This is a genomic window from Hugenholtzia roseola DSM 9546 (assembly GCF_000422585.1).
Lineage (GTDB): Bacteria > Bacteroidota > Bacteroidia > Cytophagales > Bernardetiaceae > Hugenholtzia > Hugenholtzia roseola.
The window spans coordinates 1-54,088 of the sequence record NZ_AUGI01000053.1 but is presented as its reverse complement, the minus strand read 5'-3'; the positions used below and the strand labels follow the sequence as shown (position 1 = coordinate 54,088).

Here is a 54,088-nt window from a genome sequence, read left to right as displayed (position 1 = left end):
CGCACTGTTATTTCCGAAATTGCCTCACAAGTAGCTCCCAAGACCTCGTCAAAGACGCGCACTTGATAGCTCTGTGGTTCATAAGTTGGTTCGGCTAATTTATCAAAAGAGAAGGTATAAACAACGCTATCTGACAACAAATTTCCTGCTGCATCACGCCACTCGTATTGATAACGGGGCTGATGGGTAGGCAAAAAGGCAGATAAAGTAATACTATCCGACTCGCAAAGTACAATTTCAGTAGGCAAATTCAAGGTAGGATTGTTTAAAATTCTGACCGAAACGGTATCGCTGCTTTCAGGGCAACCTGTTGGGAATCCGCCTTTGACAATAATTTGAAATATTCCTGCACTATCAGAAGAGAAAGTTGCATTTGCGCCTGTCCCCGAAATTGTGCCGTAAGAAGCCGTCCAAGTGTAATTGTCCGCGCCCTGTGCCGTTAGGTTGATGGTTTCGCCTGCACAAGCAGCTTGGGCGTAAGTTTCCAAAATTTCCACTTGCGACTGCCGCTCGAAACGGACGGTAATCGTATCGCGCACCTGACAACCTGCGGCATCAGTAACCTGAATTTCGAAGCGCGTAGGCGTGTAGCTATCTTCAAAAACAATTTCAACATGGGCATCATCAGAAATGACTTCGCCAGTGGCTAAATTGCGCCAAACGTACTCATAATCAGGCTCATGGGTGAAATTGAAGGCATCAAAACGAAGCGTATCAGTTTGGCAGGCGACAATTTCGTCGTCGGGCAGGGTTGCGCCAGCGACATCGAGGCGAGGGCGAATATTAACATCTATACTTTTTGATAAAGTACAAATTACGCCAAAAGTTGTATCGCTTACCGTAACGGTATAAGTGCCAGCTTGATTGACAATCGCGCTTAAATTATCGTTTGATACAGAAACAATACCTGTTCCGATTCCTGAAAAAGTCCAAGAAACGAGCATATTTTCGATGTTGGTCGCCTCGATATAAAGCCTTTTTTCATCGGCACAATCTTGATTTTGCTCCTCCAAAAGTTCAAAATCAGGGTCGGGTTTGAGTTGGATTCTGACCGTATCGCGCACTTCACAGCCGCGCAAAAGGTCTTTGACAATGACGGAATAGAAACCTTCTTGCGGCACATCATAGGTAGAATCTGTACCCAAAATGGTATTATCGCCTGTCTCATACCATTCATAGACTACACTATTGGGGTGTGAAAGGTCGGCAGCCACTAAGCGGAAGGGCAAATCCGAAGGGTCGCAAACGCGACGGTCTTGTCCTAAATCTACCTTCAAGGTGTCGTAATCGTAAATAAAGACGGCATTAGAAAAGCCTTCGCAACCTGTTGTAACATTCTGCAAACGAACTTTATACCAGCCTGTGTCTAAGGCAAAAAGGGTATCATTGCCATTTCCTACCTGCGCCCAAATGTCATTATCAAAATCATATTTGCGCCAATCATAGATAAAATTGGTAGGTTCGGGCATCGTCGCAACGATAATTGCCGTATCGCCTACACATTTAAACCTATCAACGCCAATATCAACCGTAGGATTCGGATTGACAGTGAGGACGATTTCGTTGCTTTGTCCGCTACAACCTTCGGTCGTACCGATTGCCCAAACTTTGTCGCCATTGTTTAGGATAGAGGCAGGAGCTACCCAAGTAGTGGGCGAGGTGCTGCTCATGGGTAAGCCATTGATATAAAATTGGAAGCTATCTGCACCCGCAGCGGTGAAGGTAATGCTTTCACCCTGGCAGATTTCTGTTGCAGTGGCGGTTAGGGTAGGGGTAGGCACAGGCACTACCTCGATTTGCACCGAACTGGGAGCAGGGCTAAGGTTCTGACAAACGGCATCTTGTAAGCTAACCAACGTATATGTTCCGCCGTCGGAGGCAAAGGTATAGTTGAAAGGGCTTGGCGTTGTGGCTGTGCCGATACTTTCGGTTACAAGCGTTGTATTTCCTTGTGGGTCGGTATATTCATAGGCGATTTCTACGGGGAAATTCCCTGTAATATTGAAGCTCACTTGGGCGGTTTCATTTTCGCAAATTCGCGTGCGATTGCTTGAAAATGAGGCGGTTAGTTCTGGCGCAAGCGTTACCTCTGTAATGGTTTGTGCCTGACAGCCTGTGTTGTTGTCTGTTAGGGTTAGGCGATACCTTCGATTTTGGGTAGCAGCCGTAAAGCCTGTAATGGCAATAGTTGGATTTGTACCCAAACTACTCAAAGTGTTGTTGTTGGCATCTACAATCGCCCATTGGTAGCTATAATTTCCTGCCGTAGTTGCGTCTAAGTCTAAATCGCTTGCGCCTGCACAGACCGAAACTTGGGTAGCAGGGCTGCCTGCATAGCGGATTTCGGGGGTAGGATTGGTATTAAAAGTAACGGTTACTTCGTCAAATTTAGGGCAGGGATTGGCTAAGTTAGGGTCTATGATTTCTACCTGATAGACCGTTGTGGCAGAGAAATTCGCCACTGTTAGTAGCCTATTGTTTCCTACCACAATCGGATTGAGCGGGTCGGTGATGTCGCGCCAAACGTAGGTAATGCTATTGCCATTATCGACGTTGCTACCTGCAATCACTTGCGCTCCTTCGGAATCGCAGAAAGTCAGTTGGCTATTGCCTACGTTGGCTGTGGGATAGAAAACGATTGTAACTTCTTTTTCGGTAAAACAGAGGTTTGAAATAGGGTCGCGCACGCGCAAACGGTAAGTGGTGCTACTCGAAAAGAGGTTGGCTGCAAGGGTAGGCGTATTAGCGATAGCAGTTGTATTTGTACCAATAAACCATTCATAAATAATACCATTTGGCAAAGCAGGGTTTGTGCCATCTAATATTTTTTCGCCTTCGGTGTCGCAAAAGTTCAGGGTTTGCCCCGAAACGACGCTGCCTGCCAAAGAGATTTCTGTTTCGGGAATGGGTTTGAAGGTTACGGCAAAGGCTTGCGTTACCTCACAGGGTTGGTCGGTGTCTAAGTTGCTAATTTTGAGCGTATAATTTCGAGTAGTGGAAAAATTATCTACTATCAAACTTGTCCCTGTGGCAATGGGGGCAACGTTGGTATTTGTACCCAAAAACCATTCGTAGAGCAAATTCCCCGTATTGGCAGGGTTTGCGGCAGAGAGCGTTTGTGCGCCATCGGCATCACAGAAGGTAAAATTGGTGCTGGCAGCTCCGCCATTGTGGGTAATGCTCGCAATCGGGGGCGGATTGAAGGTTACGCTAATGACATCTACGCCATTTGCACCTGCCACGCCTTGACAGTGTAGGGCGGTAGTAAAGACGGTAAGCTCGAAATTTTTTGTACCCGTAAAGCCGCCTACGCTTAGGGTCGCATTTGTGCCTACAATGGTATTGTTGCTCAAATCGCGCCACTGATAGGTAACGCCTGCGGGGTTAGTGGCATCGAAGCCGTCTAAAATCTGATTGGGCGTGCCTTGGCAGAAGACAAGGGCATCTTCGGATTGTCCATTGTATTTGATGTCGGCAATGGGAGGCGTATTGAAAACTACCTCTATGGTATCGATGCGCAAGCAGCCGAAATTATCCGTTCCTCGCACTTCATACTGCCCTGATTGGGTAGGCGTGTAGAGTTGGGTTGTGGCTAAAACTGTATTGCTGGGCAGCCTACGCCATTGAATATTTGTAAAATCGTCCCCTGCATCTAAGGGAACGGAATTTCCGACGGTGCAGAAAGTGGTATCCTGCCCTACATCTAAGACCGTTTGCAGGCTCAAACCGGGCATATAACCGTAAGAGTCGGCGGCATCAAAGCCATAGACATAGGCAATTAGCCCATCTGTGCCTGCGCCATCGGTGATATTGCGCGTACCCGGTACAAGTGGTGTGCGTGCAAAGGAATATTGCGTGCCTGCAATGGGGGTAAAAGTAAGTCCTGCGCCATCGAGCTGCACGTTGGCGGCGTTGCTGGTGCGCGTCAGTACGTTCAGATAGATTTCGGCTAAGTTGAAGGCTTCGAAATTGATATTTTGTACCGTTTGCTTGTTCGGACTCAAATAAATCATAAAAGGGTCGGCGTTTGTCAAGCCGTCTGTATCGCGCGAGGTGCTAAAATGGGCTACCAAGACAGGCTTATTGCTGCTGATAACCTGTGGCGTATTGCTTGCTTGTGTGTCAAATTCAAAAAAATCGCCTTCGTTTAAAACAGGCTGTGCCACGCCATTGCGCGTTACAATCGTGCCATTTTCACGCGCCAAAACGCGAAAGACATCATAAGAACGCTGCAAAAGTGGTATGCTGATAAAATCTCTACCCCAAGTATTGGTAGGTGGCGATTGCTCAAAAAGGTGGTCGTAACAGCAAATTCCCGCAGGAATCCGCGCCCTTTGATTGCCCGAAAAGACGGCAACGGGCTTATTGGAAACGATTTTACTACCTGTTAGGTCGCCTGTGTTGTTATTGCCTACATTCGAGCGCACCTGATAGGTTTGTCCTTCTTGTAAAGTAACGTTAATCGTGCCATTGGCAGCTACGCCGCCCAAAGTCGCCGCTTTTGGCGTAATCGTTACTTGTGTATTGTTTTCTGTGGCTACAATCAAAAATTGACTTCTGTATTGCGCTCCGCCTTGTGGAGGGCGATACATCAGTGCGTAATGCAGCGTACCCAAAGTAGGCTTTGGAAAAATAAGGGTCGCATCTGTGGAAAAGGTCTTTTTATTGATGGCATAAACATTGACAGGACTCAGGCTTGTAATTCTAATCGCTTTATTTTCAGCTACTTCCGAGCCTTGAATTTCGGCGGCGGCAGGAATGACAATGGTAGTAGAGCTATTTGCCGCTACGGTAAAATTTTGTAAAAGTGTGGTGCCGCCATCTATAAAGACACTACCCGAAGTAGCCGTAGAGGAGGCTATCACGACGCGCATATCGATTACGTCGCCTTCGTTGTGGCGCATAAAACCAAGCCAAAAGTCTGTGCCTTCCGTTGTTTGGGCGCATTGCGCCTGCAAAGATGCGGTAGGAAGCCCGACTGCCGTACAAAGTGCCAATAGCACGACAAGCAGCGTTTGTCTTTTGAGGATAAATTTTGTCAAGTTATACTTTTTCAACATAAAATTTTGAGGTGGCAAGTAGTAAGAAGCTCGTTTTTTGTTTGGAAAAAGGGAAAACCAAACTTTTTGGATATTTGAGAGAGCAAGTTAGAAAAAAAACAAGCAGGCGCAAAACCTTGTCCTAATTTTAAGTAGTCTAAAAAAAGATTTTTTTCCGAAAAATCGCTAAAAGAACGCCAAAAGCCAAATCTACGTATTTGATTGTCTTTGAAACTCTTATCACAAGTGTAAGGTTTTGACTTTTTTTTCTTTTTCAAAAAAGAACCGCTCGCCTTCAAATTAGCCTAATTTTTGATAGCAAAATTTGGTGCAAAAAAGAAGTCCTCAATTTCTAACGTGAGGCGATTTGCGTTACTTTCTAAACATTCCCTTATTTCTACAATACAGATTATGAAAAAAATTAGCTCTGTGCTATTTTTAAAAGCAATGCTGGCGTGTTTTATCGCCGCGACGTGGCTTTTGATGCCTACCCAAAAAGCAACCGCCCAAGATTCGCCTTTGCGTTTAGGGCTGAAAATAAACCCCATTATCTCGATGGTGCGCCTAACCGACGAGGATAAAAATGTGCTGGATAATGTAGACAAAAAAAGCCGAATCGGTTTTTCAGGAGGATTGATGCTCGATTATAACTTTTCGGAAAAGGCAGGACTTTATACAGGGCTTAATATCGTAAGCAGAGGGTATAAAGTGGGTATGGAAACAATGAGTTCAGATTCCGTTCCCGTTCGTGTCAATTTGGAGCAAACTGTGGCTTTCACAACCCTCGAAATCCCCTTACAGCTTAAAATGCGTTCAGGCGATATCGCCGAAGGCTTGCGTATCAGAGGACTTTTTGGGGCTGCCTTGGGCTTTAATATTGCTGCCAAAACCACTTCACTTTTCAATGGAAGCAACGAGCAAACTACCAAGAAAATGGAGGGTTACAACGTCTTTACGCCTGACTTTGTGGCAGGGCTTGGCATAGAATACGACTTACAAGACATCGGTACAATAGATGTAGGGGTTAGCTATCACTATGGCTTGACGCGCCTAACTACAAAGAACGCCAATCAGGGACGCGCCTTCCTTAATTATTTGGGCATAGACTTGGGCTTTTATTTCTAAAAGTTGAGGGCAGATGCTACACAAAACCTATAAAGTTCGCCTTTATAGGTTTTTTTTTGTAAAAATATAAAATCTCACCTATGAATTTAGAAAACCTACCCCTATATACGCGCCAGCAGCTCGCCTTGCGCAACGGACAAGACCGCCCCGAAATTTGGTGCGCCTATCAAGGGTTTATTTATGACCTTAGCCATTCGCGCCTTTGGCATAAAGGCAGGCACTACGTCCATTGGGCAGGACAAGACCTAACGGCAGAAATGGCAGATGCGCCACATACGCCTTATGTTTTTGATAAGTTTGAGCCTATTGGCAGGTTGCAAGCATAAACTTAAATTTATTTAAAAAGGCGACTTTTTTTTGGGAAAGAAAGAAAAAAAGATTATCTTGACCGCGTAGATAGTGCCTACTAATTCTAAACCCCTTCTAATATGCTCCCTTCTTCTCTTTTCTTGTCAGACCTCGCAGCCGTTTTTGTTTCAGACGGCTTTGTAGGCGCAGCCCTTCTTTTTTGGCAGGCAGGCAGTGAGATAGAAAATCTCTACTGGTGGATTGCCGTCCTTTCAACGGGCTTTATCGTACTAAGGCTGCTTCTTAGCTTAGTAGGCGTAGAATTAGACCATGAGTTTGACCTCGATTTTGGCGATTCTGATTTTGGCGACATTTCCCTTTCTGCCTTTGCTACCTTATTTGCCATTGCAGGCTGGGCGGGCGTATTGGGCTATCATTTTACCGATTTTGGCGATATGGCGATTGTAGGAATTGCGATAAGTGCAGGTTTAGTGGGCTTTGTCGTCGCGATTTTGACGCACCAAAAGCTCAAAAAATTGGAGCAATCAGGCAATTTAGACTTGCGCAATGCTATCGGAAAAGTAGGCGAAGTCTATCTGACCATTCCCCAAGAGGGCGAAGGGCAGGTGCAAATTGTGGTGCAGGGCAAGTTGCAGACCTTAGATGCCAAATCGGAAGGCTTACTTATTCCCACAGGCGAAAAAGTCATGGTTTATGAAGTAGAAAATGGCAAACTCTTAGTAGGGCGTTTTGAGCTTCACGACTAAAAACAGAACCTTTTTTCAAATTTTAATATATTTTATCTTTTAACTCAATTCTCTGCTTATGGAATTTTTATTAAGTTTAGGTGGTATCAGTGTCGTGATACTTTTTTTGGTGGCTGCATTTTTGCTTTCGCGCTACAAACGCTGCCCCTCTAATAAAATCTTGGTCATTTATGGAAATGTAGGTAAAGGCAAGAGTGCCAAGTGTGTGCATGGGGGTGGCTCTTTCGTTTTGCCCATTATTCAAGATTGGCAGTTTCTTAATCTCAATCCGATTCCCATCGAGATAGATTTGCGCAATGCCCTTTCCAAACAAAACATTCGCATCAATACGCCCAGCACTTTTACCGTTGCTATTTCTACGCGCGAAGAAATTATGCTCAACGCCGCAGAAAGGCTTTTAAGTCTTGATGAGGCTGAAATTCGAAACCAAGCCTTAGATATTATCATTGGGCAGCTGCGTCTGGTTATCGCTACCCTCACCATTGAGGAAATCAATCAAGACCGTGAGCAGTTTCTTTCCCTTATCAATAAGCACGTGGCGAGCGAACTCAATAAAATTGGCTTAGAACTTATCAACGTCAATATCAAAGACATCACAGATGAATCGGGCTACATCGAGGCGATTGGTAAAAAGGCTGCCGCCGAAGCCATCAATATCGCCCGTATTCAGGTTGCCGAGCAGGAGCGCAGTGGTGCAATCGGTGAAACAAAAGCCGTTAGAGAGCGAGAGGTGCAGGTTGCCTTAGAAGTAGCCGCTACCGACGAAGGGCGCAAAGAAGCCGAAGCCCAACGCCGTATCCGCGTGGCAGAATTAGAGGCAAAGGCAGCCATTGCCGAAACCAAAGCGGTGCAAGAAAAAGAGGTTTCTATTGCCGCCGAAGAAGCCAAAGGGCAGAAAGGTAAAAAAGAGGCTGATTCTACACGCAGGATTGAGGTTGCCAAATTAGAAGCCGATGCCGTAAATGGTGAAAACTTAGCCAAGGCGAATGTCGTGGATTCAAATGCCACTCTTGCCGAAAAATCCGCCGAAGCCAAGCGCAGGAGCGATATTGCCAACGCTGTGGCAAACAAAGAAATCTTAGAAGCGGAAAAAGCCACCGAGCTTGCGCGTTTGGAAAAAGACGAAATTGTCAAGAAAGAAATTCAGAAGCGCAAGCAGGAAATTGAAGCCGAAGCCGAAGCCGAGCGCGTCCGCCGCATTGCCAAAGGGGAAGCCGACGCTACCTTGCTCAAATATCAGGCAGAGGCAGAGGGTCTGAAAAAACTTTTAGAGGCAAAGGCAAAAGGTTATCAAGACATCTTAGCTTCGTGCGAAGGCGATACCAGCGCAGCCGCTACGCTCTTGCTTATTGAAAAATTAGAGATGTTGGTAGAAAAGCAAACCGAAGCGATTGCCAATCTCAAAATCGATAAAATTACGGTTTGGGAAAATGGGGCTTCGGGTGCAAATGGGGGCGCAACTTCTAATTTTGTCCGCAATCTTATCAATACCCTGCCGCCTATGCATGAGCTTGCCCAGCAGGTTGGCATAGAATTGCCGCGCTTTTTGGGCAATATTCAAGGCAGACAGAGCGAGGGCTTGGGGCAGGAAGAAGATACGGCAGAGTAGTTTTTGTATTGCCCTTTGATTTTTATTCTTTTGGTTCTTTTTCATTTCAATCTAACTTCGGACAAGGCATTGCCTTGTCCTTACTTTCTTTTCCCATCTACTTGTTTTGATTTCTCTTTCTATGCGCATTTGTACGCTTTTTGTTCTGATTCTAACCTTTCTTTTTGCCGCTTTTTTGGCTGCCTGCCAAGCCCAAACACAAAAGATGGAGGGCTTATCTGAAACGTTACAACCACTTGTGGGGGCAGACCAGCCCGAACGCTACCTGCCCTTATTAGCAGATAAAAAAGTAGGGCTTTTAGTCAATCATAGTTCGCAAGTAGAGATAGAACAAGGTAAAAAATTGCACTTATTAGACTTTTTATTAAAAAATAAAATAGAAGTAGTCAAAATTTTTGCACCCGAACATGGTTTTCGAGGCAAAGCCGAAGCAGGCGAAAAAGTAGAAAGTGGCAGGGATAGCCAAACGGGGTTGCCTATTATTTCTCTTTATGGTAAAAATAAAAAACCATCACGCCAAGATTTTGAAGGGATAGAGGTACTCCTTTTCGATATTCAAGATGTGGGTGTGCGTTTTTATACCTACATTAGCACTTTGCACTATGCGATGGAAACTGCCGCCGAGATGGGCGTTTCCCTTCTCATTTTAGACCGCCCTAACCCAAATGGTGGCTACATAGCAGGGGCAGTATTAGACACAACGCAGGTGAGCAGTTTTGTAAGCATGCACCCAATTCCCATTGTGCATGGGCTTACTGTGGGCGAACTGGCGCGTATGATAGTGGGTGAAAAGTGGCTAAAAGTGCCAGATTCTTTGCAAAAAAAATTAGATTTACACATCATAACCGTAGAAAACTACACACACCAGACTCCTTACGAGCTACCGATTGCGCCTTCGCCTAATTTGGCAAGTCAGCAGGCTATTTATCTTTATCCTTCTCTCTGCCTTTTTGAAGGAACAGCGTTTAGTGTGGGCAGGGGTACGGATTTTGCCTTTCAGGTCTTTGGCAAGCCCGATTTTCTAAATAATTCGGATACGCTTTTACAAAAGCAGTTTCCCCAAGCACGTTTTATCCGTTTTACGCCCAAAAAAAATGCCCAAATGGGACTTGCCCCTCTCTATGAAGGGCAGCCATGCAGTGGCGTGGATTTGCGACACCTGCCCTTCGAACAAACAAAATTCAGTTTGCGCTATCTTTACGGGGCTTATTTGCAAACGCCTGAAAATGAGCGTCCTAACTTTTTTAAAAGCGATTTTTTTAGCAAATTGGTAGGCAATAAAATCTTAGAAGCCCAAATTCGGGAAGGCAAGACGATAGCAGAAATAGAGCAAACTTGGGAAAAAGATTTGGCGCAGTATCGGGTGATGCGCCAGAAGTATCTTTTGTATCCTGACAAGTAAAAAATGAAAAGTTTTAAGTTTTATATTTTACAAAAAATCAAATACTTTCAAACGAAAATGAATATTCACAAAAAAGTTTGTAATAGTCGCTTTGTGTTTCTTCTCTTTGTGTTATTTTCTTTATGGGAAAATGACTTGCAGGCACAGGAACGCGACAGTGTGGCTACTCCTTCGCGAGCTTCGCGCCGTTTTTTCGTACTCAAAACGCAGCCTTTTCAACCGCTTATCAGAAAATACAGCATCAGTGGCGAATTAAGGCTCAAAAATCACAAAAGTTTGCAGTTGCAAGCGGCGTATTGGGATTGGGGCTTATCAATAGAATTAAGCAGCCTACGCCTTAATCTCATCAGTGGAACTATCGAGGCGAATGAATTTGAAGGCGATTTGTATTTTCGCAATGTAGGTTTTCAGGCAGAGTGGCGGTCTTATTTAATAGAAGAAACGCCGTTGGAGGGACTCTATTTTGCGCCTGCCCTTAACTTAGGCTTTACGCAAGCCCGCTTTGAAGTAACCGACCCCGACCCTTTTTCACTTGGTACAGAAGGCACTGGAAACCGCAACTTTACCGCCATAGGAGGCAATCTTTCCGTAGGTTATCAGCTCATTATCAACAGATTAGCCTTTGATGCTTTCTTAGGCATTGGGGCTTTCTATAATTCTCTCCACCAAGTAGAGATTACCTATTCCGACGGCAGGCGCGAGCAAGTGGATACAAGTATTCCGCGTATTCTCCCCTTTCCGCGTATAGGACTTTCGATGGGAATTGCATTTTAAATTTTAAAGCGAAAACCCTGCAAATATTTTAAATATTAGCAGGGTTGGTTTCTCTTACGTATTGGCGTTGCAATAGCACAGCAGTATTCTTATCTTTGCAAAAAGAATTTTTTAACCACAAAACTATGAGCAAAAGACTAATTCGCTTCGACTGGGCAGTTAAAAAACTCCTTCGCAATAAAGCTAACTTTGTTGTCTTAGAAGGTTTTTTATCTGAACTTCTTTTTGAGGACATCAAAATTGAAAAGATTTTGGAAAGCGAAGGCAATCAGGAAACCGAGCAAGACAAGTACAATCGCGTAGATATTTTGGTGCAAAACGCTAAAAATGAGCTTGTTATCGTAGAAATTCAAAATACGTATGAGATTGATTATTTCCATCGCATGGCGTATGGGGCATCTAAGGCTTTGACGGAAAATTTAAGTTTGGGGCAGTCTTACTCTGAAATTAAAAAAGTAATTTCTGTGAATATCGTTTATTTTGATTTAGGACAAGGTAAAGATTATGTCTATAAAGGGACAACTAATTTTCAAGGCTTGCATGAACACGACCTTTTGCAACTTTCAAACAAACAAAAAGAAACCTTTACCAAACAAAATATATCGGATATTTTTCCCGAATATTATATTATCAAAGTGAATCAATTTAATGATGTCGCCAAAGATACTTTGGACGAGTGGGTTTATTTTTTGAAAAATAGTGAAGTAAAAGATAGTTTTAAGGCAAAAGGTTTGGCAGAAGCAAAGGAGGTTTTAGATGTCATGCGTCTGAATCAAGAGCAAACTTATGGCTACAATCGCTATTTGGACTACTTGCACGTAAAAGCAAGTGAGGCACTTTCTTTGAAAATTCAACAGGAGGAACTAATGGAGAAGAAAGTAGCAGAGGCGAAGGAAAAAGTACGGAAAGATGAGAAAATTGAAATTGTTAAAAATGCTATTTCAGAAGGTTTTGAAAATCAAATAATAGCACGACTAACAGGTTTAACTATTGACCAAATAGAAGACTTGCGAAATGAAAGGAAGAAAAGTTGATGAGAATCTTAGTTTTAATCTTTGTAATAATTTTTTTAATTTTGTAATTAAATTTTAGTAAAATAAAATAACTTGTAATAAAAACAAAAGTTAATAGTGTTTGTAATTGATTCATGTACTATATTTAGTTTTGTTTTATTTAACAACTAAAACCCCATTTTTGAGTAAATACTAAGACCTGCTGGTGTCACTCCTATTTTAGTAGCCACTTTATTAGTTCGTCATTGTCCACAATACTCCAAGAATGTGGATGCCTTTTGTTGTCAGGTTTTCTATAACCTTTGTTTTGCGTCGTTATTAGTTCTGCATTTTTATTTCCAAGTCTATTTAATTCGTTAATCATCGAGGAACATTCTGTTGCATTTATGTTTGTAAAATCGGCACCACGTTCATTTAGCCACCAATTAATGTCAGGTTCAGTGTATATTCTCAAAGGAATATTGATTAGTTTTTTTACTGCTGTTTGAGTTGTATCTGAAAATGAGTAAGGAGAAAGATTGTAATATTCTGTAATGTTTGTTTGTGGACTTCCACCTGTTTCTTTTTCAAGTCTGTCTATCATATAAATATTTTCCTGATTGACTTCACTAACTTTTGAAAGTCTAATATTTCTTTTGGCAGAGTTATAAAATCTTTCAAAGTCAAGTGGTGGGTCAATAGCAAAAACAGCTGCTGGTTTTACAGTCGAGTTTTCGGCATATTTAATCGCACAACTTCCACCAATTGAAAATCCACCTACATAAAACTTTTGGTCAGCAAATTTATATTTAGTAATTACATCATTTAAAATTCTGTCCAAACTTTGCTGACTCAAACTGTCTACACTAAAGGAAAATATCCCGTCTTGAAAAGTCGGGATAACCGTCAATATTCCATTCTGAGCTAATCTTTTTGGCAAGTCAGTCTGTTGCAAAACATTTTCTGCCGTTTCTCCAAAACCCGGGATAAGGAACAAGTAGCCTCCCCAAGGTTGTTTCGGTGGGTATATGATTGTATAACAGTTTTTTGTTGTGTCAGATTTATCAAGAAAAATCTTTTCAATTTTAAGATTAGATTTTATCTGTCTATTACATTTGATAGTAAAAAGTGAAAAAAGTATAACTATTAAAAAAAATCTATTCATAGAGGTCTATTTTTGGGTTATGTTGGGTTGTCCTATGCCTGCTGCATATCTAAATATATTTAATAAAGTAAAATTAAATAGCACTTTCCTTGCCCTGTACAAAAGTTTATAGAAAGTACAAAAGCCTAAACACGCACATTAGCCCGCCTTTTGGCTTTGCCGACTTTCAGTTCGCAAACATAATGTTGTCATCAGTTTTATTTTTTCAATTCAGCACGCAACTTTTCGATATACCCAAATGGTAAATCAGTCATTTGGTTTATAAAGTCATTATCAGAGCCTGCTAAAATCATTCGTTTCGCAATTTCTACTTCCCTTTCCTCAACTGCTGTTTCCAAAGCACTTTTTAAATCTCGGTATTGAATAAGACTTTGTTCGTAATTATCACGTTGTTGTGCAGTAAAACTTGCTAATTCTGCTGTACCAAAGGCTTTTTGAAAAATTGGCTCGTTGAGAATATTAGGAATATGGTCAAAACTTTCTAAATTTTTTAAAAAATAACACCACTTGTCAAACTTAGTTTTTAATTCATTTTCTTTTTTGTTAAACAAAGGCATTTGCAAAAACTTGAAATGCAATTTATCAAAAAACAAATCTCCATCTTGGTCTTTCAACGCAACATCACGCCTAAATTTACGTCTTTCCTCTGCCTCGTCATACTCAAAATCAAGGATTGCTACGAAATAAATAGGTTCTAACCTGAAATTCCACTCGCCCGTTTGGGCTTGCTCTCGGATTGGAAAAGTTACATAAAATAAACTTCTATCTTTGAAATATTTTACCTTCGCCTTTTGCATTTCTACGATAAATCTTTCACCCGAAAGTGCCTTGCAATGAATATCAAAAATAGCTTTTCTTTCTGCTGACAAATCAGCCAAATTTTCAACATTGCGAAAATTTAAGTCTGCAATTTGGTGATGGGCAGGCAAAAGTTGGTTCAGAAAATCGATTAAAAGGTCTTTATTTGCTTCTTCTCCAAAAAGTTTTTTGAAGCCAAAATCAGTATAGGGATTGATGTACTTTGCCATTGTCGTATTTCTTTTTGTTCGATTGCGAAGTTACGAATTTTTGGGCTACTTTTGAGGATTTTTCTTTTAAAATTGCGCCCGAAACGCCACCGTTACACACAAGCCCTTGCGCACTTTCAAAGTTTTTATACGCTTCTATCCGTTGTAAGTTACACCTTTTTTCCAAAGGGCGCAATTTTTTTTACTTTTTTGTTGTCAAAACTTACAGGGCTATTGATAAGTAAGTTGTAATAATAAATAAGTTTTTTTCGTCGCTTTTTTGAAGCGCGAGAAAGGTGTTTTTATTTTGCGCGATTCCTTATATTTGCCCAGCTTTCCTACTTTGCCCCTGCCTACAAAAAGCTATCAAAAATGAGGTAGCATTGATTCACAACTTCTAAAATGGATTTTGTTTTACTTGTAAGTTTTTGAAAATCAAGATTTTATGTAGGCAAAACTCACTTATAGGGGGCATTTTCAAATTTTTACCTTTTCCTATCCAAACTATGAAAATCGTTTTATTTTGCTTTTGTGCCTTTTTATCAATAGTACAGCCGCTTGGTGCGCAATCCTTTCAACCGAAGCGAGAATGGAGAGCGGCTTGGATTGCGACAATCAATAACAATGAATTTCCCTCTGCCAAAAATCTAACAACGGCACAGCAGCAGGCAGAGTTTCTGCAAATTTTGGAGGCGCACAAACAAAATAATTTCAACGCCCTTATGGTGCAGGTGCGCCCTGCCGCAGATGCTTTTTACTACTCACTTCGCGAGCCTTGGTCGGAATACCTAACAGGGAGGCAGGGACAAATGCCCGACCCCTTTTACGACCCCCTACAATTTATGCTCGAAGCCACACACGAAAAGGGCTTAGAGTTTCATGCTTGGTTCAATCCTTTTCGCGCCGTCTTTAATAAAAATAAGAGCCAACTTGCGCCTACTCACCTTACCTTATTGCGCCCTGAATGGTTTTTAGACTATGGCGAACAGCTTATTTTCAATCCTGCTCTGCCCGAAGTGCGCGAATACGTTACCGACATTATCGTAGAAGTTGCGCTAAGATACGACATAGACGGCGTTCATTTAGACGATTATTTTTATCCCTACCCCAAAAAAGAGGCACTACTCAACGATAGCAGTAGCTATTTGCAGTATGGGGCAGGAAAAGAATTGGCACAGTGGCGCAGAGAAAACATCAATCTTTTTATAGAATTATTGCACAAAAAAATAAAAAAGCACAAGCCTTATTTGAAAATTGGAGTAAGCCCCTGTGCCGTTTGGCGCAATCAGGAAAAAGACCCAAAGGGCAGTCCCACAAAGGCAGGAATCACCGCTTACGACGATTTGTATGCCGACGTGCGACTTTGGCTCGAAAAGGGGTGGCTCGATTATGTCGCCCCCCAAATTTATTTTAGCACACGCCATAAAACAGTCCCATTTTTTCCAACGCTGCAATGGTGGTCGGAAAATGCCTTTGGTAGGCACATTTACGCAGGTCATGCCGTCTATAAAGTAGGCAACGATAAGGATAGCACTTGGTTTGAAGCTGCCGAAATGCCGCGCCAGATTGCCTTGGTGCGCTCGCTCTATGAAACAAAAGGCGAGGTCTGTGCAGGAAGTGCTTTCTACAATTCAAAAGTTCTGCGCCAAAATCCAGCCGCTCTATGCGATTCCTTGCGCCAAACGCTCTATCAATTTCCTGCCTTGCCGCCTGCCATGACGTGGCTTGATGCCTTCGCCCCCCCTATGCCTACCCAATTTAGTGTGCAGGGTTCTGAAAAGGGAGCCATTCTGACTTGGCAACAACCAGATTTGGCACAGGCTACCGAAAAAACGGCTTATTTCCTTTTATACCGCTTCAAGGCAGAAGAGGCAATAGATTTAAACCGCATGGATAGGGTCTTGGCGCGTATCGAGGGCAAAAGCCGCAGTTTTATAGACACAGAAATTCGCCCCAAAGAGAGTTTTGTGTATGTCCTGACTGCCTTAGACCGCCTACACAATGAAAGCGTCCCTACACAAGCCTTGCTTTTTAAGATGAAAAAACGATATCTACGCCCCCAAACGGTTATTCATTTTGGTTTTTGAGGCTTTTTTCTCTTATTTGGGTGCGTGTTAGGCTCTAAAAATCAGATGCAAAGTAGGGACAAGGCATCGCCTTGTCCGTATTGAGATTGAAATAAAAAAGGGTTTTCAGAGCCAAAATAGGATTTAACCCAAATTTTATTTCGTGTAAGATTTGACAAAGTGAGATTTTTTTAAAATCGTAAAAAAATAAAACAATAAAAAAATGGAAAATTCGAAAATTGCCATCTTTCCCGGTTCTTTCGACCCCTTTACACGTGGGCATGAAGATGTAGTCCGCCGCGCCATAGGGCTTTTCGACCGCGTCATCATTGCCATTGGGTACAATAGCCAAAAAAAGCGTTTCTTTGAAGTCGAGATGATGAAAAAAGCCATCGCCTCTACCTTTGCCGACGAGCCGCGTGTTTCCGTAGAAATTTACTACGAACTAACGGCGAGTTTTGCTGCCAAAGTGGGAGCGCGATTTATCTTGCGCGGGATTCGCAACACAACCGATTTCGAGTATGAAACGCCTATTTCACAAGCCAATAAGCACGTCAATGCCGAAATAGAAACGGTCTTTCTCATTACTTCGCCCCAATATACCTTTATTAGCTCCTCTATCGTGCGCGACTTGTATCGCTTCGGACAAGATGTGAGCAAGTTTGTACCTTATCCCCTACCTATTTTCGAACCGTAGGCGCGTTATTCTTCTTTTTCTAAGGTTGTGGCAATGTACTTTTCTACCTGTTTTTGTAGAATAGAAAGCGGCATTTCGCCATCTTTGAGTAGCAAGTGGTGAAAATCGCGCAGGTTGAATTTTGCGCCCAAACGCTGTTCGGCTAATTTTCGCAATTCTAAAAAGCGAAGTTCGCCCATTTTAGCCGTACATGCCTGCCCCGGCTTTACCGCAATTTTATCGACTTCATTTGCCATAGCATCAGCAGAAAAACCCGTATGCCTGACCAAAAAATCTATCGCCTCTTGTCGTGTCCAACCTTTTAGATGCACCCCTGTATCTGTGGCAAGCAGAGCGGCAATAAAAATCTCTTTTTGCAGCCAACCCAAACGGGCATAGGGATTTTGCCAATAGCCCTTTTCTTGTAGCAAATGCAGGCTATAATGCGTCCAGCCTTCGGTAAAGGCAGGAAAATGCAGGAGTTTGCGAAAAGTAGGGCGTAACTCTGCCTCTTGCGGATTTTGTTGCAACAAAAATAGGTGCTTGCCCAAAATTTCGGCATAGATGCGAGCAGGCATGGCAAAGGTAGGCGATTCATTCAGATTGCGCAGGTTTGCATACAAAACGGCTTTTCCCTTTTCGTCCGCAGGCTGATAGGCAAGCAGGGGCATCTGCCCTTCGAGGGCTTTTTGTAGGCGCAAAACGGATAGGGCTTTGGTGGGCGGCTTGTGGAAAAGCAGCGGCAGAACCTCTTGTAAGTGATTGCTATGTGTCTGATAGTCAGCCAAACAAGCCTTTTCACCCATCTCATTGTGAGCATAAGAAAAGGCAGGGAGTTCCGAAATTTGGCGCAGCAGCGTATCGATGCCTGTTTGAGCGTCAAATCCTAAGGAATCGAGTAGAAAACGCATCTCCCCTTGTAGGCGGCTCACTTCTTTGAGTCCGATAAGGTGGGCATCTTCGGCAAATTCGGGGGCATAGTACGTATGGGCAGAAAAGGCAAAGGTATAGTATAGCTTGCTTGTTTCGGCTTCTTCGCCCATGTGTGTGATGCTAATGTCGGTGGGCGCATCTTCTAAAAGCGATTCTAAGTAGGCGATATGATTTTGGTAGGCAGGAAAAACCTCGTCTTCGATGGCTTGCTTGATTTCTATTTTCAATTCCTGACGCGCTTTTTCCAAGATATGGGGGCTTTCCGCCACTTTCCGATTGAAGTCTTTATAGAGGGGGTGATATTGGTAATCGGTGCTGATAAAGATTTTGAGTTCGTTGATGACGCGTTCTAAAATGTGGCGTGGAGGCAGCAGGTTGTCGTTGCGCCTTTTGTCTAAAACTTGATGCAGTTGTTCAAATTTTTGCCCAAATTTGGAGAGGCGTTCCAAATAATCTTCTGCATCAGAGAGGGTATGAATTTGATGAACTTCCATCATAAAATTGGGCAGGTCTATCGAAACGCCATCGATATGATTGACTAAGTGTTCGTAGCGATAAAACTCGTGTCGGAGGATTTCTTTTTCTAAATAAGCATCTAAGATGTCGGTAGAAAGCAGTTGGGCGGCACTTTGTTGGGAGCGTTTGTAGCTTTTGAGCAGGTCGAAATTGCGGGCAATGCGGCTCTGATAGCGTTCCTCATAGCTCGAATCGGAGATATTGGTCAGCTCGTCGTTCTGATATTTTAAGCCGTAAGCGTCTAAAAGGTGCAAACGGCTTAGGAGTTCGGGGTCGTCCAAGCCTTTTTCTATGAAGACGCGCTCATAAAACCAGTTGATGTCGAAGGGTTTGAACCACATCAAATTAGCAATCCAAATCAGGATACTACAAAAGCCTACCCCTAAGAGCCAAAGGCGGGTCTTCGGCTTTTGTAGCCACTGCCACGTGGCTTGTGGCGTGTGCTGCGTCTGTTCTGTTGAGGGAGAGAGAATACCGCTGGGCTTTCGAGAGAAGGTTATCAAAGCAAAAAGTGTCTTAGATTTCTGTTTTAGGAAAATTGCACCGAAATTTACGACGAAAAGTCCAATTTATGAAAAAAATCACGCATCTATTTTTTGATTTAGACCACACCCTTTGGGATTTCGACACCAACTCGCGCCAAACCCTTCTCGCCCTTTATGCGACACACGCCTTGCAGGAGCGCGTAGGGGCTGATTTTGAGGCTTTTTTTCGCGCCTTTCAAAAGACGACACAAGGTCTTTGGCAAGCCTATAACGACAATCAAATCGATAAGGAGGGAATCCGTTATGCGCGTTTTCGGCGTGTTTTCGCCCTTTTGGAAGCCGACCCCGACACTGTGCCTGTCGATTTGGAGAGTCAATATCAGCACCTCTGTCCGCGACAGCCTGCCCTGATGCCCTATTGTGTAGAAACCTTAGAAAAGTTGGCAAATAGTGGTTTTCACCTTCATATCATTACCAATGGTTTTGAAAAAACGCAACGCACCAAACTAAAATATTCGGGTATCCTACCTTTTTTTCAGACGGTAGTAACCTCTGAATGTACGGGATTTAAGAAGCCTGCGCCCGAAATTTTTTGGCATGCCCTTCAAAAAAGCAACTGCCAAATTGAAGAAGCCCTGATGATAGGCGATAGTTTGGATTCGGATATCAAGGGGGCAAGCCTGATTGCGATGCAAAGTCTTTTCTACAATCCGCAAAGGCAGACTTTTATCCTACCCCAAGGGGCAAAAAGTATCCATTGTTTGCGTCAGATTCCCGATAATATTTGAAAACTTCTGACCAGCAGAAACATTCAACCAAACTGTTTTCAAAGTTTTAATTCGTATCACTTAAATTTCATTTTTCTTATGTCTATTACAAAAGAGTCGGAGTGGTTAGGTATGCAAAAAGTCAGCGAGGCGGTGGCTTATACCCTTAAAGAGATGTGCCAATATGCCCAAGTGGGTATGACCACAAAGGAGTTAGACGACTTTGGAAAGCGTCTTTTAGAGGGCTTTGGTGCAAGGTCTGCCCCCAAACTGACCTATAATTTTCCCGGTACTACCTGCATTAGCGTAGGCGGCGAATTTTGCCATGGCATACCTTCACAGCACAAAATTTTGAAAGAAGGCGACCTTATCAATATCGACGTATCGGCGGAATTAGGGGGCTTTTGGTCTGATAATGGGGCTTCTTTTGTTTTGGGTCAGGATATAAATGGACATCAAGCCTTAGTAGAAGCCTCGAAAGCGATTCTGAAAAAAGCCCTGCAAAACATAAAGGCAGGAGTCAGGATTTCGCAAGTGGGCGAACTAATTGAAAAAGAAGCCAAAAAGAGGGGCTATCGCGTCATCAAAAACCTGACAGGGCATGGCATCGGGCGCAGTTTGCATGAAGCACCCTCGGAAATAGCCAACTTCAAAGACCGCTTCAATTTCGAACGCTTCAAAAAAAATTCCGTCGTGGCGATTGAAACCTTTATCGCCACAACTTCCAACTACGCCATTCCCCTTGCCGACGGCTGGACGATGGTAGGCGATAAAGGCGGCTACATGGCACAGCACGAGCATACGATTGTGGTTACAGAAAATAGCCCCATTATCCTGACCAATACCAATGCAATTTTTGCATAGTAGATTTTTTTTTGTAAAAATAAGATAGTTTTTTCTGCCCTTTAAAGGGTCTTCAAAAGCCCATTCCCTTGCTGCAAATCATCTTTGTATCAAAGGGTGGGGCTTTTATTTTTTTCGAAGCCTTAGAAAGCCCTGCTGGTCGAAATTTTGAAAATAAAGGTGCAACTAAGTCTTTTTTTTGTAACTTTGGCGTGCATCTCTTTGTGGGGTTGTCATTTTTACAATAAAAATGCGCTGCCCCTTTCATACCAAACCAAAAACTGTTTGCCCAAAATACGCCAAAAGCATTGAAGCGCAGTTTGTGGGTGCATTGCCTTCTGAAAATACTCACCCTTCTATCGTACTCAATTCCATCATACTCAAAAAACATTTAATACGTCTATGGCACTCTTTGATTTAGATATGATTCAGGGCGTTTATGCCTCTTTCAAGCAGCGTGTAGATAAGGCACGTCAGATAGTAGGTCGTCCGCTGACCCTTACCGAAAAAATCTTGTATGCGCACCTTTATCAGGGCGAGGCTACCGAAGCCTACGAGCGCGGCAAATCGTATGTAGATTTTGCTCCCGACCGTATCGCCTGCCAAGACGCAACGGCACAGATGGCACTCCTACAATTTATGCAGGCAGGAAAGAGCAAAGTCGCCGTTCCTACTACTGTCCATTGCGACCACCTCATTCAGGCAAAAACAGGCGCAAGCGAAGACTTACAAGCCGCTTTGAATAGCAGCAACGAAGTTTTTAATTTTTTAGAGTCCGTTTCTAATAAATACGGCATTGGCTTTTGGAAACCGGGAGCAGGGATTATCCACCAAGTTGTCTTAGAAAATTACGCCTTCCCGGGGGGTATGATGATTGGTACAGACTCGCATACGGTTAATGCAGGCGGCTTGGGCATGCTTGCTATCGGCGTAGGCGGTGCAGATGCCGTCGATGTAATGGCAGGCATGGCGTGGGAATTGAAATTCCCCAAACTTATTGGCGTAAAGCTAACGGGCAAACTAAGTGGCTGGTCTGCACCCAAAGATGTCATCTTGAAAGTAGCGGAAATCCTAACCGTAAAAGGCGGCACAGGCGCAGTGGTAGAATATTTTGGCGAAGGTGCAGTTGCGATGTCTTGCACAGGAAAAGGCACGATTTGTAATATGGGGGCGGAAATTGGCGCAACTACTTCTACTTTTGGGTATGATGAATCGATGGAACGCTACCTCAAAGCCACAGGCAGAGAAGCCGTAGCGGAGGCGGCAAATCAAATCAAGACCTACCTCACTGCCGACCCCGAAGTGTATGCCAATCCTGAAAAGTATTTCGACCAAGTTATCGAAATCAATCTTACCGAATTGAAGCCTTTATTAAACGGTCCTTTTACGCCTGATTTGGCTACGCCTGTGGGTGAGATGACCGAAAAGGCAAAGAAAAACGACTGGCCTCTCGAAGTAGAATGGGGACTTATTGGCTCTTGTACCAACTCCTCTTATGAAGACCTTTCTCGCGCTGCCTCTATTGCCAAACAAGCCTTAGACAAGGGCTTGAAAACAAAGGCAGAGTTTGGCATCAACCCCGGTTCTGAACAGGTACGTTATACTGCCGAAAGAGATGGCTTATTGGAGATTTTTGAAAAGCTCAATGCTAAAATTTTTACAAATGCTTGCGGTCCTTGTATCGGACAATGGGCAAGGTATAATGACCCCAAAAATGCACCCAAAAATAGCATCATCCACTCTTTCAATAGAAATTTTGCCAAACGCGCAGACGGCAATCCTAATACACATGCCTTTGTAGCCTCGCCCGAATTAGTGGCTGCCATTGCGATTGCAGGGCGTTTAGATTTCAACCCACTCACTGACACGCTTATCAATGAAAAAGGCGAAGCGGTGATGTTAGATGAGCCTACGGGTTTTGAGCTGCCCCCACGCGGTTTTGATGTAGAAGATGCGGGCTACATTGCACCTGCCGAAGATGGTTCTGGTGTCAATGTCGTAGTCGACCCTAAATCGGAGCGTTTGCAACTTTTAGACCCCTTCCTTCCTTGGGACGGTAAAAACATCACAGGTGCGAAATTGCTTATCAAAGCCTTTGGAAAATGTACCACCGACCACATTTCTATGGCAGGGCCTTGGTTGCGTTATCGCGGTCATTTAGACAACATCTCTAATAATTTGCTTATTGGCGCGGTCAATGCCTTCAATCAGATGACTAATTCGGTCAAAAATCAGCTCACAGGTGAGTACGGCGAAGTGCCTGCGGTACAACGCGCTTACAAGGCGGCAGGGATTCCGACTATTGTCGTAGGCGACCAAAATTACGGCGAAGGCTCTTCGCGTGAGCATGCCGCTATGGAGCCGCGCCATTTGGGAGTGAAAGCCGTTTTGGTGAAGTCTTTTGCGCGTATTCACGAAACAAACCTCAAAAAGCAAGGCATGCTTGCCCTTACTTTTGCAAACCCTGCGGATTACGACAAAATTCAGGAAGACGACACCATCGACTTCTTAGACTTGGACAAATTTGCACCTAATAAGCCCCTCACCATTCGCCTGACACACAAGGACGGCACGACGGACGAGTTCTTGGCAAATCATACCTACAATGAAGGGCAAATCGGCTGGTTTAGAGCAGGTTCTGCCTTGAATTTGATTAAAGAAAAAGCAAATATCTAAGCAGAATTTTAAAAACCAACAGTGCCATAAGCAGCTTCTGCGGTGCTGTTGGTTTTTATTTTAAAAATAAAATGACGATAAATAAAATCCTGCGCCGTTGTTGGTGTCTCTACCAATGACTGAAAAGTTTATTTTTGGGTTATGGGAACACTACGCACAACTGATGGAGTGGAAAACCATCAAATATTAAAAAAAATACTAACACTTTGTCAAGCCTTAGGGCTAAGGGTAATTTTTTATCATTTGTTGCAAAGTTCATCTCCCTATTTATTTATAGAAGTATTAAGGTTTAAATTTAGATGTAGCTTTATTAACTCCCTCATTTCTGAGGAGTCTTCTGCTTCTCCTTTTTCTATTACTTCAATATTTCCTTTTTCTATATCTTCTGGGCTTCTTCCCTGCTCTACTTCATAATGCCAGCAATGATTTAGATAAGAAATATAAAGCAATTTGTTAGGTATTTTTACATTCATCATTCCTACTGCCAAATCATCATTCCAATAATCTTTAAAAACAATTTGGTTTTCAAACTCTGTCTTGCAAATATTAATGAGTACAATTAATTCTAAAATTTTCATTTTATTACTTTGTGAATTGTCAACCATTCTTCCAAGTTAAAACCTTCAGGATTGCGGTAGTGTTGTAAAATGTCTACACTTACAGAATTTTCTTCTAATGATATGAAATCAGCGTGCATTTCAGAGCCTTTATGCTTCCAGACAATTTCTTTTTTTTCAATATCATAGAGCATCCATTCGCGTTGATTAGTGCCTACACTCCAATTATTTAGGTCTTTATCGTCTGAGTGTTCGGCTTTGAAAAGCAATAACTTGGTATCTTTGGAAAAAATACTTTGCCTAAAATGAAGTAGTGTACGATAACCAATTTCTGAAAAAGGAATATGCAAAACTTCCTCACCTGATAAAATATCATACCTACTAACACCTTCACTCCCCGTTGGGCGTAGTCTCTGACTACGACCTATCAGTATGGCAAATCTTGGATTTGCGTTGTAAGATACTACAAAAATAGCAAAAAACAAATACAAAGTGCTATTTTGTCTATGTTTTAATAGTAGCAGCCCTGCAAATCTAACATTTGCGGAATGGATTAGGCGTAGTCGCAGATGAAGCCTAACATTTGGGTTATTTTTTGGTTATAGGAACACTATGAATAACGGAGCGGTACTATACCTACTTGTTATCAAATATTTTGATATTATTGAATCATATTTTCAAAGTAAAGTTTCCGATTAAAATAATATTTTTGTTGCCTGTACTCATAAAAAAGTTAATAATCCCCCATAAATCGCCTTACTCTTTCCATAATTTTTTCGCTTTCCTCATCATTGAAAAAAGAACCCAAACGAATAGGGTGCGAAATTTCAGGTAAATCTGCCAATTCATCGAGTGAGATTTCTTCGTCGGCTTGCAGTAAATGCTTGCCTGCCAATTCAGTAATGCCAATCTCTTTCCAATCTAAGTTCATTTCAATACAAGGATTTTTATCTTTGAATTGAAAATTATGGGTAAATTCTTGTAGATACAAAGTTTGTTCTTCGTTTAGTTTGGCATAAAATACACCTTCGACAGGCAAGAATGATGCATATTCTCCTTTATTATCAGGATATTCAAAACCTTCTTTTTCTTGCGGCAAATAAGAAAATTTGACACCTTCTAAGCCTTTTATTTCTAAGGTAATTTTTTCTAAAATATCCTCTGCCAAAGCCACAATTTTTCCATCTTCAATCTGTACAACAGAGGCAAAAACTCCGTAAAAAAAGACGAGATGAGGCTCAGAAGCAAGCATATAGTACAGCCAGCCTTCTAAATTATCACGATTAGTCGTGCAAAAATCGGTTTCAAAAAAGCCTCCGCCTGCTTGCGAATAGAAGTAGGCATAGTAAAAAGATTTGTTGGTTTGTTTCATAAAAAATTTAGTTAAATGTTATCCACTCATCATCTCAGATATTGAGATAATGATATATTTTGCTATTCTCACGAAGTATTTTATTCAAGTTTTCCACTAATTGCGCTCCATTGAGTAAAAATGGAGGTTCTTGGGTAAATTGGTGATAATAGATATGCCAATTATCAGAAATAGTGAAGTCAAATTTTATGCCAATTATCAGAAATAGTGAAGTTAAATTTTAGGCTTATATTCATTTCTTTTATTTCCTATAATTTTCTAATTTCATAAAATCAATGCCTAATAAGTTAGATTTTTCAATTTCTTCTTTGAGTCTTGCACTGAGCAAGATAATAGTGCGTAGTTCTTTTATTCTTACAATATGACTATTTTGCATTGCTTCTGGCTTGATGACTAAATTATACACCCTTGATATTACTTTTTCTGTAGAAGAATAGGTTTCAAAAACAGATTTTTCCCAATCAAAACAAGCACAATGATTCAAAATATTCATAAACGAATAAGAAGTATCTACCTCGTTTGTTTTTTTGTAGATGAGTTGTATAGGGTGAAATGCTAAATGGCTTGGTTCAAATTGTAACAAAATTTCTTTGAATCGATGAGAAACTACAGGAAAAGACATCACGCCTGCCAAATAGTCAGTTTTACGTTGTTGCTTTGAGTCGTAATATAATTGTGGCATTTTTTCGGGGCTTTCTATGGGCTTACCCTCTGCAAAATGTTCATCAAATTCATCACTTTCGCTATACTCGTTGATGAACAAATCGCCTTTTTGTACTTTTTTATCCAAAAAATAAAAATTCTCCATATTTTCCAGTGTTTAATAGATTACAATACTTTTTTCGTGGTTTGCAAAAAATTGGTTATAGTCTTTTACTATTTGGCAAAGTATCTCAAAATCTTTGGGTGAAATTTTCTGTAAACTTGCCGTATGTGTTTCTACCAAACCTGTGATAGCATCCCAGAATGCGTCCCAATTTTTGCCATAAAAATCAGGAAATTCCAATAACTTACCTATTTCTGTATGAAATTGGGCAAGAGAGGAAATATTTTGGCAAGAGAAAGTCATTTTATTTCCCATCATTTCACATAAGTTACGCCGTTGTTGGTGTCCCCACCAATGACTGAACTTTACTCCTTATCAGTATGGCAAATCTTTGATTTGCGTTGTAAGATACTGCTAAAATAGCAAAAAAACAAATACAAAATGCTGTTTTGTCTATGTTTTAATAGCAGCAGCCCTGCAAATTTTAGACTTGCTAAATGAATAAGTCTTAGTCGCAGATGAAGCCTAACATTGAAAGCACATCAGCCCGCTTTTGGGCTTCGCCGACTTTCAGTTCGCCAACATAATGTTAGGCACAGTTTTTAGTCTTTTTCGTTACGCAATGCTTCTATTTGTTCAACTGTTAAACCTGTGTAAAGAACAATTTTGTCGTTAGGTTCATTATTTACTAACATAATGTTAGCCATTTCAACTGCTTTTTCTTGCTTTGCTTCTAACTTTGCTGTGTATTCTACACTAATTTCAATACGTCTGTTTTCTTGAAAACGGTCATACATTTTCTTTTCTTCTTCTGTCAAACTTTCGTAACGCATTTTTTCTTTTGCCTTGTCCAAGCCTTTCGCTTTGAAAGTATCTTTTACTTCGCTATTTTTAAGAAAATAAACCCATTCATCAAGCGTATTTTTGGCAACATTATTAAAGTTATTTACTTTCAAAATATAGTATTTTGGAAAAATATCAGATACCTTTTCCACTTTGAAATCTTGTTTTTGCAAAGTTGTTGGGGTTAAAATATCCTTTTCGTGCAAGCCGACGAACTCTCCTTTGTATTCATAGACATAATCCTTGCCTTGCCCTAAACCAAAATAAACAATATTGATAGAGTAGATTTTTTTGATAGTGCCGTAAGGTTCGCCTTCTTTGATATATTCCGTAACTAATTTGGAAACACCAAAAAGCATACGATGGAAATAATCAATTTCAGAGTCTTGCTGCACTTCTACAAGCATTAGCTCATTATTTTGACTTTTTACCAAAATATCTACTCGGTTATACTTATCATATTCGTCTTGCTTGTTGCCTTCGCTTTCTAAAATGCTCTCTATTGTTACATCAAAACGAAGCAACTCCGATAAAAAACCTTCCAAAATACCGAAATTGGCTTTGTGGCGTAGCAATTTTTTCATTGCCCAATCAAAACGAATTAGCTTTTTGCTCATAAAATTTTGAATTTTAGAATTTGCTACAAAGATACAAAAAGTCAAGTAAGTTTGTCGTTTACTTGACTTTTCAAAGATTATCACCCCGTTGGGCGTAGTCTCCGACCTATCAGTATGGCAAATCTTTGATTTGCGCTGTAAGATACTGCAAAAATAGCAAAAAACAAATACAAAATGCTGTTTTGTCTATGTTTTAATAGTAGCAACCCTCGTGCGCCGTTGTTGGTGTCCCCATCAATGACTGAAAAGATTAAGCCGAAAGGGGTAGGGACGGCATTGAGTGGTTTCACAAAAAATAAAATGATACATTCGCCCAAAGTTATGGGACAAAAGTCGTATTTTAGGAGGGGAGGGCTTGTGTGCGTATTAACATTTTCTACCTTTGCGCGTATCTTATTTGAGCAAACAGACTTATTTTCAAAACCCCATCTCAAAATGCAAACTGCCCTTTGAGGCAGTGCGCTAAGAAAATGCAAAATTCCCTACATATCCAATCTTTCGGACAGAAGGCAGCTCCCTACAAAAATCTAAGCCCACTTAGATTTTGGCAGGTGCTTTTGCTTCTGGTGTGGTCTTTTGTTTTTTCTCAATTTGGGACTTCTTTGGCACAAGTAAAGACCGATTTAGGATTGCCTTTGGGTTCGTATTTTGAAAATCTGATTGCCCAAACTTGGCAACAGGAAAAGACCGACCTTTGGCTCTATCAAACCGAGGAATCGCATCTACCCCTAACCGAAGTGTTGCCCGATAAGATAGAAGTTGAGGAAAAGAAGCCCGAATCTAACAAACAAAAATGCAAGGCAGGGTTAAAGGCAGTAGGTCTGAAACATAAAATAGAACAGATTGGCGAAATTGTCTTCCTACAAAAAACGTTATTTTTAGCTCTCGAAAAACAAAACTGTACGCGCAACCACCTTCCACTATTCCTACTTTTTCATAGTTGGAAATCTTTTCTGTGTCGTATCTAACTTAAAAAAGTTTATTTTCTTTTCAATCTTGGCAGTTGAGAAAGGCTGATAATCAGCCTCTTAATAGCGGTTTTCTTTGTTGCGAAACAATGAGGTGCGAAACACTTAGCCCCTAAATTTTAACGTAGCGCAAAGGTCTGCCCTCGTTCTTGTTGCCAATTTAGGATTTGATTAGAAAATGAATAACTAAATTCTTTTTGAATACCATTTACACGTTTAAAAATAAAAAATATGTACTTTACAAAATTTACTTTTCTACTCGTAGGAATTGCACTTTTCCTACAAGGCTGCCAGAGTCATGCCGAAAAACCGCACGAAGTAGGCAAACTTTTGGTAACGACTCCTTTTGCACAAGATACTACCATTCTCAAAGAGTATGTCTGTCAAATTCGCGCCATTCAACATATCGAGATACGTGCCTTAGAAAGAGGCTACTTGCAGGAAACCTTTGTAGATGAAGGACAGCTTGTAAGAAAAGGAACGCAGATGTTTCAAATTATGCCTGCCCTTTATCAGGCAGAAACACACAAGGCAGAGGCAGAGGTGAACTTTGCCAAGATAGAGTATCAAAATACCAAAGTGTTGGCAGATAGCAATATTGTTTCTAAAAATGAATTAGCCTTAGCAAAGGCGAAATTAGACAAAGCCAATGCGGAATTAGAATTGGCACAGGCGCATCTGAATTTTACCAAAATACAAGCTCCTTTTGATGGCATCATGAACCGCTTGGAAGTGCGTTTGGGCAGTTTGGTAGAAGAAGGCGAGCTACTCACTACTTTGTCGGACAATAGCAAAATGTGGGTCTATTTCAATGTTCCCGAAGCAGAATATTTAGACTATGCCACCAATGGCAAGAAAGGCGAACCCTTGAAAGTCAGGCTTCAAATGGCAAATAAAAAGATTTTTGACCAAGTAGGTATTGTAGAAACCATCGAGGCAGACTTCAACAACGAAACGGGCAATATTGCCTTTCGCGCCACCTTTCCCAATCCGAATGCGATTTTAAGACATGGCGAAACAGGAAATATCCTAATGCCTACAACGCTTGAAAATGCGTTGCTCATTCCACAGAAGGCTACTTTTGAGGTCTTAGACAAAAAATATGTCTATGTGGTAGATGATAAAAATCGCGTACAGACCCGCCTAATTGAGGTAGCCGCCGAATTGCCACACCTTTATATCGTGAGCAAGGGGCTTTCGGTAGAGGATAAGGTCTTGATAGAGGGCTTGCGAAAGGTGAAAAATAATCAGGAGATTGAATATAATTTCGAGGAGCCAGAAAAGGTCTTGACGGCTTTAAATGCCTTGCATGCAGAATAAGGTTTAAAAATCAAGATTTTATATCATTATCTTAAAAATAATAAGGCTATGTTTCGTAAATTTATTCAACGCCCTGTACTGGCGATAGTCATTTCGCTGCTCATCATTTTTTTGGGAGCTTTAGCGATTGCGACCCGACCAATTTCTCAATTCCCTGAAATTGCGCCGCCGCGTGTCATGGTTTTCATTCACTACCCAGGGGCAAGTGCTGACGTTTTGGTCAATTCTACCCTGATTCCCTTAGAACGTTCCATCAATGGCGTGCAAGACATGCAGTATATCCTTTCTGATGCTACCAGCGCGGGGGAGGCGACGATACAAATTGTCTTCGAGCCGGGTACAGACCCCAATGCTGCCGTCGTCAATGTCAAGACGCGCATAGACCAAGTCATGAACAATTTGCCCCCTTTGGTGCAGCGCGAAGGGGTTGTGATTACACCTATGCAGCCGAGCATGCTTATGTATGTCAATTTGTATAGTAAAGATAAAAATGCAGATGAGAAATTTTTGTATAATTATGCCAACGTGCATTTGATTCCCGAATTGCAACGCATTAAAGGCATGGGACGCGCTCAAATTTTGGGAAGCCGCCAATATGCCATGCGCGTGTGGCTCAAACCCGACAGAATGAGAGCCTACAACCTTTCCACCGAAGAAGTGTTGGCGGCGATAGACGAGCAAAGCGTTATCGGACGACCCGGACGCTTGGGGCAGAGTTCGGGCAAATCGGCACAATCCTTAGAATACGTCCTGACCTACAAAGGGCGATTTAATAAACCCGAAGAATATGGCGAAATTATCGTCAAGGCAACACCCGAAGGCGAAATTTTGAAGCTCAAAGATGTGGCAGAGGTAGAATTGGGTAGTGAATTTTTCGACATCTATTCTAACAAAGACGGCTACCCTGCGGCTTCCATTGTCTTGAAGCAGAACTTTGGCAGCAACGCCAGCAAGGTCATCGAGGACATCAAACTCAAATTAGAGGAGATGAAACAAGATTTTCCGCCCGGTATGGATTACGAAATTAGCTACGACGTATCCAAATTTGTAGATGCCTCGATAGATAAGGTCTTACATACCCTTGTGGAGGCTTTTGTCTTGGTTGCCTTTGTGGTCTTCATTTTTTTGGGCGATTGGCGTTCTACCCTTATTCCTACTTTGGCAGTGCCTGTTTCGCTTGTGGGGGCATTTATTTTTATGCAACTCTTGGGGCTTACCATCAATCTTATCACGCTTTTCGCCTTAGTGTTGGCGATTGGGATTGTCGTAGATGATGCGATTGTGGTAGTGGAAGCCGTCCATGCGAAGATGGAAGAATTTACGCACCTAACGCCCTATCAGGCAGTTCGTTTGGTTCTCGATGAAATCAGCGGCGCAATTATCGCCATTACCTTGATTATGATGGCGGTTTTTATTCCTGTGGCTTTTATGAGCGGTCCGGTGGGGATATTTTACCGTCAATTTTCTATTACGATGGTGAGTGCGATTTTCCTTTCGGGGGTTGTCGCCCTGACGCTCACGCCTGTTCTTTGCGCCATTATTTTGAAAAATAAACATGGCAAAGTTAGGAAGCGCAATTTTATAGAAATTGCATTAGAAAGTTTTAACCATAAATTTGAAAAAGGCACGAATCTTTATGTCGACTTGTTGCGCCTTATTGTCAATCGAAGGGTGGTTACTTTCGCGGTTTTGCTTGCCTTTGCCTTTGGGGTTGTTTTTGTAAATGAGGAACTGCCCAGCGGCTTTATACCCAACGAAGACCAAGGCATGATTTACGCCATTATCCAAACGCCCCCGGGAACGACGCTTGAAAGAACCAACGCCGTTGCGCGTGAGCTACAAAAAATTGCTGAGGAGGTAGAGGGTATCCAATCGGTTTCTTCTTTGGCGGGTTATGAAATCCTGACCGAAGGGCGCGGCTCGAATGCAGGCACTTGCCTTATCAACCTAAAAGATTGGAACGAAAGGCATCATTCGGTTCATCATATCATTGAAGAATTAGAAGAAAAAACAAAGGACTTAGGTGCGATTATCGAATACTTCGAGCCGCCTGCTGTCCCCGGTTATGGTTCTTCTGATGGTTTTTCGTTGCGCTTATTAGACAAAGGCACAACCACAGACTATCAAGAATTTGACAAAATCAACCAAGATTTTATGGCTGCCTTAGCCCAGCGAAAAGAGCTAACAGGGCTTTTTACCTTCTTTGCTGCCAACTACCCCCAATACGAACTCATCATCGACAACGAATTAGCCATGCAAAAAGGCGTTTCTATCGGCAGGGCAATGGAAAACCTCGACGTGCTTATCGGCAGTACCTACGAACAGGGCTTTATCCGTTTTGGCAACTTCTTCAAAGTTTATACCCAAGCAGCCCCCGAATATCGCAAGATGCCTTCCGACATCACAAACCTTTTCATCAAAAACGACCATGACGAAATGGTGCCGTACTCCTCCTTCATGACGGTGAAAAAGACGCAAGGACCCAACGAAATCACGCGCTTCAACCTCTACATGTCGGCTTCCATACGGGGCGTACCTGCCAAAGGCTACACCAGCGGTGATGCCATCAAAGCGATACAGGAAGTAGCCAAACAAACGTTGCCACAAGGCTACGACATCGCTTGGGAAGGGCTTTCCTACGACGAGGCAAAGCGCGGAAACGAGGCAATTTATATTTTCGTTGTTGTTTTAGTCTTTGTTTATTTGGTTTTGGCTGCCCAATATGAAAGTTTTATCATTCCCTTAGCCGTTATTTTCTCACTGCCTCCGGGCGTATTTGGGTCATTTTTGCTTTTGGAGCAGATGGGATTAGCCAACGATATTTATGCCCAAATTGGGCTTATTATGTTGGTCGGATTGTTGGGTAAAAATGCCGTTCTGATTGTAGAATTTGCCGTTCAGAAACACGAACAAGGCGCAACCGTTTTAGAAGCCGCCATCGAAGGGGCGAAGGCGCGTTTTCGCCCTATCTTGATGACCTCTTTTGCCTTTATTGCGGGTCTGATTCCGCTCGTGATTGCCACAGGTGCAGGGGCGATTGGCAATAGAACCATTGGCGCATCTTCTTTGGGTGGTATGCTTTTCGGTACAATTTTCGGCGTAATTATCGTTCCGGGTCTGTATTATATTTTCGGAAAGATTGCCGAAGGTAGAAAACTTATCAAAGACGAAGACGAATCGCCCTTGACCGAACACGAAGAACATAGCTAATCCCCAAATGGGTGCTATCTATCAGATTATAGCTGTCGGCAATGGGTCGACAGCTTCCTTCATAGTTTTATTCTACAAATTTTATATAAATTTTCAAAATGAAAAATATAAAAAAAACGATACTCCTTTTGCTACCCTTATTTTTTTTGAATGGCTGCAAAATCCCGACTTTCGAAACCAAAGAGGCACAAACTGCCCTACCCCAGACTTTTTCTACCCAAAAAATAGCCGCACAAGCCAATATTGCCACTTTGGGGTGGAAAGATTATTTTCAAGATTCGCTTCTCATTGCCCTTATCGATACTGCCCTTAGCCACAATCAGGAACTTAATATGCGCTTGCAGGAGGTACTCATAGAGCAGAACGAAATTCAGGCACGCAAGGGCGAATACCTGCCCTTTGTTAGTTTGCGAGCAGGAGCAGGCGTAGAAAAAGAAGGGCGTTATACCCGTTTGGGGGCAGTGGAGGAAAACCTTGAAATCAAGCCCGACACGCATTTTCCCGAACCGTTGCCCAATTATATGTTTGGTTTGTATGCGTCTTGGGAGTTGGACGTTTGGAAAAAATTGCGAAACGCAAAGAAATCTGCCGCCCTTCGTTATTTGGCAAGTGTGGAAGGCAATCGCTTTTTTATCACGACGCTTATCGCCGAAATTGCCGAATCTTACTATGAACTCTTGGCTTTGGATAATTTACTAAAAATTATTGAACAAAATATCAAATTACAAGAAAACGTACTACAAGCCATCAAACTCGAAAAAGAAGCCGCTAAGGTGTCCCAACTTGCCGTTAATCGTTTTGAGGCACAGTACCTCAATACACAGAATTTGCAGTATCAGGTGCGCCAAGAAATTACGGTCATTGAAAATAAAATAAACTTTTTAATGGGACAATATCCGCAACCTATTCGCCGAAATGCCCTTGTTTTCGATACCTTGCAAGTGAGGGCGGAAGCTATCGGTGCGCCTGCCCAGCTTCTCACACAGCGTCCCGACATCAAGCAAGCCGAATTGAAGTTGGCGGCTGCAAAATTAGACGTACAAGTGGCGAAAGCCTATTTCTACCCTGCCCTTAGCCTCGATGCAGGTATTGGCATGCAAGCCTTTCAGCCTGCCTTACTTTTCAATCTCAAATCTTTGCTCTTTAATGCAGCTACTAATTTGGCAGCTCCTTTAGTCAATAGAAATGCGATTCAGGCACTCTACAAAAATGCCAATGCCAAGCAAGTGCAGGCGGTTTATTACTACGAACAGACCCTTCTCAATGCCTATCTTGAAGTCTGCAATCAGCTTGCGCAGGTAGAAAATTTTAATAAAAGTTATGAGCTAAAAAATAAAGAAGTTGATATTTTGATGCAATCTATTGGCATTTCTACCAATCTCTTTCGTGCTGCACGCGCCGACTACATGGAAGTTTTGCTTACCCAGCGCGAAGCCCTCGATGCTAAAATCGAGCTTATCGAAATCAAAAGAAAGCAGATGCAAGCAAAAGTCAATCTTTATCGCGCCTTAGGTGGAGGCTGGAATTAGTTTAGATAAAGTGTTATTTATCGCATCTTTTCAATACTTTCCGATACAAATGTAGGGACAAGGCACTGCCTTGTCCTTGTATTTAGATGATGTAAATTTTTTAAACTTAAAAATATAAAGTTTCACAGCATTTAACATACTTGTTTTAAGTTGTTATTTTTGGAAAAGCATTTCCCGAACCTCGCTGACGTAAATGTAGGGACAAGGCACTGCCTTGTCCTTGTATTTGGATAACATAATTTTTTTAAACTTAAAAGTGTAAAATTTTACAGAACTTTATATTATTATTTTTAGAAAAATATTTCCCAAACCTCGCTGACGGCTAAAAGCCTCAGCGACGGTTTTTTTTGACTTCGTACATAGCATACGACCTGCCTTGCTTTCTTTGTAGTATAATCGTTTCAGAAAACCCTCTAAACCGTTCAAGTTATGCTACAAAATCTTATCTCTAATTTTTTTGGGGCAGGTCAGAAAAAAGACGAAGCCGCCAATCGCTATAAAGTTTGCAAACTTATTATGGTTACTGATACAAATCATAATAAATTTTATGATATGAAACAAATTAGCGATAATTTTTTTGAAGTGCATTACGGCAGGGTAGGCAATAAAGCGAGTATTCGCAATTACCCGATGAGCCGTTGGGAAAGTCTTTATCGTGAAAAAGTGGGCAAAGGCTATCGCGACCAAAGTGCCTTTTTTGCCGACATCGAGCCTGAAAAAGAAGCGCGTTTTGTAGGCGTAAAAAGTGCAGATGCGCAAGATTTATTACGTCGTCTGACGCGCTATGCGGAAGCCTCCATCGACTACCATTATGCCGTTAAAGCCGACCAGGTAACGCCTCGTCAGGTGCAGGAAGCGCAGTGGCTTCTCGATGAAATTGCGGTATTGCTCTATTTGAACACAGATACAGTACGTCTCAATCGCATGGTTTTGGAATTCTATCAAATTGTACCTCGCAAAATGAACAAGGTAAAAGAACACCTTTTTGAGCCAATTCTTACACCAGAAGAACTTGAAAAAGCGCAGGATAAATTAGCCCAAGAGCAAGAAATTCTTGATGTTATGAAGGGGCAGGTGCAGATGCAGCAGCAAAAAGGGAGCAAGACAAAGGAGGGCGAAATCAAGGAAATAGACGTACTCAAACAGATGAATTTGCTTGTAGAGTTGGTGGAAGAGGAGCAGGAAATCGAGCTTATCAAATCCAAGATGGATAGCACAGGGGTTCGTTTTCTTCGCGCTTTTCGCATCTCGAATACCCAGACAGAGGAGCGTTTTGAAAGTCATTTGCGCCGCCAAAACAATCAGCACAAGGAATTATTTTGGCATGGCAGTCGAAACGAAAATTGGCTTTCTATCCTACAAAATGGCTTACAGTTGCACCCTGCCAAAGCGGTCATTACAGGTAAGATGTTTGGTTATGGGATTTATTTTGCAGATAAATTCAATAAATCTTTGAACTATACTTCTTTACGCGGCTCTTTATGGACAGGTGGCAAGTCGGATAGGGCATTTTTGGCACTTTATCAGGTGCATTTAGGCAACCCTCTGACGGTTAGGAAGCATCAGGCTTGGTGCAGCGATTTGAACTACAAAAAATTGAAGGCGAAAGGGGAAGAATACGATTCGCTTTTTGCAGAAGGGGGGGCAGACCTCATCAATAATGAATACATTGTCTATAAAGAGGAACAATGTACTATCAAATATTTAGTAGAAATTTGTTAATTTTAGTGTCTTTATTTTGATATTTTGCTATCTTGCTTCTAAACCTCTAAATCCATTTCCTATGCGTTACGTACTTTATCGTGAAATCGTCAAAGAAACTGCCGAAAACCTGATGAAGGCGCACGGCAAAACGACTACTTTGGAAGTCAAACTTGCGCTTCGAGCGGCGCATTTTATCGCTTTTCAATCCGAAGTGTCGGCTCACATGGACGCGCTGGCGGCGGAAAATGGCTGGTCTTTTCACTTCAACGGCATTTTTCGCACCTACTACCTCCCACAAGAGGCAGAACAGCAGCAGGCAAATAATATAGAAAGCGGCGATTTTTACTTCTTGTTGAACTAAAATCATCAAAAACAAAAGCAAAGTTGTTCGATAGGGCAGATTTAGGATTTGCAGAAGTTCCCAAAATTGAGTAGCTTTGCTTTTGTTCGCTTCTATCAAATAGAACGCATAAATATACATTTTAAAACTAAAAATGAGCATCAATAAACATATCATAGACCAAAGAATCACAAAGTTAGTAGAAGAAAACCCTACTTGGTTTGGTGAAACAAGTGATAGAAATAAAAAACTATCAAAAGCATTTGTCTTGCTTTCAGTAGCGAGTTATTTAGATATTGAGCTATCAGAAGCGATAGGAGTCCTCACCGAGGGGGGTAATGATGCAGGAATTGATGCACTTTATGTCGAAGATGTACTTTCAGACGAGTTTTCTGTGGTTATTTTTCAGGGTAAATACAAATTCAATTTAGAAGATGATAGTAATTTTCCTTCTAATAGCATACAAAAGGTAATAGACACGATTCGTACTATTTTTGACCCTAAAAAAAGCGTTACTAAAAATAAAGAATTAACTGCTAAAATTGCAGAAATAAATTCACTGGTTTCTGATGCCAAAATTCCAATTATCAAATGTATTTTTACCAACAACGGGCTTAAATGGAATAACGAGGGTGAGATGCACATCAAAAATGCAGATTTTCCCGAAAATCAAGTTACTTTCGAGCATTTTAATCATGATGATATTGTAAAAAAAATTACAAGTTATAAACCAATAAAGGCAACTTTACGTTTGGCGGGCTTAAGCATTGCAGAGGACTACAACTTTAAAAGAGTCATCATTGGGAAAATTGGGGTGATGGAAATAAAGGCTCTTTTTGATACGTATGGCGATAATTTGTTACAAAAAAATGTGCGAAGGTATTTAGGTTTAAATGTTAAAAACAGTGTGAATTTAGCAATTAAAGAAACCTTAAAAAGTGAAAAAAAAGAAAATTTCTATTTCTATAATAACGGTATTACTATGATTTGTAGCAAATTTAGTTATTCTGGTCTTCAGAGGCAAGATTGGGCAGTAATCGTTGAGGACTTACAAATCATCAATGGGGGACAAACTTGTAAGACCATTCAAAACACAATAGAAGCATATCCGAATCTTGATTATACAAATGTTTTTGTTTTGGTTAGACTTTATGAGTTATCTACTGATGCTCAAGATTTAATAACGGACGTAACGCTGGCTACCAACAGCCAAAGTCCCGTAGATTTGCGCGATTTAAGAGCTAACGATTTGACACAAAAAGCCTTAGAAATAGAGGTTGCAGGCTTAGGTTTTGCCTATAAAAGGGTCAGAGATACGCTTTCCATAGGCGATTTCATTTCTTCTTCGGTGGCAGCAGAGGCAGTCTTTGCCATTTGGCGCGAAAAGCCACATCTTACAAAATTTAATAAGAAAAATCTTTTTGGAAAATACTACGACCAGATATTTGGCAATCTAAATGCTGCTCAACTGATAATTGCCGTTACAATTTATAGGTATTGCGACTTAATCAGACGCAAAGAGCATTTCCTCAATCAATATCCTCATTTGCCTTATAGTCATTATTTTATTGCTATGTTAATGGGAAAACTTTTACTTAAAGAAAATAATATTGAACTAAAAAAATTAACACATACAAATTTCAAATTTATTCTTGATTATTTTAACAAAAATAACGAAAAAATATTTTATAAATCTAATCTCATTCTGACAAAGTCTTTAAATGATTATTTCAACATCGATTATACAAAAATAGAGGCAAGGCGTTTGTCTGCCGCCTTTAGAAGGGGAGAATTGATAGAATTTTTACAGCAGGTTTGAGAGCGGCAGATTTCCTTGCTTTTTGTATTGCTATTTTGTGTATCTTTGTTGCTACCCAAAGTTGAAGTAGGCAACTTAATGATACAAAAATGAAATTTTTACGACACTTGTTTTTAGTTTTTTTCTTGTTAGGTCTGATAAATTTTGCAGAAATCGCTACTTTTTCTTTGCAGGCGCAAAATAAAAATACGCGCTCTTATCTTCAACGCGAGCGCAACGCCATTTTAAGTCGTATCAACAAAACGAATCGGATTTTGGCAAGGGCGCGTCAGGATAGAAATTCCGCGCTTCAAAATTTGCACGCCATCAGTGGGCAAATCAAGCAAAGAGAGGCTCTTTTGGGCGTTTTAGAACAAGAAGCAGAATTGATAGAAGCGCAAATTTCACAAAGCGAACAAGTGGTGCAGGCTCTGGAAGACGATTTGACCGCTTTGAAAGCCGAGTATGCGAAAGTTTTGCTCATTACCTTTAAGATGAATAACCAATACGACCGTCTTGTCCTGCTTTTGGCTTCGGAAAATTTGCAGGAGCTACTGGCAAGGCTACGCTATTTTCAAAAGTATAATGAAGTTAGAAATGAACAAATTATACAAATAGAAAAACTAAAAAATCAACTATTGAGTCAGAACGCCAAATTAGCTTCACAAAGAGAAGAAAAAACAGAACTTTATGCTGTACAAGCCAAAGAAAAAATAGAATTGGAGCAGCTTAAAAAGAAACAAAGTGGTCTTATTTCACAAATTCGCAACAAAGAAAGTCAGTTATTATCAGAATTGGGAAAAGAAAAGCGCGTACTGAAAGAACTCAACGAATTGGTTAGTCAAAGTATCGGGCAGGCAGAATTTGCAGCTTCTTTGAGTGGTGAGGAAAAATTATTGGCTACTAATTTTGCCAAAAACAAGGGCAATATGATATGGCCTGTTCAGAATGGCTTTATTTCGGCGCATTTCGGGATTCAGGAATATCTGCCTACCAAAGAAAACGAGAAAAAAATAGAAATTGAAAAGTTGGGAATTGACATCAGAACTTCGCCTGCCGAGCGTGTTCGTGCGATTTTTGTTGGAAAAGTGGTAGATGTAAGCGAAATTCCCGGACGCGGTTATTTGGTCATTATTCAGCATGGCGAATATTTTACTGTTTATTCAAAACTTAAAACTGTTTCTATCAAAGCAGGCGACAAAGTCCAGACCAAACAAGAAATTGGCACTGTTGGGGCTTTCAAAAACGACCTTTACGAAATAGAGTTTCAGATTTGGCGACACCAAACCAAGCTCAATCCCGAACATTGGATAACAAAATAAAAAATTATGAACTCAAACAAGTTAAAAATCGAAATTTGGAGCGACCTCGTTTGCCCTTTTTGTTATATCGGAAAGCGCGAATTGGAAAATGCACTCGAAAGCCTCGAAAAAACGCAGGCGGTAGAAATCGAGTGGAAAAGTTTTGAGCTAATGCCAGATTTGCCTGATAATTACGATAAAAGTTCGTATCAATTTTTTGCAGAAAAGTATGGCACAAGCCTCGCGCAGGCGAAAATGGCGCATTTGCAGGTGGCACAAAGGGCAAAATCCTTAGGGCTTGACTATCAATTTGATAAGACCCAACTTGTAAAAACGCAAAAAGCGCATCAATTTTTGCATTTTGCCAAGACAAAAAATAAACAAACCCAAGCCAAAGAGCGTCTTTTTCAGGCTTTTTTTACGGAGGGGAAAAAGTTAGATGCAGAGCATACCCTTATCGCTTTGGGCAAAGAATTGGGCTTTGAGCCGACAGAAATAGAAACTATTTTTAAACAAAAATTATACTTAAAAGAAATTGAAAACGACATAGAAGAGGCGCGAAAGATAGGCGTGCGAGGCGTGCCGTTTTTTGTTTTCGAGGGAAAATATGCCGTTTCAGGGGCGCAGCCAAAAGAGGCGTTTGTGTCTGTGCTACAAAAAACATTTGAAATGTTAGCTAAAAAATCAAATGATATGGCGGCTGCTCAAACAGAAGGAAAGACCGACACGACAGGTCAGGCGGCTTGTCGAGTAGGAGATGATTGTTTGTAAAAAACAATTTTTATCTCATAAAACTAATAAATTGCAGCCCCTTACATCACTGTTATCAAACCTACCCAAAACTTCAAAAGCGTCAGGGGCTACGTCGGGGCGCATTTTGCCCAAATCTTGCGTTTCTATAAAGGCACAACTTTCTACATTGGCAAGGTCGATGACGTTGATGCCGCCTTGTGAGAGTCCCTGCTCGAAGGGGTCGTTGGGGTCGCGCAGTAGCACACGCGCCCAAGGGGGAAACTTAAAAACGCCCTCTTTTTCGGAATAACCCTGTGAAAGAAGTTCGGTCATGCCATATTCGGAATGGATTTGCGGAACGCCAAAAGCCTGCTGCAAAAGTTGATGCACCTCTTGGCGGACGCGCTCTCTGCCCCGTCCTTTCATGCCCCCCGTTTCGAAAATCAATAAATTGGGTAGGGCAGGCAGCCCCTCGGCTACCCACTGCTCGGCAAATTCCAAAAGCGCGTAGGTTACGCCAAAAAGAATTGTTTTCTCATCCTTCTCTGCACTTTTCAAAAGTGCTTGCCTAAGTGCTTGATTTTGATTTAAAAAATAACCCGATTCCTTTTTTGTATAGTTTAAAAAATCGTCTATCATCAAAATTAGAGAAGAGCCTTCGCGTTCTTGATAGGAGGGCAGCAGCGCAAAAAGTTTATATTGTTCTAAATTATTATAAAAAAGTTCAAAAATAGTTTTGCAGTTTTGTAAGTAAAATTGAGTATCGGTTACGAAATGTTGGCTTCTACTGCTGCCCGTTGTGCCACTGCTTTGAAAACACATTTCGATGGGGCGCGTGCCTGTTTGTACGTGATGGGTTTTAAAAAATGAAATTGGTAGAAAAGGAATCTGCGAAATTGCCACAATTTCGCTTATCTTTACGTCTAAATACTGTAAATACTGACGATAAACTGGGTTGTGCCTTGCCTGTTGGCGAAAAAGTTGTAAGGCGTGGTCTTCAAAATCGCAAGGTGCTAAATTGAAGAGTTCGCGCTTGAAAACAGAGCTAAAAGTTTCAAAATCAGACACTTGTGAGGGTGAAGTAGGCATACCTGCGGTTTTTATCGAGTGGTTTTTTATACAAGAGCTATGCAAAATAAACAAAAAAACAAATACGATACCCCTATGTTCTCACTGTTTTCTCGCTTCGCCTCTTTTTGGGGCAGTTCGTTTCAAAGCTCATTTCTTGGGTCTGGTCTTGCAAAATGCTTCGTGGGCGGCTTGTTTTTCTTGCTTTCGGGCTGTTTGGCAGAGCCAGATTATCCCGTAATTCCACAAATTAGATTTGAGAATGTGCAGAATATTGCAAGTAAAAGTTTTCAAAATACAGATTCTATCTCTATTACCATTTATTTTGAAGATGGCGACGGAGATTTGGGTTTGAGTCCCGCCGATTCTTTGCCGCCCTACACGCTTTTCAATGCTGATGGTTCGCCTAATCCTTTTTATTACAATTATTTTGTTGAAGTAGAAAAGCAACAACCTGATGGCTCTTTTCAGACCCTGATGTTTGGCGACCAAACCTTTACCCTCAACGGGCGTTTTCCCCCCCTCAATAGCTTGGGCAAGCCCACTGCTTTGGAGGGCGTTTTGCGTTTTAGCTTCCAACTCTTTCCTAACCCCATTACAAGCAGGGGAGATGTGCTGCGTTTTCGCGTCAAGATTGCCGACCGCGCCCTGCATACCAGCAACGAAATTACGACAGAAACGATTACAGTTGGGGAATATAACTAAATTTTTCTATTAGAAAAAAATAAAAAAGAGTTGAATACCCTTGTTGCTACTTGGCGTGAAACGCACAAGTAGCAACAAGCGCAACCTCATCATTTCAAGTATAAAACCAAAAAAAACACCAAATTGGAAGATAATCAAAAAAATCGCTTTCTGCCTAATTCCTCAAAAGAGGCACTGGAAATCCATTCAGAGGCTACGCTAACCGATTTACAGCACTATATCGCTGCACTTTGTAAAGAAAAAGGTTGGGATAAAAACTCACATTTAGAAATTTTTTTGTTACTTTCGGAAGAAGTGGGCGAATTGGCAAACGCCATTCGTAGGCACACCAACTTGCACAAAAGAGCCGAAGACGGCACTACAAAGGAGGCGACACGTGCGCTTTTGGCTTCGGAATTAGTAGATGTTTTAAATTATATTTTAGACCTCGCTAATTATTTTGAAATTGATTTGCAAAAGGCTTTTATAGAAAAAAATAAAGACAACGAAAGGCGAAACTGGCAGGCTTAAACTTTGTTTTTTATTTATTCTAAAAAAATAAAAAATATGCAAAAAACATTACATTTATTTCGTTATGCTTTTCAAAGTCTTTTAGAGCGTCCTTTTAAGTTTTTTTCGCTCGTTTTCATATATGCTTGGGTTGTGGCTTTTTATGGTTCAATTATTTTTTTTACAAGTGCTTTACAAAAACAAACGCAAGATGTACTATCTGAACTGCCCGAAATTTGGGTGCAAAAGTTACAAGGGGGGCGTTTGGTTGCGATAGAAAAGCAGTGGCAGGATAGTATTGCGCAAATTCGAGGGGTGAAAAAAGTGCAGGCGCGATATTGGGGCTATGCTTTTGATGAGGCAACGGGGGCGGTCTTTACTTTGATGGGAAAAGATAGCCTGCCTTCGCAAACGGCTTGCGTAGGAGATGGCATTTTAGCTCTCAAAGGGCTTGAAAATCAGGACTTTATCAGCCTTACGACGGCGGAAGGCAACAAAATGACGTGGAAAATAGAAACGCCTTTCAGCCCACAAACGGCAATTCTAACACAAGATTTGGTGGCTGTTCCCATTGCAGAAGCGCAAGTTTTTTTAGGACTCACGCCGCAGCAAGCCACAGATTTAGCCATTTCCATCTATAATCCTGCCGAAATAGATAACATTTCACGTAAAATAAGAACGCAATTTCCTGCCTTTCGCATCACGCAGCGCGAAGAATTGGAGGCTACCTATCAGGCACTTTTCAGTTGGCGCGGCGGCATTTTATTATATGGTTCGCTTTTAGGAATATTTGCTTTCCTAATTTTGGCTTGGGAACGCGCCGCAGGGCTTAATGCTGCCGAGCGCAGAGAAATTGGAATTTTGAAAGCCGTTGGTTGGCATATTTCCGATGTCTTGCGGCTTAAATTTTACGAAGGGGCTTTGGTTGCAATTTTGGCAACTTCTATCGGCATTTTGCTTGCCTTTGCGCATGTCTTTGCCCTAAAAGCACCCTTATTAAAGCCGCTTTTGGCGGGTTGGTCGGTTTTATATCCCTCTTTTCACCTCTATCCTGTGGTTTCTTTGGGCGATATATTAGCCATTTTTGCCCTTTCGCTTTTCCCCTATCTAACCGCAACGCTCATTCCCGCTTGGAAAGCCGCCATTACGGAGGCTGCCGAAGTGATGCGATAGTGATGCGATAGTTTCAAAAAATTACAGTTTTGATAGTTCATATTCTATGTTTTTTCGGGCTTGATTTTCATATTTTTCATAAAAAAAAGCGGTTTTGTATATTTTTTCTTGTGCTAAAAAATGAGTTAATGCCTTTTTTCTACCTCTTTTATATAAAAAATCTGGTACAATTTGGTACTCTTTCCTTATAGCTTGGGTATAAATTTGATAGCTTTCGGTTTCACTGCCCAAAATTTTCAAGTCTGCATCTAAGAAATACGCCAAATCTTCTTCTTCTTTATCCTCTTTTTGTAGTTGATGCTTTTGAGTCGCTAAAATATAATGCTTGATTTTTTCTAATTCATTATTTTTTAAATAAAACTTAAACTTTTCTAATTTTGAAAGAGCCAACTCTGCACTTTGCATTTCATTGTCTTGTTTCAAAGGCTGATAGATGGCATCATGAAAAAAGACAGAAAAATAAATAGAATTTTTATCTAAAAAAGTAATATTTTTCAGACTATTAAAAATATCGACCAAATGCACCAAGTTGTGATATGCTCTATGCTTTTCACTATATCGCCTTATGAGGTCTTCGAAAATAGCATCAAAGTCATTTTGAAGTGCGGCTTCGAGCGACAATGATACGCCAATTTCTGTCCAGATATTTTGTAATATAAAATAGTTTTCTTTTTTCATAAAATTAAAGTTTTAAGATTTTGATAGCGATTTTTCCTTTGGAAATGGCGTATAGATTGAGTGCGTCTGTGGTTAGGCGCATCTCCTGTGGGTATAGTTCAAAAGTTTGAATGTCTATTTCCACTTGTTCAGAAATTTTACCTTTTGAGAGTCCTTCTTTGATAAGAAGGGGCAATTTTTCAGTGTAAGATTGTAGCGAAAAAACGAGCATTTCCTGTACGCGCTCTTTGGCACTTTCTTTCATGAGCCACTGTGCCGTTTGCAAGATGGTTTCTTCTGTCTGCACGTCGAAGTCGAAATCTTGCACCTTAATTTGCACCGTAGCGGTATCCAGAAGCGGTCTGCCCCTAAAAAAAACATTGCCATTGACATCGCCTTCTGCGCCCAATTCAAAGACTAAAAATTTGCCCTGACCACTTACAGCGGCTTTTTTGATTTTTACTGCATAGTCGTAGTCGGGAAATTTAAGAACCGTATCTTGCACTTTTTCGCTCAAAATCTGATTGACGGTTTGATAAAAAACAATGCCTTCCACATGCAAGGCAAAACCTTCATTTTGGAGTTTTTTATTGAGGCGCAGCGCAGGAAGTGGCACGTAAGAAACGGCAGGCTTTTCACTGATGATAGTTTTTATATTGGTATGAATCTTAACGAAAATTTCTAAACAATTGCCTTCTTTACTTTGGATACTGCCGATTTTGCTGGCTTCAATTTTAGTAGGTTGATTTACTAACCAAACCTTATTTGTCTTTTTATCTAATAAAATAGGGTCTTGCAATTTTTTCCAAATATTACCTACTACCTTTTCTAATACGTTGAGTCTTTGCGCTACTTGGTCTATTTTATTTTCTAAATCTTCCTTTTTTTTGTTTAATGCTTTTTCTATGGTGGCTGCCAAACCGATTTTGATAAAACCAATTTTAAGGCTGGGTTTTTCTATCCACTCTAAGCCAATTTGTTTGGTTTTGGTTTGGAGCTTCCAATCTGAATCAATTTCTACTTCGGATTTGAATTGTAGGCGCAGGGAGAAAGACAAATCTTTTTCCGCTTTTATTTCTTTTTTAAAAATATTTTTTTTTACCTGTTTTTCTACCCAAACTTTCAATGGAACAGTATAAAACAAAACATTCTTTTTTAAATGAATTTTTATAGGCTCTATTTTGCTAACACGCAACTTCACGCCATCTTTTTCAAAGCTATCGTCGTTGATAATATCGCCTTTGATTTCCTGATTGAGGCGTTTTTCTATGTCTGCCACTTCAATCAAGATAGGAGTTGTAAGTGTCGAGGTAGGAAGCGCGAAGGGCGCGTCGGCTATAAAATCGCTATCCGCATAACTTTTGCGCTCGCCTTCCGAACAGGCATTGAGCAAAAAGAGTAGTACAAATAAAATAGTAAAGAAAACTATTTTTCTACAATAAAAAAGAGAAAATGTCATCAGATTTTGGTAGTTTTTCTTGTTAGTTTTTGGGCATGGAAAGAGAGCCTGCATCGGGCAAAAGCGAAGGAAATATAAAACTAAAAAACAAAGGCACAAAATCAAAATCGCTTTTTTTGAATTTTTCTGGATAAGACAAAAAATATAAGGGCGATTTTGGCACTTAAAGGCGTTTTTCTTCGCAAAATAGAAGCAAAGGGCGGCAAAACACTTTTTGGGAGTTGCTTTCTTGCGCTCGTTTCCATGAAAATTTGCAAACAAGGGCAAAGAATATCCGTCTCTTTTTTGGTAAGAATGATAAAAGCGTGTATCTTTACAAGGCTTATTGCCGTTCCCTATTTGCGCCCTCTGCTGCAAGAGAGCCTTTTGTTTCTCACTTTTTGCCTTTCCAAACCGTCAATTTTGTTCTAAATTGATATGAAAAAAAATACATCTCGCCTTATTATCACGACTTTTATCCTACTTTGGGCTTATTTAGGAAGTGGCTGCGTGCCGATAGAAGACCGTTTTGACCCCATTATTTCACCTTTTGCAATAGAAGATTCCTACTTTTTGAGCGATACCCTGCGTCTGCAAACCAATATCAGCGACAATGCAGGTTTGGAGCGCATCGAGGTAGAGATTCGTCCGCGTGAGAGCAATCCTGACGCTTGGCAGGAATTTTTTGTAATTGAAAATATCCGTTCTCGCCGCTATGCCCTCGATACTTTTTTTGTCGTTCCCGTAGATGCCAATTTAGACCCCTATCAGGTTTCGATTGTGGTCTATGATTTGAGCGGCAAAGTGGTGGAGGCACGCCGCAATTTTGTGATAGTGGGCGATGTGCGTGCGCCGCGTTTTTTTGAGGCGCAAATTACGAATCTGACTCGCCAAGAAGACGAAAGTTATTTAGCCTGCCGCCTAAGCCCTATCCTTTTGAGTGGCTATTTGAAAGACAACATTGGCATTTCGGAGGTACGCGCCCAGCTCGAAAATTTTCCGCCCATTGTGCGTGTGGTGCAGGGTTTGGATTCGATAAGTTTGTCTGATTTGTTTAATGATAGAATTATTATTCCCGACGTGGTAGAAAATGGCACTACTTTACAACTTCGAATACAAGCCACAGATACAGACGGCAATCTTTCTGAGCCGCTTCTTTTCGATATCTTGGTAGATTGTGATGATACCGCGCCTATTTTGGAAATAAATGAAACTCTGCCTGCGCTTGGCAGCGACAATACGGCTAATGTTGTAGAAGGCACTTCTTTTTTCATCACTGACGCAGTGGCAAATGACGTAGGAACGCTCGATAGCCTCTTTATTTTCTTTGGTAAAATTGACGCTACACCTGTTCTGATAGAAAGTCGTGCGCTTGATGTGCCAGAGGATACTTCCTTAGACCTGCAAACGCTCTTTGACGAGGAGCAGATTGAAATTCCGCTGCCCGAAAATGCGCGAGTGGGCGAGCGATACCGCCTAACGCTTTCTTTAAAGGACGAAGGAGGCAATTTTTCAGACCCCTATCACATTATCCTAATTGTTACCAAAGACCAGCCCCCTGTAATTGCTTTGAGCAATATTTTCATACAATTTCAATCGCAAATTATTCAAAATATAGAAGAATTTGACCAAGAGATTGAGATGCGCAGCAATCAGCAGGCACGCATAGAAGGCAAACTTTTAGACGATTTGGGGATTGCGCAGGTGCAAATTGATTGGGGAGTAGTAGGAAACCAAGAAAGAATTGTCAATTTGGAAGAAGCCGACCTACTTATCGGCGATGAATTGCCACAGATTATTGACTTTTCTAATGCCAATATCACAAAGGTTTTCACCCCCGAAAGCAGTCCCACAGGCGCGACCCAAAACTACCTCCTGACCCTTACCGTTACTGATAGCAAAGGGCAGGTTACGCGCCAAAGCTACCGATTTAAGGTTACGCCTTAATGGGGTTAAAAATGGGGTTTAAAGCCCTTTAAAAAGCCGTTAGTAAGTTTTTAAAAACTTACTAACGGCTTTTTTTAATCTTTTTTTGATAACTTTTTTCCTAATTTCTAATAAAACGCCCTAAAAAAAACTGCCCTGTTGCCTTTTCACTGACCCTAATGCCATACGCCCCTTGTGGTAGTGTTTGAATAGAAAGGCGCGTAAGTGCTTGTGAGGAAAAACTCTGCCAAATTTGCCCTGTGCTAAGGGAAAAAATCTCGACTTGGTAAGTTGCGTTTTTATTGGGCAGCGATATTTCGAGGTAATCTTGGCTTGGGTTAGGAAAGACCTGCAAGGGCAAATAGTTGGAATGAGGCAGAGCCGTAGGGGTATTGTTGCAAAAAACATTTTGTAGGTATTGCCAAATTTGTTCGCTAAGTGTAAAAGGAACTAAACTATTATCGGGTGCGTCGCCCAAGCGTATCACAAGCAAATTTTGAGAGGGTACAACGTTTAGTATCTGACCATTTTTACCCAAAGCCGAGTACATATCGGCAGGCGCAGAGGGTTGAAGAAAACCATTAAAGCGATTTTGGCTTTGCGGAATCATGTAAGTTTGTTGTCCATTTAACCACCAAAGATAACCATAAGCAGGGTTTAAATTCTGTGAAGGACGAATTTGTGCCTGAAAATAAAGGCTATCAGAAAGGATAATTTCGTCCTTCCAGATGCCCTTATTAAGCATCAAAATCCCGAAACGCGCCATGCTTCTTGCGTCTGAATAATAGACATTGTTGTAGCCATTGCGGACAAAAAGACCGCGCATGCCAATTTTATTGCGTACTTTTTCGCCAAAATAACGGTTTAGATTGTTGCCCGTTGCGCCTTCAATTACACCATCTAAAAGTGTATAGGGTGCATTGTGGTATGCCCATCTTTTGCCTACTTCTTCTTTGTAAATCAGGCAGTTAGATTCGGTACAGAAAGGGTCTGATACGCCATCATCTAAGCCCGAAGTCATGGTTAGTTGATGCCAAATCGTGATATTATTTTCTTTGTCGGAAGGTAGGCTTGTCCAGCCTGTGCCTAAGTACTGTGAGCTTGCATCTTCTAAGTTTAAATAGCCCTCCGAAGCGGCTATCCCTACGGTAAAGGCGGTCAGCGTCTTGCCTGCGGAAGCCCAATACCAAGGGTCTGTTTGCGAAAAATTGTTCATGTAAGATTCTACCACAATTTTACCATCTTTGACTATCAAAAAGGCTTTTGTGTTGTTGCTTTCCAGAAAAGTAAGCAGTGAGTCGAGTGCAGGACGACACCAGCCCAAAGAGTCGAAGTTGAGCCGCTCCCAAGTGTCGCTATCGTTAGGGGGGAAGTAGAGATTTTGCGCCACAAGCGAGGTAGAAGGCAGAAAAAAGACGTTTCCGACTGAAAAAGAGAAACCAAAAATTAAACCAAAAATAATATTTGTTATTAGATTTGATTTTTCTTTTTGTCTTGTGTAAAATGAGAAAGTACAAATTTTAGTTTTCATATTCATTAGAAAAAAGAGATAAAAGAGAAATAAATGAGAGAAAATAAAGAAAAAACAGAGAAAAAAATAGACAATAAAACAGAGAAAAAAACGAAGTTTTACAATGAAATAAAAACAAACGCGCCCTTTAATTTGCGCCTACTGCTTAGACCTCCTTTTCTTAAAAAGGTTTAAGGCACGCCATTTTTTTTTGCAAGCCTGCAAACAAAAGAAGCCCTTATCTGCGTTTGTTAGGAAAACGGATTTCTAAAAAAATAAAAAAGTTGGGGCATGCGTGCCTCCCTTTCTGACCCGATAGGCTCTGCACCTGACAGACAAAAGATGGCACATCTTCAAGTGGCAGGTCTGCCAAATTGCCCGACTTTTGGGCAGGCTCTCTTTTTTTCGATAAACTTGACAAAACTTGAAAAGAATTATTTTGTGCCGCTAAGGGGTTCATTTCCCAAATGGTAGGCGCGTTTTTTAGGAAAATAGGCAGCGCAGCAAAGCCGTTTATGGATTTTAGAATTTCGTTTTTTGGCATGAAAATCGTAACTTCAAACCCTGAAACGGAAAGGCAAGAAAAGTGTTTTCGCGTTTCTTCTGCACCTGCAAAAGCGCGTTTGGAAAAACGTGCGACTTTCTCTGATGAAACAAAGTGAGATAGAGAAGGAAATATGAAAGATTAAGTGCTTGATTTTGAGGCTTTTATGAAAAACCATTTTAAAAAGACAATGGCTTTTTCTTCGAAGCCCACAAAAGCCAAAAGGCTTTTGTTCCAAATTTTATTACTTGTTTGTGTTGTGTGGTTCATTTTTATTTTGAAAATATTTTAAAATAAAAATGAACAAGATATAAAACCTTATATGCTTACAAAAGAAAAACCAATCGTAAATACTACCACGATGAAAGTCAGGAAACGAGATGGTCGTAGCGAAGATGTGGATATGAACAAAATCACCAAGCGCGTCCAACGCCTTTGTGATGGCTTAGACACGCGCTATATCCGTCCGCAGGAAGTTACCTACAAGGTCTTGGCAGGTCTTTATGATGGCGTGAGTACGGTGCAGCTCGATGAATTGGCAGCGGAAACGGCTGCAACGATGGCGACGCTGCACCCCGATTATGCGATTTTGGCTTCTCGTATCGCGATTTCAAATTTACACAAAGAAACCTTAGATTCTTTTTCTGATACGATTGAAGAATTGTATCAATATGTGAATCCTGAAACAGGTTTGAATGCACAGTTGATTTCAGATGAAGCCTATTTTATAGTCAAAAAATATGCGCATATTCTCAATCAAGCCGTCGATTATAGCCGAGATTACGACTACGACTATTTTGGCTTCAAGACCTTAGAGCGTTCCTACCTTCTACGCCTCAACGGAAAGGTAGTAGAACGCCCCCAACACATGCTGATGCGCGTTGCCGTGGGGATTCACTTCGAGGACATTGACTCTGTCTTGGAAACCTACCAAATGCTTTCACAGCGTTGGTTTACACACGCTACGCCTACGCTTTTCAATGCTGCCACGCCTAAGCCTCAAATGTCGTCTTGTTTTCTCTTGCAGATGCAGGAAGATAGTGTAGAGGGCATCTATGATACCTTGAAACAGTGCGCCAAGATTTCACAATCGGCAGGTGGCATTGGGCTTTCGGTGCATAACATTCGCGCAACGGGTTCTTACATTCGCGGCACCAACGGTCATTCAAACGGAATTATTCCGATGTTGCGCGTCTTTAACGATACGGCACGCTACATAGACCAAGGCGGAAATAAGCGCAAGGGTGCGTTTGCCATCTATTTAGAGCCTTGGCATGCCGACATCTTCGAGTTTTTAGACCTCAAAAAGAATCATGGCAAGGAGGAACTTCGCGCTCGCGATTTGTTCTACGCCCTCTGGATTTCTGACCTATTTATGAAACGTGTTCAGAATGATGAGCAGTGGTCTTTGTTCTGTCCTAATGAAGCCCCTCATTTGGCAGATTGCCATGGCGCAGCCTTCGAGGAACTTTATACCCGTTATGAAAGAGAGGGCAAGGCGCGTCGTACCCTGCGTGCGCAAGAGCTTTGGTTCGCCATTTTGGAGGCGCAAATCGAAACGGGAACGCCTTATATGCTCTATAAAGACCATGCGAACCACAAGTCGAACCAGCAGAATTTGGGTACGATAAAATCGTCTAACCTTTGCACCGAAATTATAGAATACACTGCACCTGACGAAGTGGCAGTGTGTAATTTGGGTTCTTTGGCACTGCCCAAGTTTGTCATTGATGGCAAATTCGACCATCAGAAACTCTATGAAGTAACCAAAGTTCTGACACGCAACCTCAATCGGGTCATTGATAGAAATTATTATCCGATAGAGGAGGCGAAAAATAGCAATATGCGCCACCGTCCTGTGGGCTTGGGCGTGCAAGGCTTGGCAGATACGTTTATTATGTTGCGTGTGCCTTTTGATAGTGCGGAGGCGGCGCGTCTCAACACTGACATCTTCGAAACCATCTACTTCGCTGCCATGACTGCTTCTTGCGAATTGGCACAGCAAGAAGGTAGTTATCCAACCTTTGCGGGGTCGCCTCTTTCGGAAGGCAAGTTTCAATTCGACCTCTGGGGAGTTAAGCCTGAAAGCGGACGTTGGAATTGGGACGATTTGCGCCAAAAAGTGGTCAAGCATGGGGTGCGAAATTCGCTTTTAGTTGCGCCCATGCCTACGGCTTCTACTTCTCAAATCTTGGGTAACAATGAGTGTATCGAGCCATATACCTCTAACATTTACGTCCGTAGGGTCTTGTCGGGTGAGTTTGTTGTGATAAATAAGCACCTCCTTCACGACCTTATCGAGCTAAAACTTTGGGACGAACAGATGAAAAATGAACTTATTTCTTCTAACGGTTCGGTACAAAATATTAAGCGTATTCCGCAGCATATCAAAGACCTCTACAAAACGGTTTGGGAAATTAGCCAGCGGACAATTATAGATATGGCTGCCGATAGGGGGGCATATATTTGTCAGAGTCAGAGTTTGAACATTCACATGCAAAATCCGACTTTGGGCAAGCTCACCTCCATGCACTTTCACGCTTGGAAACGCGGCTTGAAGACAGGCATGTACTACCTACGCACCAAAGCTGCCGCTGATGCTATCAAATTCACCGTCGATAAAGACTTTTTAGTTACTGCCACAACACAGGAGCGTTCCCAACTGCCACAGAGCGTTGGGCAGGACGCAGACCTAAGTGGAGCTTCTTGTTCTTTGGACGACCCCGATTGCATCACTTGTAGTAGTTAATGGGGCTTCTATGATACAAAATTTTTGGTTAAAAAAGGCTGCTTAGATAAGGCAGCCTTTTTTAATGACTTTGATACTTTTGAGAATTAAGTGGTTGATTATCAGTTTATTGCATTTTCTTAGTAACGTTTTATTTTTACCCAAAATAGGTACAGTTTTTACGCATTTTCGTTACGCAACGTTTCTATTTGTTCAACTGTTAATCCTGTTATTTTGGCGATGAACTTATTATCAGCTCCTTCTGAAATAGCATTTTTAGCAATCTCAACAGACCTTTTAAAATTTTCATCTTTTCTGATTTTCTCCTTCGCCTCCGCTATTCTCTTTTCCATCAGTTCCTCCTGTTGGATTTTCAAAGAAAGTGCCTCGCTCGCCTTTACGTGCAGGTAGTCCAAATAGCGATTGTACCCATAAGTTTGCTCTTGATTCAGACGCATAACATCTAAAACCTCCTTTGCCTCTGCCAAACCTTTTGCTTTAAAACTATCTTTTACTTCACTATTTTTCAAAAAATAAACCCATTCGTCCAACGTATCTTTTGCGACATCATTAAATTGATTTACTTTGATGATATAATATTCAGGAAAAATATCAGAGATATTTTGTTTGGTAAAGGTTTCTTGTTGTTTGTTTGAAAGTTGTAGCAAGTCTTTTTCGTGCAGACCTTGAAAATTAGTTGTGCCTTTATAGACATAATCTTTACCTTGTCCTAAATCAAAATAAACGATATTTACAGAAATTACCTTTTTAATTTCCGAATAAGACTGTCCTAAACTCAAATTTTCAGTCAAAGCCTTAGAAGCCCCATACGCCATGCGGTGGAAATAATCAATCTCATACGTATTTTGAATTTCTACGATAACAAGCTCATTTTTAGCGTTTTGCACCAAAATATCGACGCGATTGTACTTATCTTGTTCGGTTTCCTGATTGCCCTCACTTTCCAAAATCTTTTCAATTTTGATGTCCTCAAAAAGCAGTTCAGATAGGAAACCTTCCAACACAACAAAATTAGCCTTATTGCGAAGGAGTTTTTTCACTGCCCAATCGAAGCGGATTAGTCTTTTGCTCATGGTTTTCTGTTTTTCACAAAGATACGAAAAAAGAAAAAGCAAGTTCCAAAAGTGGGAGCTTGCTTTTTGGGATTGCCTTATGCACAAAGTTTATAGAAAGTACAAAAGCCTAAATTATGCACATTAGCTCGCCTTTTGGCTTCGCCGACTTTCAGTTCGCAAACATAATATTAGACACAGTTTCACTCTGTTTTGCTACGTAGTGCTTCTATTTGTTCAACTGTTAATCCCGTATCCTCTGCAATTTCCTCGTTTGTCAAATTACGCTTAATGAGTTTTTTTGCAATTTCAATCTTATTTTCTTCTACTGCCGTTTCCATGGCTGTCTCAATAGCACTTTTCATGCCCCAATATTGAATGAGGTTTTCTTCATAAATTGCACGCTGTTCTGCACTTAAACCTGCTAATTCCGCAGTTTCGAAAGCCTTTTGAAAAATAGGCTCGTTGAGAATATTAGGAATATGGTCAAAACTTTCTAAATTTTTTAAAAAATAACACCACTTGTCAAACTTAGTTTTTAATTCATTTTCTTTTTTGTTAAACAAAGGCATTTGCAAAAACTTAAAATG

Annotated in this window: 44 protein-coding genes; 26 read left to right on the top strand and 18 right to left on the bottom strand. The window is 41.2% G+C overall.

Translation table 11 applies throughout. The annotated features are described in order from the left end of the window. Positions 1 to 5,060: IgGFc-binding protein (locus G500_RS0106370; protein WP_027001973.1), on the bottom strand; the 5,060-nt coding region annotated here is incomplete at its 3' end. Positions 5,061 to 5,450: 390 nt separating this feature from the next. On the opposite strand from G500_RS0106370, the gene G500_RS0106360 reads away from it, so the two are divergent. From G500_RS0106360 to G500_RS0106330, 7 genes are all read left to right on the top strand, one after another. Continuing rightward, positions 5,451 to 6,164, top strand: a complete 714-nt coding sequence (locus G500_RS0106360; RefSeq protein ID WP_027001971.1) for a porin family protein — start codon at positions 5,451 to 5,453, stop codon at positions 6,162 to 6,164. A gap of 80 nt (positions 6,165 to 6,244) precedes the next feature. After that, positions 6,245 to 6,490 carry a cytochrome b5 domain-containing protein gene (locus G500_RS0106355; protein ID WP_027001970.1) on the top strand — a complete coding sequence of 82 codons (246 nt, stop codon included), beginning with the start codon at positions 6,245 to 6,247 and terminating at the stop codon, positions 6,488 to 6,490. 102 nt (positions 6,491 to 6,592) lie between these two features. Continuing rightward, positions 6,593 to 7,219, top strand: coding sequence for an NfeD family protein (locus G500_RS24850; protein ID WP_051203331.1), 627 nt, complete (start codon positions 6,593 to 6,595; stop codon positions 7,217 to 7,219). Between the two features lie 58 nt (positions 7,220 to 7,277). Beyond that, positions 7,278 to 8,828, top strand: coding sequence for a flotillin family protein (locus G500_RS0106345; protein ID WP_027001969.1), 1,551 nt, complete (start codon positions 7,278 to 7,280; stop codon positions 8,826 to 8,828). A 106-nt stretch (positions 8,829 to 8,934) separates the two neighbouring features. Continuing rightward, positions 8,935 to 10,230: an exo-beta-N-acetylmuramidase NamZ family protein gene (locus G500_RS22550; protein ID WP_245574467.1), complete on the top strand. Its 1,296-nt coding sequence runs from the start codon at positions 8,935 to 8,937 to the stop codon at positions 10,228 to 10,230. A gap of 57 nt (positions 10,231 to 10,287) precedes the next feature. Next, positions 10,288 to 11,004, top strand: a complete 717-nt coding sequence (locus G500_RS0106335; RefSeq protein WP_161626090.1) for a DUF3575 domain-containing protein — start codon at positions 10,288 to 10,290, stop codon at positions 11,002 to 11,004. A 125-nt stretch (positions 11,005 to 11,129) separates the two neighbouring features. Then, positions 11,130 to 12,038 (top strand): Rpn family recombination-promoting nuclease/putative transposase, encoded by a 909-nt coding sequence (locus tag G500_RS0106330; protein ID WP_027001967.1) that lies wholly within the window; start codon positions 11,130 to 11,132, stop codon positions 12,036 to 12,038. A gap of 193 nt (positions 12,039 to 12,231) precedes the next feature. Here G500_RS0106330 and G500_RS0106325 read toward each other — a convergent pair whose 3' ends face one another. Together G500_RS0106325 and G500_RS0106320 are read right to left on the bottom strand one after the other, a co-directional pair. Further along, positions 12,232 to 13,161 (bottom strand): alpha/beta hydrolase family protein, encoded by a 930-nt coding sequence (locus G500_RS0106325; protein WP_211220141.1) that lies wholly within the window; start codon positions 13,159 to 13,161, stop codon positions 12,232 to 12,234. 197 nt (positions 13,162 to 13,358) lie between these two features. After that, positions 13,359 to 14,189, bottom strand: coding sequence for an Rpn family recombination-promoting nuclease/putative transposase (locus G500_RS0106320; RefSeq protein ID WP_027001965.1), 831 nt, complete (start codon positions 14,187 to 14,189; stop codon positions 13,359 to 13,361). Between the two features lie 485 nt (positions 14,190 to 14,674). Between G500_RS0106320 and G500_RS22545 the strand changes: the two genes are divergently transcribed. Further along, complete coding sequence (locus tag G500_RS22545) at positions 14,675 to 16,255, top strand: glycoside hydrolase family 10-like protein (RefSeq protein WP_154657047.1); 1,581 nt, start codon at positions 14,675 to 14,677, stop codon at positions 16,253 to 16,255. Positions 16,256 to 16,457: 202 nt separating this feature from the next. Continuing rightward, positions 16,458 to 16,931 (top strand): pantetheine-phosphate adenylyltransferase, encoded by a 474-nt coding sequence (gene coaD / locus G500_RS0106300; RefSeq protein ID WP_027001963.1) that lies wholly within the window; start codon positions 16,458 to 16,460, stop codon positions 16,929 to 16,931. Positions 16,932 to 16,936: 5 nt separating this feature from the next. Here the strand turns inward: coaD and G500_RS0106295 are convergent, their stop codons facing one another. After that, positions 16,937 to 18,862: a DUF885 domain-containing protein gene (locus G500_RS0106295; RefSeq protein ID WP_027001962.1), complete on the bottom strand. Its 1,926-nt coding sequence runs from the start codon at positions 18,860 to 18,862 to the stop codon at positions 16,937 to 16,939. Positions 18,863 to 18,930: 68 nt separating this feature from the next. Between G500_RS0106295 and G500_RS0106290 the strand changes: the two genes are divergently transcribed. The 3 genes from G500_RS0106290 to G500_RS0106275 all read left to right on the top strand — a co-directional run bounded on the left by G500_RS0106290 (position 18,931) and on the right by G500_RS0106275 (position 23,130). Further along, the gene (locus tag G500_RS0106290) at positions 18,931 to 19,632 is read left to right on the top strand and encodes a YjjG family noncanonical pyrimidine nucleotidase (protein WP_027001961.1); all 702 of its coding nucleotides are present in this window, start codon (positions 18,931 to 18,933) and stop codon (positions 19,630 to 19,632) included. 78 nt (positions 19,633 to 19,710) lie between these two features. After that, the gene (map, locus tag G500_RS0106285; RefSeq protein ID WP_027001960.1) at positions 19,711 to 20,475 is read left to right on the top strand and encodes a type I methionyl aminopeptidase; all 765 of its coding nucleotides are present in this window, start codon (positions 19,711 to 19,713) and stop codon (positions 20,473 to 20,475) included. Between the two features lie 381 nt (positions 20,476 to 20,856). Then, entirely contained in the window at positions 20,857 to 23,130 is a 2,274-nt protein-coding gene (locus G500_RS0106275) for an aconitate hydratase (protein WP_027001958.1), read from the top strand. Between the two features lie 263 nt (positions 23,131 to 23,393). Here the strand turns inward: G500_RS0106275 and G500_RS0106265 are convergent, their stop codons facing one another. From G500_RS0106265 to G500_RS0106240, 6 genes are all read right to left on the bottom strand, one after another. After that, positions 23,394 to 23,708 carry a hypothetical protein gene (locus tag G500_RS0106265; RefSeq protein ID WP_027001957.1) on the bottom strand — a complete coding sequence of 105 codons (315 nt, stop codon included), beginning with the start codon at positions 23,706 to 23,708 and terminating at the stop codon, positions 23,394 to 23,396. After that, positions 23,705 to 24,172, bottom strand: a complete 468-nt coding sequence (locus G500_RS0106260; protein ID WP_027001956.1) for a hypothetical protein — start codon at positions 24,170 to 24,172, stop codon at positions 23,705 to 23,707. The genes G500_RS0106265 and G500_RS0106260 overlap by 4 nt, the downstream gene beginning before the upstream one ends. Positions 24,173 to 24,420: 248 nt before the next feature. Next, the gene (locus tag G500_RS0106255) at positions 24,421 to 25,059 is read right to left on the bottom strand and encodes a hypothetical protein (protein ID WP_027001955.1); all 639 of its coding nucleotides are present in this window, start codon (positions 25,057 to 25,059) and stop codon (positions 24,421 to 24,423) included. A 241-nt stretch (positions 25,060 to 25,300) separates the two neighbouring features. Next, entirely contained in the window at positions 25,301 to 25,867 is a 567-nt protein-coding gene (locus tag G500_RS0106250; RefSeq protein ID WP_027001954.1) for an Imm43 family immunity protein, read from the bottom strand. 12 nt (positions 25,868 to 25,879) lie between these two features. Next, positions 25,880 to 26,143 (bottom strand): barstar family protein, encoded by a 264-nt coding sequence (locus G500_RS22540; protein WP_086047835.1) that lies wholly within the window; start codon positions 26,141 to 26,143, stop codon positions 25,880 to 25,882. 284 nt (positions 26,144 to 26,427) lie between these two features. Further along, positions 26,428 to 27,369, bottom strand: a complete 942-nt coding sequence (locus G500_RS0106240; protein WP_245574466.1) for an Rpn family recombination-promoting nuclease/putative transposase — start codon at positions 27,367 to 27,369, stop codon at positions 26,428 to 26,430. Positions 27,370 to 27,755: 386 nt separating this feature from the next. On the opposite strand from G500_RS0106240, the gene G500_RS0106230 reads away from it, so the two are divergent. From G500_RS0106230 to G500_RS22520, 9 genes are all read left to right on the top strand, one after another. Continuing rightward, on the top strand, positions 27,756 to 28,253 hold the full coding sequence (locus tag G500_RS0106230) for a hypothetical protein (RefSeq protein WP_027001951.1): 498 nt from the start codon (positions 27,756 to 27,758) through the stop codon (positions 28,251 to 28,253). Positions 28,254 to 28,484: 231 nt separating this feature from the next. After that, positions 28,485 to 29,573, top strand: coding sequence for an efflux RND transporter periplasmic adaptor subunit (locus tag G500_RS0106225; RefSeq protein ID WP_027001950.1), 1,089 nt, complete (start codon positions 28,485 to 28,487; stop codon positions 29,571 to 29,573). Positions 29,574 to 29,621: 48 nt separating this feature from the next. Further along, positions 29,622 to 32,783, top strand: a complete 3,162-nt coding sequence (locus tag G500_RS0106220) for an efflux RND transporter permease subunit (RefSeq protein WP_027001949.1) — start codon at positions 29,622 to 29,624, stop codon at positions 32,781 to 32,783. Between the two features lie 98 nt (positions 32,784 to 32,881). Further along, positions 32,882 to 34,312: a TolC family protein gene (locus G500_RS0106215; RefSeq protein WP_035756448.1), complete on the top strand. Its 1,431-nt coding sequence runs from the start codon at positions 32,882 to 32,884 to the stop codon at positions 34,310 to 34,312. Between the two features lie 429 nt (positions 34,313 to 34,741). Beyond that, positions 34,742 to 36,034: a WGR domain-containing protein gene (locus G500_RS22535; protein ID WP_051203327.1), complete on the top strand. Its 1,293-nt coding sequence runs from the start codon at positions 34,742 to 34,744 to the stop codon at positions 36,032 to 36,034. 61 nt (positions 36,035 to 36,095) lie between these two features. Further along, positions 36,096 to 36,377, top strand: a complete 282-nt coding sequence (locus tag G500_RS22530; protein ID WP_051203326.1) for a hypothetical protein — start codon at positions 36,096 to 36,098, stop codon at positions 36,375 to 36,377. A gap of 133 nt (positions 36,378 to 36,510) precedes the next feature. After that, positions 36,511 to 38,175 (top strand): AIPR family protein, encoded by a 1,665-nt coding sequence (locus tag G500_RS0106200; protein ID WP_027001947.1) that lies wholly within the window; start codon positions 36,511 to 36,513, stop codon positions 38,173 to 38,175. A gap of 89 nt (positions 38,176 to 38,264) precedes the next feature. Beyond that, positions 38,265 to 39,476: a murein hydrolase activator EnvC family protein gene (locus tag G500_RS24845; protein ID WP_027001946.1), complete on the top strand. Its 1,212-nt coding sequence runs from the start codon at positions 38,265 to 38,267 to the stop codon at positions 39,474 to 39,476. 6 nt (positions 39,477 to 39,482) lie between these two features. After that, entirely contained in the window at positions 39,483 to 40,226 is a 744-nt protein-coding gene (locus G500_RS22520) for a DsbA family oxidoreductase (RefSeq protein WP_086047834.1), read from the top strand. Between the two features lie 15 nt (positions 40,227 to 40,241). Here the strand turns inward: G500_RS22520 and G500_RS0106185 are convergent, their stop codons facing one another. Then, the gene (locus tag G500_RS0106185) at positions 40,242 to 41,276 is read right to left on the bottom strand and encodes a LuxE/PaaK family acyltransferase (protein ID WP_051203332.1); all 1,035 of its coding nucleotides are present in this window, start codon (positions 41,274 to 41,276) and stop codon (positions 40,242 to 40,244) included. A 171-nt stretch (positions 41,277 to 41,447) separates the two neighbouring features. Between G500_RS0106185 and G500_RS0106180 the strand changes: the two genes are divergently transcribed. The 3 genes from G500_RS0106180 (at position 41,448) to G500_RS0106170 (ending at position 43,622) form a co-directional block, all read left to right on the top strand. Further along, positions 41,448 to 41,960 carry a hypothetical protein gene (locus G500_RS0106180; protein ID WP_154657046.1) on the top strand — a complete coding sequence of 171 codons (513 nt, stop codon included), beginning with the start codon at positions 41,448 to 41,450 and terminating at the stop codon, positions 41,958 to 41,960. Between the two features lie 123 nt (positions 41,961 to 42,083). Continuing rightward, positions 42,084 to 42,470, top strand: coding sequence for a MazG nucleotide pyrophosphohydrolase domain-containing protein (locus tag G500_RS0106175; RefSeq protein ID WP_245574465.1), 387 nt, complete (start codon positions 42,084 to 42,086; stop codon positions 42,468 to 42,470). Between the two features lie 36 nt (positions 42,471 to 42,506). Beyond that, complete coding sequence (locus G500_RS0106170) at positions 42,507 to 43,622, top strand: ABC transporter permease (protein WP_035756454.1); 1,116 nt, start codon at positions 42,507 to 42,509, stop codon at positions 43,620 to 43,622. Between the two features lie 21 nt (positions 43,623 to 43,643). Here the strand turns inward: G500_RS0106170 and G500_RS0106165 are convergent, their stop codons facing one another. Together G500_RS0106165 and G500_RS0106160 are read right to left on the bottom strand one after the other, a co-directional pair. Further along, the gene (locus G500_RS0106165) at positions 43,644 to 44,300 is read right to left on the bottom strand and encodes an HD domain-containing protein (protein WP_051203325.1); all 657 of its coding nucleotides are present in this window, start codon (positions 44,298 to 44,300) and stop codon (positions 43,644 to 43,646) included. A 4-nt stretch (positions 44,301 to 44,304) separates the two neighbouring features. After that, the gene (locus G500_RS0106160; protein ID WP_027001940.1) at positions 44,305 to 45,738 is read right to left on the bottom strand and encodes a DUF4403 family protein; all 1,434 of its coding nucleotides are present in this window, start codon (positions 45,736 to 45,738) and stop codon (positions 44,305 to 44,307) included. A gap of 417 nt (positions 45,739 to 46,155) precedes the next feature. Between G500_RS0106160 and G500_RS0106145 the strand changes: the two genes are divergently transcribed. Continuing rightward, positions 46,156 to 47,664: a hypothetical protein gene (locus tag G500_RS0106145; protein ID WP_027001938.1), complete on the top strand. Its 1,509-nt coding sequence runs from the start codon at positions 46,156 to 46,158 to the stop codon at positions 47,662 to 47,664. 100 nt (positions 47,665 to 47,764) lie between these two features. Here the strand turns inward: G500_RS0106145 and G500_RS22515 are convergent, their stop codons facing one another. The 3 genes from G500_RS22515 to G500_RS26435 form a co-directional block, all read right to left on the bottom strand. Next, on the bottom strand, positions 47,765 to 49,174 hold the full coding sequence (locus tag G500_RS22515; RefSeq protein ID WP_161626089.1) for a serine hydrolase domain-containing protein: 1,410 nt from the start codon (positions 49,172 to 49,174) through the stop codon (positions 47,765 to 47,767). A 217-nt stretch (positions 49,175 to 49,391) separates the two neighbouring features. Further along, entirely contained in the window at positions 49,392 to 49,697 is a 306-nt protein-coding gene (locus tag G500_RS0106130; RefSeq protein ID WP_027001937.1) for a hypothetical protein, read from the bottom strand. A 141-nt stretch (positions 49,698 to 49,838) separates the two neighbouring features. Beyond that, positions 49,839 to 49,967 carry a hypothetical protein gene (locus tag G500_RS26435; RefSeq protein WP_281169313.1) on the bottom strand — a complete coding sequence of 43 codons (129 nt, stop codon included), beginning with the start codon at positions 49,965 to 49,967 and terminating at the stop codon, positions 49,839 to 49,841. A 91-nt stretch (positions 49,968 to 50,058) separates the two neighbouring features. Between G500_RS26435 and G500_RS0106115 the strand changes: the two genes are divergently transcribed. Then, positions 50,059 to 52,446, top strand: coding sequence for a ribonucleoside-diphosphate reductase subunit alpha (locus G500_RS0106115; protein ID WP_027001936.1), 2,388 nt, complete (start codon positions 50,059 to 50,061; stop codon positions 52,444 to 52,446). A gap of 158 nt (positions 52,447 to 52,604) precedes the next feature. On the opposite strand, the gene G500_RS0106110 is transcribed toward G500_RS0106115, so the two are convergent. Both G500_RS0106110 and G500_RS0106105 read right to left on the bottom strand, forming a co-directional pair. Beyond that, the gene (locus tag G500_RS0106110) at positions 52,605 to 53,519 is read right to left on the bottom strand and encodes an Rpn family recombination-promoting nuclease/putative transposase (protein ID WP_027001935.1); all 915 of its coding nucleotides are present in this window, start codon (positions 53,517 to 53,519) and stop codon (positions 52,605 to 52,607) included. 182 nt (positions 53,520 to 53,701) lie between these two features. Continuing rightward, positions 53,702 to 54,088, bottom strand: a 387-nt coding sequence (locus G500_RS0106105; protein WP_027001934.1) for an Rpn family recombination-promoting nuclease/putative transposase, incomplete at its 5' end; no start/stop codon positions are given.

Excerpts from the sequence above, each read along its gene's own strand:
- G500_RS22540 (WP_086047835.1), bottom strand. The coding sequence starts at position 26,143 with ATGATGGGAAATAAAATGACTTTCTCTTGCCAAAATATTTCCTCTCTT.
- G500_RS0106165 (WP_051203325.1), bottom strand. The coding sequence starts at position 44,300 with ATGAAAAAAGAAAACTATTTTATATTACAAAATATCTGGACAGAAATT.
- G500_RS0106230 (WP_027001951.1), top strand. The coding sequence starts at position 27,756 with ATGCAAAATTCCCTACATATCCAATCTTTCGGACAGAAGGCAGCTCCC.
- G500_RS22515 (WP_161626089.1), bottom strand. The coding sequence starts at position 49,174 with ATGAAAACTAAAATTTGTACTTTCTCATTTTACACAAGACAAAAAGAA.
- G500_RS0106145 (WP_027001938.1), top strand. The coding sequence starts at position 46,156 with ATGAAAAAAAATACATCTCGCCTTATTATCACGACTTTTATCCTACTT.
- G500_RS22545 (WP_154657047.1), top strand. The coding sequence starts at position 14,675 with ATGAAAATCGTTTTATTTTGCTTTTGTGCCTTTTTATCAATAGTACAG.
- map (WP_027001960.1), top strand. The coding sequence starts at position 19,711 with ATGTCTATTACAAAAGAGTCGGAGTGGTTAGGTATGCAAAAAGTCAGC.
- G500_RS0106325 (WP_211220141.1), bottom strand. The coding sequence starts at position 13,161 with ATGAATAGATTTTTTTTAATAGTTATACTTTTTTCACTTTTTACTATC.
- G500_RS0106335 (WP_161626090.1), top strand. The coding sequence starts at position 10,288 with ATGAATATTCACAAAAAAGTTTGTAATAGTCGCTTTGTGTTTCTTCTC.
- G500_RS22535 (WP_051203327.1), top strand. The coding sequence starts at position 34,742 with ATGCTACAAAATCTTATCTCTAATTTTTTTGGGGCAGGTCAGAAAAAA.
- G500_RS22520 (WP_086047834.1), top strand. The coding sequence starts at position 39,483 with ATGAACTCAAACAAGTTAAAAATCGAAATTTGGAGCGACCTCGTTTGC.
- G500_RS0106345 (WP_027001969.1), top strand. The coding sequence starts at position 7,278 with ATGGAATTTTTATTAAGTTTAGGTGGTATCAGTGTCGTGATACTTTTT.
- G500_RS0106275 (WP_027001958.1), top strand. The coding sequence starts at position 20,857 with ATGGCACTCTTTGATTTAGATATGATTCAGGGCGTTTATGCCTCTTTC.
- G500_RS0106225 (WP_027001950.1), top strand. The coding sequence starts at position 28,485 with ATGTACTTTACAAAATTTACTTTTCTACTCGTAGGAATTGCACTTTTC.
- G500_RS22530 (WP_051203326.1), top strand. The coding sequence starts at position 36,096 with ATGCGTTACGTACTTTATCGTGAAATCGTCAAAGAAACTGCCGAAAAC.
- G500_RS0106160 (WP_027001940.1), bottom strand. The coding sequence starts at position 45,738 with ATGACATTTTCTCTTTTTTATTGTAGAAAAATAGTTTTCTTTACTATT.
- G500_RS0106355 (WP_027001970.1), top strand. The coding sequence starts at position 6,245 with ATGAATTTAGAAAACCTACCCCTATATACGCGCCAGCAGCTCGCCTTG.
- G500_RS0106200 (WP_027001947.1), top strand. The coding sequence starts at position 36,511 with ATGAGCATCAATAAACATATCATAGACCAAAGAATCACAAAGTTAGTA.
- G500_RS0106110 (WP_027001935.1), bottom strand. The coding sequence starts at position 53,519 with ATGAGCAAAAGACTAATCCGCTTCGATTGGGCAGTGAAAAAACTCCTT.
- G500_RS0106290 (WP_027001961.1), top strand. The coding sequence starts at position 18,931 with ATGAAAAAAATCACGCATCTATTTTTTGATTTAGACCACACCCTTTGG.
- coaD (WP_027001963.1), top strand. The coding sequence starts at position 16,458 with ATGGAAAATTCGAAAATTGCCATCTTTCCCGGTTCTTTCGACCCCTTT.
- G500_RS26435 (WP_281169313.1), bottom strand. The coding sequence starts at position 49,967 with ATGAACCACACAACACAAACAAGTAATAAAATTTGGAACAAAAGCCTT.
- G500_RS24845 (WP_027001946.1), top strand. The coding sequence starts at position 38,265 with ATGAAATTTTTACGACACTTGTTTTTAGTTTTTTTCTTGTTAGGTCTG.
- G500_RS0106220 (WP_027001949.1), top strand. The coding sequence starts at position 29,622 with ATGTTTCGTAAATTTATTCAACGCCCTGTACTGGCGATAGTCATTTCG.
- G500_RS0106360 (WP_027001971.1), top strand. The coding sequence starts at position 5,451 with ATGAAAAAAATTAGCTCTGTGCTATTTTTAAAAGCAATGCTGGCGTGT.
- G500_RS0106115 (WP_027001936.1), top strand. The coding sequence starts at position 50,059 with ATGAAAGTCAGGAAACGAGATGGTCGTAGCGAAGATGTGGATATGAAC.
- G500_RS0106170 (WP_035756454.1), top strand. The coding sequence starts at position 42,507 with ATGCAAAAAACATTACATTTATTTCGTTATGCTTTTCAAAGTCTTTTA.
- G500_RS0106320 (WP_027001965.1), bottom strand. The coding sequence starts at position 14,189 with ATGGCAAAGTACATCAATCCCTATACTGATTTTGGCTTCAAAAAACTT.
- G500_RS0106215 (WP_035756448.1), top strand. The coding sequence starts at position 32,882 with ATGAAAAATATAAAAAAAACGATACTCCTTTTGCTACCCTTATTTTTT.
- G500_RS0106250 (WP_027001954.1), bottom strand. The coding sequence starts at position 25,867 with ATGGAGAATTTTTATTTTTTGGATAAAAAAGTACAAAAAGGCGATTTG.
- G500_RS0106330 (WP_027001967.1), top strand. The coding sequence starts at position 11,130 with ATGAGCAAAAGACTAATTCGCTTCGACTGGGCAGTTAAAAAACTCCTT.
- G500_RS0106130 (WP_027001937.1), bottom strand. The coding sequence starts at position 49,697 with ATGCCAAAAAACGAAATTCTAAAATCCATAAACGGCTTTGCTGCGCTG.
- G500_RS0106185 (WP_051203332.1), bottom strand. The coding sequence starts at position 41,276 with ATGCCTACTTCACCCTCACAAGTGTCTGATTTTGAAACTTTTAGCTCT.
- G500_RS0106265 (WP_027001957.1), bottom strand. The coding sequence starts at position 23,708 with ATGAAAATTTTAGAATTAATTGTACTCATTAATATTTGCAAGACAGAG.
- G500_RS0106255 (WP_027001955.1), bottom strand. The coding sequence starts at position 25,059 with ATGAAACAAACCAACAAATCTTTTTACTATGCCTACTTCTATTCGCAA.
- G500_RS24850 (WP_051203331.1), top strand. The coding sequence starts at position 6,593 with ATGCTCCCTTCTTCTCTTTTCTTGTCAGACCTCGCAGCCGTTTTTGTT.